The 57671-nt window shown below is 29.2% G+C and carries 54 protein-coding genes (2 of these 54 running past the window's edge); 53 read left to right on the forward strand and 1 reads right to left on the reverse strand.

From position 1 onward, the window contains the following. Both A4F88_RS16825 and ctlX read left to right on the forward strand, forming a co-directional pair. Positions 1-259, forward strand: partial view of a dimethylarginine dimethylaminohydrolase family protein gene (locus A4F88_RS16825; RefSeq protein WP_068843795.1) — the final stretch only. The gene continues 656 nt to the left of window position 1, outside the view; the window shows 259 of its 915 coding nt (coding positions 657-915); its start codon lies off the left edge, out of view; the stop codon is at positions 257-259. 91 nt (positions 260-350) lie between these two features. After that, positions 351-1286, forward strand: a complete 936-nt coding sequence (gene ctlX, locus A4F88_RS16830; RefSeq protein ID WP_068843796.1) for a citrulline utilization hydrolase CtlX — start codon at positions 351-353, stop codon at positions 1284-1286. 79 nt (positions 1287-1365) lie between these two features. On the opposite strand, the gene A4F88_RS16835 is transcribed toward ctlX, so the two are convergent. Continuing rightward, a complete protein-coding gene (locus tag A4F88_RS16835; RefSeq protein WP_068843797.1) occupies positions 1366-1995 on the reverse strand; it encodes a MarC family NAAT transporter in 630 nt (209 codons plus the stop codon). Between the two features lie 153 nt (positions 1996-2148). On the opposite strand from A4F88_RS16835, the gene A4F88_RS16840 reads away from it, so the two are divergent. The 51 genes from A4F88_RS16840 to A4F88_RS17090 form a co-directional block, all read left to right on the forward strand. Beyond that, positions 2149-2514: a CoA-binding protein gene (locus A4F88_RS16840; RefSeq protein ID WP_068843798.1), complete on the forward strand. Its 366-nt coding sequence runs from the start codon at positions 2149-2151 to the stop codon at positions 2512-2514. 183 nt (positions 2515-2697) lie between these two features. After that, complete coding sequence (recR, locus tag A4F88_RS16845; RefSeq protein WP_068843799.1) at positions 2698-3318, forward strand: recombination mediator RecR; 621 nt, start codon at positions 2698-2700, stop codon at positions 3316-3318. 70 nt (positions 3319-3388) lie between these two features. Continuing rightward, positions 3389-4180: a polysaccharide biosynthesis/export family protein gene (locus A4F88_RS16850; protein WP_068843800.1), complete on the forward strand. Its 792-nt coding sequence runs from the start codon at positions 3389-3391 to the stop codon at positions 4178-4180. 15 nt (positions 4181-4195) lie between these two features. Continuing rightward, positions 4196-6643 carry a polysaccharide biosynthesis tyrosine autokinase gene (locus A4F88_RS16855; RefSeq protein WP_068843801.1) on the forward strand — a complete coding sequence of 816 codons (2448 nt, stop codon included), beginning with the start codon at positions 4196-4198 and terminating at the stop codon, positions 6641-6643. 10 nt (positions 6644-6653) lie between these two features. Beyond that, positions 6654-7637: an SDR family oxidoreductase gene (locus tag A4F88_RS16860; RefSeq protein WP_068843802.1), complete on the forward strand. Its 984-nt coding sequence runs from the start codon at positions 6654-6656 to the stop codon at positions 7635-7637. A 28-nt stretch (positions 7638-7665) separates the two neighbouring features. Continuing rightward, on the forward strand, positions 7666-9057 hold the full coding sequence (locus A4F88_RS16865) for a UDP-glucose 6-dehydrogenase (protein WP_068843803.1): 1392 nt from the start codon (positions 7666-7668) through the stop codon (positions 9055-9057). Between the two features lie 84 nt (positions 9058-9141). Next, positions 9142-9606, forward strand: coding sequence for a UpxY family transcription antiterminator (locus tag A4F88_RS16870; protein WP_068843804.1), 465 nt, complete (start codon positions 9142-9144; stop codon positions 9604-9606). Positions 9607-9874: 268 nt separating this feature from the next. Beyond that, on the forward strand, positions 9875-11191 hold the full coding sequence (locus A4F88_RS16875) for a nucleotide sugar dehydrogenase (RefSeq protein WP_068843805.1): 1317 nt from the start codon (positions 9875-9877) through the stop codon (positions 11189-11191). A gap of 33 nt (positions 11192-11224) precedes the next feature. Beyond that, positions 11225-12229, forward strand: a complete 1005-nt coding sequence (locus A4F88_RS16880; RefSeq protein WP_068843806.1) for a mannose-1-phosphate guanylyltransferase — start codon at positions 11225-11227, stop codon at positions 12227-12229. Positions 12230-12241: 12 nt separating this feature from the next. Further along, on the forward strand, positions 12242-13288 hold the full coding sequence (gene rfbB, locus A4F88_RS16885) for a dTDP-glucose 4,6-dehydratase (RefSeq protein WP_068843807.1): 1047 nt from the start codon (positions 12242-12244) through the stop codon (positions 13286-13288). A gap of 48 nt (positions 13289-13336) precedes the next feature. Beyond that, on the forward strand, positions 13337-15814 hold the full coding sequence (locus tag A4F88_RS16890) for an SLBB domain-containing protein (RefSeq protein ID WP_068843808.1): 2478 nt from the start codon (positions 13337-13339) through the stop codon (positions 15812-15814). A 9-nt stretch (positions 15815-15823) separates the two neighbouring features. Further along, the gene (locus A4F88_RS16895; protein WP_068843809.1) at positions 15824-16894 is read left to right on the forward strand and encodes a Wzz/FepE/Etk N-terminal domain-containing protein; all 1071 of its coding nucleotides are present in this window, start codon (positions 15824-15826) and stop codon (positions 16892-16894) included. Between the two features lie 322 nt (positions 16895-17216). Beyond that, positions 17217-18341 (forward strand): non-hydrolyzing UDP-N-acetylglucosamine 2-epimerase, encoded by a 1125-nt coding sequence (wecB, locus tag A4F88_RS16900; RefSeq protein WP_068843810.1) that lies wholly within the window; start codon positions 17217-17219, stop codon positions 18339-18341. Positions 18342-18346: 5 nt separating this feature from the next. Beyond that, positions 18347-19558 (forward strand): UDP-N-acetyl-D-mannosamine dehydrogenase, encoded by a 1212-nt coding sequence (wecC, locus tag A4F88_RS16905; protein ID WP_068843811.1) that lies wholly within the window; start codon positions 18347-18349, stop codon positions 19556-19558. Positions 19559-19699: 141 nt separating this feature from the next. Next, positions 19700-21136: a lipopolysaccharide biosynthesis protein gene (locus A4F88_RS16910; RefSeq protein WP_068843812.1), complete on the forward strand. Its 1437-nt coding sequence runs from the start codon at positions 19700-19702 to the stop codon at positions 21134-21136. 110 nt (positions 21137-21246) lie between these two features. Continuing rightward, on the forward strand, positions 21247-22098 hold the full coding sequence (locus A4F88_RS16915; protein ID WP_068843813.1) for an NAD-dependent epimerase/dehydratase family protein: 852 nt from the start codon (positions 21247-21249) through the stop codon (positions 22096-22098). Then, a complete protein-coding gene (locus A4F88_RS16920; protein ID WP_068843814.1) occupies positions 22074-23045 on the forward strand; it encodes an ATP-grasp domain-containing protein in 972 nt (323 codons plus the stop codon). Before A4F88_RS16915 ends, A4F88_RS16920 begins: the two co-directional genes overlap by 25 nt. Before the next feature lie 6 nt (positions 23046-23051). Continuing rightward, positions 23052-23687, forward strand: coding sequence for an HAD family hydrolase (locus A4F88_RS16925; RefSeq protein WP_068843815.1), 636 nt, complete (start codon positions 23052-23054; stop codon positions 23685-23687). Continuing rightward, a complete protein-coding gene (locus tag A4F88_RS16930; protein ID WP_068843816.1) occupies positions 23687-24319 on the forward strand; it encodes an acetyltransferase in 633 nt (210 codons plus the stop codon). Before A4F88_RS16925 ends, A4F88_RS16930 begins: the two co-directional genes overlap by 1 nt. 13 nt (positions 24320-24332) lie before the next feature. Further along, on the forward strand, positions 24333-25463 hold the full coding sequence (gene rffA, locus A4F88_RS16935; protein ID WP_068843817.1) for a dTDP-4-amino-4,6-dideoxygalactose transaminase: 1131 nt from the start codon (positions 24333-24335) through the stop codon (positions 25461-25463). Then, complete coding sequence (locus A4F88_RS16940) at positions 25464-26477, forward strand: TDP-N-acetylfucosamine:lipid II N-acetylfucosaminyltransferase family protein (RefSeq protein WP_068843818.1); 1014 nt, start codon at positions 25464-25466, stop codon at positions 26475-26477. It begins immediately after the preceding gene. A gap of 30 nt (positions 26478-26507) precedes the next feature. Then, positions 26508-27614, forward strand: coding sequence for a glycosyltransferase family protein (locus tag A4F88_RS16945; RefSeq protein WP_068843819.1), 1107 nt, complete (start codon positions 26508-26510; stop codon positions 27612-27614). Beyond that, the gene (locus A4F88_RS16950; protein ID WP_068843820.1) at positions 27614-28873 is read left to right on the forward strand and encodes an EpsG family protein; all 1260 of its coding nucleotides are present in this window, start codon (positions 27614-27616) and stop codon (positions 28871-28873) included. Before A4F88_RS16945 ends, A4F88_RS16950 begins: the two co-directional genes overlap by 1 nt. 79 nt (positions 28874-28952) lie before the next feature. Further along, on the forward strand, positions 28953-29918 hold the full coding sequence (locus tag A4F88_RS16955) for a glycosyltransferase family 2 protein (RefSeq protein ID WP_068843821.1): 966 nt from the start codon (positions 28953-28955) through the stop codon (positions 29916-29918). A gap of 375 nt (positions 29919-30293) precedes the next feature. Next, positions 30294-31370, forward strand: a complete 1077-nt coding sequence (locus tag A4F88_RS16960) for a glycosyltransferase (protein ID WP_068843822.1) — start codon at positions 30294-30296, stop codon at positions 31368-31370. A gap of 92 nt (positions 31371-31462) precedes the next feature. Beyond that, positions 31463-32281 carry a glycosyltransferase gene (locus A4F88_RS16965; protein ID WP_068843823.1) on the forward strand — a complete coding sequence of 273 codons (819 nt, stop codon included), beginning with the start codon at positions 31463-31465 and terminating at the stop codon, positions 32279-32281. 3 nt (positions 32282-32284) lie between these two features. Then, a complete protein-coding gene (gene rfbC / locus A4F88_RS16970) occupies positions 32285-32833 on the forward strand; it encodes a dTDP-4-dehydrorhamnose 3,5-epimerase (protein ID WP_068843824.1) in 549 nt (182 codons plus the stop codon). 495 nt (positions 32834-33328) lie between these two features. Next, positions 33329-34285 carry an MraY family glycosyltransferase gene (locus A4F88_RS16975; protein WP_068843825.1) on the forward strand — a complete coding sequence of 319 codons (957 nt, stop codon included), beginning with the start codon at positions 33329-33331 and terminating at the stop codon, positions 34283-34285. 31 nt (positions 34286-34316) lie between these two features. Continuing rightward, the gene (locus A4F88_RS16980) at positions 34317-35456 is read left to right on the forward strand and encodes a DegT/DnrJ/EryC1/StrS family aminotransferase (RefSeq protein ID WP_068843826.1); all 1140 of its coding nucleotides are present in this window, start codon (positions 34317-34319) and stop codon (positions 35454-35456) included. Positions 35457-35643: 187 nt separating this feature from the next. Continuing rightward, entirely contained in the window at positions 35644-36327 is a 684-nt protein-coding gene (locus tag A4F88_RS16985; RefSeq protein WP_068843827.1) for a DUF2837 family protein, read from the forward strand. A gap of 230 nt (positions 36328-36557) precedes the next feature. After that, positions 36558-37358 (forward strand): hypothetical protein, encoded by an 801-nt coding sequence (locus A4F88_RS16990; protein ID WP_143155041.1) that lies wholly within the window; start codon positions 36558-36560, stop codon positions 37356-37358. Between the two features lie 302 nt (positions 37359-37660). Next, complete coding sequence (gene rfbD, locus A4F88_RS16995) at positions 37661-38506, forward strand: dTDP-4-dehydrorhamnose reductase (protein ID WP_068843829.1); 846 nt, start codon at positions 37661-37663, stop codon at positions 38504-38506. An 86-nt stretch (positions 38507-38592) separates the two neighbouring features. After that, positions 38593-39477 (forward strand): glucose-1-phosphate thymidylyltransferase RfbA, encoded by an 885-nt coding sequence (gene rfbA / locus A4F88_RS17000; protein WP_068843830.1) that lies wholly within the window; start codon positions 38593-38595, stop codon positions 39475-39477. 84 nt (positions 39478-39561) lie between these two features. Further along, positions 39562-41532 carry a polysaccharide biosynthesis protein gene (locus tag A4F88_RS17005; RefSeq protein ID WP_068843831.1) on the forward strand — a complete coding sequence of 657 codons (1971 nt, stop codon included), beginning with the start codon at positions 39562-39564 and terminating at the stop codon, positions 41530-41532. A 182-nt stretch (positions 41533-41714) separates the two neighbouring features. Beyond that, a complete protein-coding gene (locus tag A4F88_RS17010) occupies positions 41715-42578 on the forward strand; it encodes an ABC transporter permease (protein WP_068843832.1) in 864 nt (287 codons plus the stop codon). A gap of 62 nt (positions 42579-42640) precedes the next feature. After that, complete coding sequence (locus A4F88_RS17015) at positions 42641-43942, forward strand: ABC transporter ATP-binding protein (protein WP_068843833.1); 1302 nt, start codon at positions 42641-42643, stop codon at positions 43940-43942. Further along, a complete protein-coding gene (locus A4F88_RS17020; protein ID WP_068843834.1) occupies positions 43929-44882 on the forward strand; it encodes a glycosyltransferase family 10 domain-containing protein in 954 nt (317 codons plus the stop codon). The genes A4F88_RS17015 and A4F88_RS17020 overlap by 14 nt, the downstream gene beginning before the upstream one ends. Next, entirely contained in the window at positions 44879-45478 is a 600-nt protein-coding gene (locus A4F88_RS17025) for a CatB-related O-acetyltransferase (protein ID WP_068843835.1), read from the forward strand. Before A4F88_RS17020 ends, A4F88_RS17025 begins: the two co-directional genes overlap by 4 nt. Then, positions 45468-46397 (forward strand): GDP-L-fucose synthase family protein, encoded by a 930-nt coding sequence (locus A4F88_RS17030; protein WP_082815795.1) that lies wholly within the window; start codon positions 45468-45470, stop codon positions 46395-46397. Before A4F88_RS17025 ends, A4F88_RS17030 begins: the two co-directional genes overlap by 11 nt. Further along, positions 46394-47488, forward strand: a complete 1095-nt coding sequence (locus A4F88_RS17035) for an acyltransferase family protein (RefSeq protein ID WP_068843836.1) — start codon at positions 46394-46396, stop codon at positions 47486-47488. The genes A4F88_RS17030 and A4F88_RS17035 overlap by 4 nt, the downstream gene beginning before the upstream one ends. Beyond that, a complete protein-coding gene (locus tag A4F88_RS17040) occupies positions 47485-48660 on the forward strand; it encodes a DegT/DnrJ/EryC1/StrS family aminotransferase (RefSeq protein WP_245179149.1) in 1176 nt (391 codons plus the stop codon). The genes A4F88_RS17035 and A4F88_RS17040 overlap by 4 nt, the downstream gene beginning before the upstream one ends. Continuing rightward, positions 48661-49482, forward strand: coding sequence for an alpha-1,2-fucosyltransferase (locus A4F88_RS17045; protein ID WP_068843837.1), 822 nt, complete (start codon positions 48661-48663; stop codon positions 49480-49482). It abuts the gene before it with no gap. Positions 49483-49485: 3 nt separating this feature from the next. Next, positions 49486-50559 (forward strand): GDP-mannose 4,6-dehydratase, encoded by a 1074-nt coding sequence (gene gmd, locus A4F88_RS17050; RefSeq protein WP_068843838.1) that lies wholly within the window; start codon positions 49486-49488, stop codon positions 50557-50559. After that, positions 50559-51584 (forward strand): glycosyltransferase family 2 protein, encoded by a 1026-nt coding sequence (locus A4F88_RS17055; RefSeq protein WP_068843839.1) that lies wholly within the window; start codon positions 50559-50561, stop codon positions 51582-51584. Before gmd ends, A4F88_RS17055 begins: the two co-directional genes overlap by 1 nt. Beyond that, entirely contained in the window at positions 51581-52423 is an 843-nt protein-coding gene (locus A4F88_RS17060; RefSeq protein ID WP_068843840.1) for a glycosyltransferase family A protein, read from the forward strand. Before A4F88_RS17055 ends, A4F88_RS17060 begins: the two co-directional genes overlap by 4 nt. Further along, positions 52424-53326 (forward strand): glycosyltransferase family 2 protein, encoded by a 903-nt coding sequence (locus A4F88_RS17065; protein ID WP_068843841.1) that lies wholly within the window; start codon positions 52424-52426, stop codon positions 53324-53326. Positions 53327-53360: 34 nt separating this feature from the next. After that, on the forward strand, positions 53361-54506 hold the full coding sequence (locus A4F88_RS17070; protein WP_068843842.1) for a glycosyltransferase family 4 protein: 1146 nt from the start codon (positions 53361-53363) through the stop codon (positions 54504-54506). After that, positions 54499-55443, forward strand: a complete 945-nt coding sequence (locus A4F88_RS17075) for a glycosyltransferase family 2 protein (RefSeq protein ID WP_068843843.1) — start codon at positions 54499-54501, stop codon at positions 55441-55443. The genes A4F88_RS17070 and A4F88_RS17075 overlap by 8 nt, the downstream gene beginning before the upstream one ends. A gap of 2 nt (positions 55444-55445) precedes the next feature. Next, positions 55446-56450 carry a glycosyltransferase family A protein gene (locus A4F88_RS17080; protein ID WP_068843844.1) on the forward strand — a complete coding sequence of 335 codons (1005 nt, stop codon included), beginning with the start codon at positions 55446-55448 and terminating at the stop codon, positions 56448-56450. Positions 56451-56453: 3 nt separating this feature from the next. Further along, complete coding sequence (locus tag A4F88_RS17085) at positions 56454-57359, forward strand: glycosyltransferase family 2 protein (protein ID WP_068843845.1); 906 nt, start codon at positions 56454-56456, stop codon at positions 57357-57359. Positions 57360-57393: 34 nt separating this feature from the next. Beyond that, positions 57394-57671 carry the 5' end (the start) of an acylneuraminate cytidylyltransferase family protein gene (locus A4F88_RS17090; protein ID WP_068843846.1) on the forward strand. 391 nt of this gene lie beyond the right edge of the window, so 278 of the gene's 669 nt are visible here — the first part of the coding sequence; its start codon is at positions 57394-57396; its stop codon lies off the right edge, out of view.

A 57671-nucleotide genomic window follows, 5' to 3' on the forward strand; every position in this document is an offset into this window, starting at 1 on the left:
TGAAGAAGCAGATTATTTGTATTTAGTGAATCTTTTCGGAAAAGAAAATTTATTTCATATTGAAAGAGATGAAATGTACAATATGTTTTCGAATGTATTCTCAATAGATGAAAATGTTGTGGTTTCGGAAAAAAACTTTACCCGATTGAATAACTGGCTTCGTGCAAACGGATTTACCGTAGAAGAAATTCCGTATGCAGAAATTGCAAAACAAGAAGGCTTGTTGAGATGCTCAACTTTGCCATTAATTAGAGATTAAGAAAAATGTTTTTGAGTTCAGGTTTCAGGTTTCAAGTTTTTGCATAACGTGAAACCTGATACTTAAAACGTAAAACAAAAAATATAAAAAAATGAAACAGACAACAAACGCAATCGTAATGATTAGGCCAGTTGCTTTTAGAATGAATGAGCAGACTGCAGTTAATAATTATTACCAAAAGGTATTAGACGGATTATTGCCAAGTACTGTTAATGCAAAAGCACAGCAGGAATTTGATGTTTTTGTTGAAAAACTTAGAGCTGTTGGTGTAGATGTTACTGTAATTGAAGATACTTTAGAAACAGATACTCCGGATAGTATTTTTCCAAATAACTGGGTTTCATTTCATGAAAATGGAGATGTAGCATTATATCCAATGTTTGCAGAGAATCGTCGTCAGGAACGTCGTGAAGATATTCTGGATACTCTGGAAGAAAAAGGTTTTGAAATTTCTAATATAATGGATTATACATCTGCAGAAGATGATGGTTATTTTTTAGAGGGAACCGGAAGTTTGCTTTTGGATCGCGCTAACGCAAAAGCATATTGTGCTTTATCACCAAGAGCAGACGAAGAATTATTTATAGAATTTTGTGAAGATTTTGATTATGCACCGGTAATATTTGAAGCTTTTCAAACAGTTGACGGAGAACGAAAACTAATTTATCATACTAATGTTATGATGTGTTTGGGTGAAACTTTTGCAGTGATCTGTGCAGATTGTATAGATGATAAAAAAGAACGCAAAATGGTTCTTGAGAATCTGAAAGCTGATAAAAAAGAGGTTATACTGATAACTGAAGCACAGGTAAATAATTTTGCCGGAAATATGTTGGAAGTTAGAGGGACAAATGATAAAAAGTATGTTGTCATGAGTGCATCAGCTCATCAGAGTTTGACTCCAAAACAAATCGAACAATTAGAAAAACATGCTGAAATTCTAAGTTCAAGTCTGGATACAATAGAAGCTTGTGGAGGTGGAAGTGCAAGATGTATGATGGCAGAAGTGTTTTTACCAAGAAATTAAAAAGCAAATATATTGAGATATAAAAAAGGGATAAAACATAGTGTTTTATCCCTTTTTTAATTTGTTAAATATGAAATTATTACATCAAATTTCCTTTTACAATATTAATGATTGAACTTACTATATATTGTATTCCAATAGAAATGACGATAAATCCAACTATTCTTGAAATGGCTACAATTCCGGAAGCACCAAGTATTCTGGCTAGATAATGAGCGCTTTTAAGAATAACAAAAATAGCAACAGCGATGGCTAGAATAGCTAAACTGGATATGATGATTTCCTCCATTCCATGATGTTCCTGATAAAAAGCAATTAGCAAAGAAATAGATCCCGGCCCGGCTAACATCGGGATTGCTAATGGAGTTAGAGCAATGTCATTTCGTTGTTGCGCTTCGTTTTCTATTTTTTTGTTAATTCCACGCTTTTTATTGAATTTGCCAGAAAGTAATGAAAAGCCTGAATTTACAATTACTATTCCTCCTGCAATTCGTAAAGCATCTATGCTGATTCCAAAAAAAGTTAAAACATATTGACCTATAAAAAAAGAAACTAATAAAATAATGCCAACATTTATGGAGGTCCATAAAGAGATTCTGGAACGTTCTTTTTGAGAGTCATGCTGTGTTAATCCAACGAAAATTGGAACAGTTCCGATAGGGTTTAATACCGAAAAAAGAGCGGCAAATAGATAAATGAATAAATCCATATTGTTTTGGTTAGTGAGGTAAAAATAATCATTTTTTGATATCTGAGAGTAAATTCGTGTTAGGATATTTGTTTTTTAATGCTATTAATTCTAAATCAATTGCCTAAAAGAAGCTCGTTCTTTTTGATTACTTTTGTCATATATTTTAAAACAATGAAAAATAAAAAGACCTTAGTTCTTGGTGCTACAACAAAACCAGAGCGTTACGCTTTTAGAGCAATAAATATGTTAGTTGAAAAAGGACATTCTGTTTTGGCAATTGGTCAAAAAGCAGGTGAAGTTGCTGGCGTAAAAATTCATACTAAAGCAATTCCTGTAAAAAATATCGATACCGTTACATTGTATTTAAACCCTGCGCGCCAGAGAGATTATTATAATTATATTATCGAAGCCCAGCCTAAGAGGGTCGTTTTTAATCCCGGAACAGAAAATCCGGAATTATATCAATTGTTAGAATTGAATAATATTAAAGCAGAAGTTGCGTGTACTTTAGTTTTATTAGCAACGAATCAATATTAGTTTTTTTAGGAGCTTTTTCCAGATAGAAACGATATCCTTTTTCTGGCTAAAGGAGCCAGAAAAAGGATATCGTTTCTATCTGGGCTAAAAAGACTTTCAGTGTTTTAATATGTATTCTCGATAAATACCGAATTTAGTTATCCCCAAGTCTACTAAACAATTAAAAGTATTACTTTTGTCCCCATGGAATTTTCATCAAAATTAATAGAAAAAGCAGTTAACGAAATGTCGCAATTACCAGGAATTGGTAAGCGTACAGCATTGCGATTAGTGCTTCATTTATTAAAGCAACCCAAAGAGCAAACAAGCTTTCTGTCTCAGGCATTATTGAATATGCGTGAAGATATAAAATTTTGTGAAAGTTGCCATAATATTTCAGATACAAAGGTTTGTGAGATCTGTGCTAATTCGCTGCGAAATCATCAGACAATTTGTGTAGTGGAGGATATTCGTGATGTTATGGCTATTGAAAATACAGGTCAATATAAAGGAATTTATCATGTTCTTGGAGGTAAAATTTCACCAATTGAAGGAGTCGGACCAAGTCAGTTGAATATTTCAAGTTTAGTTGAAAAAGTAAAAGCGGGAAAAGTTGTCGAAATTATTTTTGCACTAAGTTCAACAATGGAAGGTGATACAACCAATTTTTATATCTATAAACAAATTGCAGAATCGAAAATTGTAATTTCTACCATTGCCAGAGGAATATCTGTGGGAGATGAATTAGAATATGCTGACGAAATTACACTGGGAAGAAGTATTTTGCATCGAATTCCATTCGAAAAAACTTTCAAAAACAATTAAATAAACCCAAATGACCTATAGATTTCCTGAAAATTAAAGGAAAAGCTATATTTGCGATAAATTTTAAATAATGACAAAAAACGGCTTTTATATCCTGCTATTAATTGGTACACTTTTTACATCATGTATTCCTGTAAAAGACTTAGTTTATTTACAAGATAAAAACAGTTCAGGAGAGCAAAATAATATTGCGGCAGTAGAATCAAAACCTTATAGATTACAGGTTAATGATGTTTTGAGTGTTGATATAAAGGCAATTGATCCTAAATTGGTGTCTATTTTTAATACATCGGAAGCTTCTTCAGGAGCAGGAAAATCTGAATCAGGTTTGTATTTTAATGGTTTTACAGTTGATGATCATGGAAATATCAGAATGCCAATTTTAGGAGAAATAAATGTTATAGGTTATACGTTAGAAGAAGTTCGTCTTATAATTGAAAAAAAATTACTCGAAGAGTATTTTAAAAGAGACGCTAATATTTTTGTTACTGTAAAACTGGCAGGTTTTAGATATACTATAAATGGAGAAGTGGGAAGTACAGGAACAAAAACACTGTTTCAGGAGCATGTAAATATTATGGAGGCTATTGCAAATGCAGGTGATATTACAATTACCGGAAATAGAAAAACTGTAACTGTAATACGTCAAACCCCAACAGGTGTACAAATGAATGATTTAGATCTGACTGATGTCAATGTGATGAAATCACCTTATTATTATTTACAGCCTAATGATTATATTTATGTAAAACCAGTTAAGCAAAAAACATGGGGAACAGGGAAAACAGGTATAGAATCTATTACTACAATTGTTACTTTGTTATCACTAGCCACAACAGTGTTCCTGTTGCTTAAAAACTAAAACCAAATTCAAAAGATGTTAGATATAAAGGATTTTTCCATTTTTGAAAATCATTCAAATTTTGATTTTAAAGGATTTTTGTTAAAAATTATTAGTTATTGGAAATGGTTTTTAGCTAGTTTGATTATTGCTTTTACAATTGCTTATCAGGTAAATATTCGTAAAGAGAAAATTTACGGTATGCAAACGATGATTTCTATTAAAGAAGAAAGTAATCCTTTTTTTACTTCAAATACGAGTTTAGTTTTTAACTGGGGCGGAGTTTCTGATCAGGTAAATGGCATTACAACTATTATACAGTCCAGATCGCATAATGAATTGGTTGTCGATAAACTACAGTATTATATTGATTATTTTGTTCAGGGAAAATACAATCTAGTTGATTCATACGGGTCAGTTCCTTTTTATGTAAATATTGATAAGAGTAAAGGGCAACTTGCAGGTAAATTAATTGGAATTAAGTTTTTAGGTCCAAATGAATATGAAATTCGTATTCCTTTTGAAAGTAATTCTGCATCGATAATTACCTATTCAAATAATACATACAGCAATACTGCTGTTCAACCTAAAGAATATGTGCAAAAATTTAAAGTTGGAGAGAAGGTTTCGCTGCCCTTTTTAAATTGGATAGTACAGATAAATGATAATCCTGGTCTTTATACAGGAAATGAATATTTTGTACAATTCAATGATTTTGACGGAACAGTTTCCAGATATAGGGGAGTTAATGTAAGCGGTGATGATAAAGGAGGTTCAATACTAACCTTAAGCATGCAAGGGACAAACAAAGCCAGAATGGTAGAGTATTTGAATGCAACAGTAAAAATGTTGATTAAAATTCAGCTGGACGGAAAAAATCAGTTTGCAACAAACACAATTAGATTTATTGATAGTACTCTTGTTGCAATGGAATCACAGTTAAAACAAACTGGTAGCGAACTTAAAACTTTTAGAAAAGATAAAAATATTTATGAAATCGAAGGTGGAGGTGCTAAGTTCACAGATAAGATAATGGACTTTGATGTTGAGAAAGATCAAGTTACAAGGAAATTAGCTTATTATAATTCTTTAAAATCATATTTAAACAATAGTGTTGATTATTCAAGGTTGCCAGCTCCTTCTGTTGCAGGGATTGATGATCCAAATGTTGTTGTAAACGTATCAAAACTTATTTCACTTTCTACACAAAGATCAGAAATGGCCTATGCAGTAAAAAGTGAAAAGATTTTTAAAGATTTTGATAATCAAATGCAGGCTGTAAAGAGTGTTTTACTTGAAAATATTGCGTCTGCAAAAAACTCTTTGATGACAGATCTGGCAATGGTGAATTCTAAAATTGGTCAGGCAGAAAGTACAGTAAAAAGACTTCCGGAAGAGCAACAAGAGTTGTTAAAAATCCAAAGAAAATATGATTTAAGTGACAATATATATACTGAATTCTTAAAGAAAAGAAATGAGGCTGAAATAGTAAAGGCTTCTAATTTATCAGATATTCATTTTATTGATCCTGCAAAAGATATTGGAGGAGGATTAATTGGTCCTAAAACTTCGGTAAACTATGTTTTGGCTTTGTTTGCGGGTATATTAGTTCCTTTGTTTTTTATATTTGGAATTTTCTTTGTTAATAATGCGATTCAAAATACAGAAGATATAAGTAAGCTTACTCAAATACCATTGATTGGTGTAATTGGTGTTAATAAAGATTCTTTAAATTTAGCTGTTTTTGATAAGCCAAAGTCGGCACTTTCTGAAGCTTTTAGAGCTATTCGTTCTTCGTTGCAGTTTTTGTATAAAAAACAACAGGTAAGTGGATCTAAGACTCTAATGATTACTTCATCTATAAGTGGTGAAGGAAAAACATTTTGTTCAATAAATATTGCTACAGTTTTTGCATTAAGTGAAAAGAAAACAGTTATTGTTGGTTTGGATTTAAGAAAACCAAGATTGTCAGATGAGTTTGGTTTAAAAAATCAAATAGGAGTTGTGAATTATTTAATTAAACAAAATAGTTTAGATGAAATTACAAATTCAACACAAATTCCAAATCTAGATGTCATACTTTCAGGGCCAATACCTCCAAATCCGTCTGAACTTATTTTAAGTGAGGCCATGAAAGAGTTGGTTTTAGAGTTAAAACAAAAATACGATTATATTGTTCTTGATACACCTCCAGTTGGATTGGTTTCTGATGCTTTAGAATTAGCTCAGTTTGCAGATGTAACCCTTTATATAGTAAGGCAAAATTATACTAAGAAGGACATGATTACATTGCTAAATACAAGAATAAAAAGAGGGGAGTTAAATAATGCCAGTATAGTTTTAAACGGTTATGAAAATAAAGCAAAATACGGTACAGCTTATGGATATGGGTATGGTTACGGAGCTTATGCAAACGGATATCATGAAGAAGAAGTTAAGTTAAGTTTTTGGAGAACTGTTTTGAATAAATTTATTAAAAAATAATTTAAAGCAAATGGACGTATCAACTCAATATAAAATTCTAATTACAGGAGGAGCAGGCTTTATAGGTTCAAATTTATCTGAATATTTCTTAGAATTGGGGCATAAGGTTGTTTGTCTGGATAATTTTTCGACCGGTCATCATCATAATTTAAAAGATTTTATTTCGAATCCTGATTTTAAATTAATTGAAGGAGACATTCGAAATATTGCAGATTGTATTTTAGCGGTTGAAGGTGTTGATTATGTTTTACATCAGGCTGCTTTAGGTTCAGTTCCAAGATCAATCAATGATCCAATTACTACTAATGATGTAAATGTTTCAGGTTTTTTAAACATGTTAGTTGCTTCACGCGATGCGAAAGTTGAAAGATTTATATATGCAGCTAGTTCCTCTACCTATGGAGACTCACAAGGGTTGCCAAAAGTTGAAGATATAATTGGTAAGCCATTGTCGCCATATGCAATAACAAAATATGTTAATGAATTATATGCTGAGATCTTTAGTAAAACGTATGGTTTAGAAACAATAGGACTGCGTTATTTTAATGTTTTTGGTAGAAAACAGGATCCTAATGGTGCTTATGCTGCAGTGATTCCAAAATTTGTTACGCAATTAATGAAACATGAAAGTCCTGTTATTAATGGTGATGGGAATTATTCCCGCGATTTTACTTATATTGATAATGTAATTCAAATGAATGCATTGGCTATAGAAACTCAAAATCCTGACGCAATTAATACAATTTATAATACGGCTTTTGGTGATCGTAATACATTAAATGATTTGGCTGGTTATTTGAAAGAATACTTAGCTGAGTTTGATCCAAAAATCTCAGATGTAGAAATTGTTTACGGAGCAAATCGGTTAGGAGATATTCCGCATTCATTAGCGAGTATAGAGAAAGCAAAAACAATGTTAGGCTATAATCCTAAATATTCTTTACAAGCAGGATTAAAAGAAGCTGTAAGTTGGTATTGGAATAATTTGAAATAGAATACGGATTAAGATAATAGTAAAATAAATGAAAATTACAAAAATTTGTTGCATTGGTGCAGGGTATGTTGGTGGTCCAACAATGGCAGTGATTGCTCAAAAATGTCCACATATTCAAGTCACTGTTGTTGATTTGAACGAACAAAGAATTAAAGATTGGAATGATCCAAATACTGATAATATTCCGATTTATGAGCCTGGGCTTTCTAGTATAGTTGCAGAAGCAAGAGGAAGGAATCTTTTCTTTTCTACGGAAGTTGAGAAAGCAATAGACGAGGCACAGGTAATCTTTATCTCGGTAAATACGCCAACTAAGACCTATGGAAAAGGAAAGGGGATGGCTGCTGACTTAAAATATATTGAGCTTTGTGCGAGACAAATAGCAAAAGTAGCAAAACAGAATAAAATTGTTGTTGAAAAATCAACCTTACCAGTAAGAACAGCTGAAGCTATTAAAAGTATTTTAGATAATACTGGGAATGGTGTGCAGTTTCAAATCTTATCAAACCCTGAATTTTTAGCAGAAGGAACTGCTGTTACAGATTTATTAAATCCAGACCGAATTCTAATAGGTGGTGATACTACTCCAGAAGGTCAAGATGCAATTAATGCCTTGGTTGATGTGTATGCAAATTGGGTTAGTAAGGATAAAATTCTAACTACAAATGTATGGTCTTCTGAATTGTCAAAATTAACGGCTAATGCATTTTTAGCACAACGTATTTCATCAATTAATGCTATGTCTGAATTATGTGAAAAAACAGGTGCTGATGTTAGTGAAGTTGCAAGAGCAATTGGAATGGATAGTAGAATAGGTTCTAAATTTCTAAAAGCATCAGTTGGTTTTGGAGGTTCATGTTTTCAGAAAGACATTTTAAATTTAGTATACATAGCGAAATCTTATGGGTTAAATGAAGTTGCAGATTATTGGGAGCAGGTTATTATAATGAATGATCATCAAAAAAGAAGATTCTCAAATAAGATTGTTCAAACATTGTACAATACGGTTGCTGATAAAAAAATCACATTTTTAGGTTGGGCCTTCAAAAAGGATACGAATGATACAAGAGAATCTGCTGCAATTTATGTAGCTGATGATTTAATTAATGAACAGGCAAAAATATCAGTTTATGATCCTAAAGTTTCAAAAAATAAAATGTTAAGTGATTTAGATTATTTAGAAACCAGATCTGGTCAGGAAAATAGTAAGGCTTTAAGTGTATTTGATGAAGCTTATGAAGCATGTAAGGGAGCACATGCTGTTGCTGTTTTGACTGAATGGGATGAATTTACGACTTATGATTGGAAAAAGATTTATGATTCAATGCATAAACCAGCGTTTATTTTCGACGGTAGAAATATATTGGATGCAAGAGAACTAGAAACAATTGGATTTATTTACAAAGGAATAGGTTCTTGATTGAAAATAATATTGGAATAAGATTAATGTGAAATGAATAAAAATGGAAGTTTTGAATGTTTTGTTTCAATATAAATAAAAATTATGAATTGGTATGTAGTTTATACAAAACCTAAATGGGAGAAAAAAGTTGCAGACAAACTGAGTCAAATAGGTATCGAATGTTACTGTCCATTAATTACTCAGATTAAACAATGGTCAGATAGAAAGAAAAAAGTTGAAGTCCCTCTTTTTAATTCTTATGTTTTTATTCAAATTGAAGACATTAATCGAAATTCTGTTTTTCAGATTCCAGGCGTTGTAAGATATTTGTTTTGGTTAGGAAAGCCTGCAATTGTAAGAAATGAAGAGATAAATGTCATTAAAAACAGTTTAAATGCTTCGAATATTGCTGATGTATCAGTAACAGAAATCCAGGTTGGCGATAGAATTAAATTAGAAACAGGAGCATTTAACAATCAAAGTGCAATAGTGCAAGAGGTATCTAAGACACATTATATTTTGGTATTAGAATCTTTAGGTTGTGTATTGAAAATAAAATATAAATAATTTCGTTTCTAAAAAGGGAAACGTATTAAATAGATAGAGAGTTTAATCATTTTTTAATGTTTTATACTCTCTTTTTTTTTGTAAATAAAATCTTTATTGATTGATTAAGAGAGTATTCTTTTTTTAATAAAGGTTTAATACGATTTCTTTTTAGTAATACGGGAAACCGTATTGATTAAGTAATGTGAATATGTTATATTTGCCGAAAATGATTTTAGGCATCTGAGGCAAAATTTTGTAACTCAGAATGGCGGAGCCGTGAATAATTATGACTAAACGAGATAAAAAAGATTACGAATTGAGCGAAAATATAAAAATTGCAGTAATAGGTTTAGGTTATGTTGGTTTGCCTTTGGCTAGATTATTTGCAACAAAATATTTAGTTAAAGGTTTTGATATAAATGAATCAAGAGTTAATTCGCTTAAGTCAGGTACAGATACAACTTTGGAAGTGGATGATTTAACTTTGCAAAAAGTTCTAATTGATGATTCTTTTAACTATCAAACTGGATTGTATTGTACTACTTCTTTAGATGACATAGCAGATTGTAATTATTTTATAATAACCGTTCCTACTCCGGTAGATAAAAATAATCGTCCAGATTTAACTCCATTATATAAATCGAGTGAATCAGTTGGTAGAATATTGAAAAAAGGAGATGTTGTAATTTATGAATCTACAGTTTATCCGGGTGTAACTGAAGAACAGTGCGTTCCAGTCTTGGAAAAGATATCAGGTTTAAAATTTAATAAAGATTTCTTTGCAGGATATTCACCAGAAAGAATAAACCCTGGAGATAAAGAACATACCGTTGAAAAAATCCTAAAAGTAACTTCAGGTTCAACGCCAGAAATAGGTTTAAAAGTTGATGCGTTGTATAAGTCGGTTATTACAGCAGGAACTCATTTAGCACCAAGCATAAAGGTTGCAGAAGCAGCTAAAGTTATAGAAAATTCTCAAAGAGATATTAATATTGCTTTTGTAAATGAGTTGGCTAAAATATTCAATTTAATGAATATAGATACTCAGGAAGTATTAGCAGCAGCAGCTACAAAATGGAATTTTCTTCCTTTCAAACCAGGATTGGTTGGAGGTCATTGTATAGGTGTAGATCCTTATTATTTAGCACAAAGGGCACAAGAATTTGGATATCATCCTGAAATAATTCTTGCTGGAAGAAGGCTGAATGATAGCATGGGAGAATATGTTGCTTCGCAAGTTGTTAAACTTATGATTAAAAAAGGAATTTCTGTCAATGGTGCCGAATTACTAATGCTTGGAATCACTTTTAAAGAAAATTGTCCTGATGTACGAAATACAAAAATTGTAGATGTAGTAAGGGCTTTAAAAGAATATGGGATTTTAGTAACAATATTTGATCCACTTGCTAATGCAGATGATGTAAAAAAAGAATATAATTTAATAACATTAAGCTCTATTCCAAATAATAAATTTGACGCGATAGTTCTGGGAGTTTCTCATACAGAGTTTTTGGAACTAGATTTTGCTAAATTGCAAAAATCAAAAAGCTTATTATATGATGTAAAAGGTATTTTAGGTACTATAGCGGATAATAGATTATAGTCATTAAGAAAATCTTTCTTTATTTAGAGAAAAATGGAAACAAATTCAATAGTACATGTAGTTTTAACCGGAGGAGTTGGCAGTAGATTATGGCCTCTTTCACGAAAAAGCCAACCAAAACAATATTTAGAGATATTTGAAAACAAGTCTTTGTTTGAAATGACAATTGAACGTAATAGTCATTTGGTGGACAAGGTAATGGTTGTTGGAAATGTTGATAATCATGATTTAAGTAAGAAAGTAATGGATAAAACTAATACGGCATACTTAAATATTGTAGAATCAACTCCAAGAAATACAGCAGCTGCGATTGCTTTTGCTGCGTTTGCATCTGATCCTGATGATATATTAATTGTAACACCATCAGATCATATTATTGATGAAATGGATAATTACAATAAAGCTATAGATGAAGCAATTTTGAAAGCAAAAGATGGCTTTATAATAACTTTTGGAATTATTCCAACCAAGCCAGAAACAGGTTATGGTTATATAGAATCAAAAGGAGATAAAGTGATTTCTTTTCGTGAAAAACCAAATAAAACTACTGCTAAAGACTTTATCTCTAGAGGTAATTTTTTATGGAATAGTGGAATGTTTTGTTTTAAAGCAGGAGTTCTTTTAGATGAATTAAAGCAATTTCAACCAGATGTGTTTGAAAAATCCAAAACTGTTTGGTATTCTAATAAAGAAGGTTTCTTGGATTTAGATTTATCATTAGAAATCCCATCCATAAGTATTGATTACGCTGTTATGGAACGTAGTAAAAAAATTAAGGTAGTCCCAGCTTCATTTTCGTGGTCAGATTTGGGATCATTTGAATCTGTTTATGATTATTTGGTGACTAAGGGGCATTCTGTTGATAAATGCGGAAACATGGTTATTGGAAGTGAAAAATATACCGCATTTTTAGGACTAAAAAATACTATTTTTGTTTCTACAGATACTGCAAATTTGATTTTGCAAAAAGAAAATTCACAAGACGTAAAAGATTTATATGGTGAATTAGAAAAGATAAATTCAGATTTATTAAATTAATTGAAATTTAAAATGAAAAAAATTCTTATAACTGGCGGTGCTGGTTTTATCGGGTCTCATGTCGTAAGGCGTTTTGTGAATAAGTATTCTGAATATCAGATTTTTAATTTAGATGCTTTGACATATGCGGGAAATTTAGAAAATATAAAGGACATCGAAAACCAATCTAATTATACTTTTATAAAAGGAGATATCGTTGATGAAATTTTTATAAATAAACTCTTCTCATTGCATAATTTTGATGGTATTTTACATTTAGCAGCAGAATCTCATGTTGATCGCTCGATTGAAGATCCATTAGCATTTGTTAAAACAAATGTTATTGGTACAATGAACTTGTTAAATGCAGCTAAGAATCAATGGAAAGAGAACTTTGACGGAAAACGATTTTATCATATAAGTACAGATGAAGTTTATGGCTCATTAGGTACTGAAGGATTATTTACAGAAACAACACCTTATGATCCAAATTCTCCTTATTCAGCTTCAAAGGCTAGTTCTGATCATTTTGTAAGAGCGTATGGAGAAACGTATGGTTTGCCATATGTTTTAACAAACTGTTCAAATAATTACGGTTCATATCATTTTCCTGAGAAATTAATTCCTCTTTTTATAAATAATATTATACACAATAAAGCTTTACCTGTTTATGGTGATGGTAACTATACCCGTGATTGGCTTTTTGTTGAAGATCATGCTATCGCTATAGATTTAGTTTTTCATGAAGGAAAAAACCACGAAACTTATAATATTGGTGGTTTTAATGAGTGGAAAAATATAGATTTGGTAAAGTTATTATGCCAAATTATGGATCAAAAATTAGGAAGGCCTGAAGGGACCTCTCAAGAGTTGATTACTTACGTAAAAGATAGACCGGGGCATGATTTACGTTATGCAATTGATGCTACCAAAATTAATGAAGAATTAGGATGGAAACCTTCCGTTACTTTCGAAAAAGGTTTAGAAAAAACAATCAATTGGTATCTTAACAATGAAGAATGGCTACAGAATGTAACCTCAGGTTCTTATAAAGATTACTATAAAAAACAATATTCGTAAAAGAGTAAGCAATTTTATTGAAGCCAAAAGGTTAATTTATAATTTAATATGAAAAATATATCATACGTTATTACAATACTTTTTATTTTATTATTGTCATTTAATGGAAATGCACAAGATATACTCAAATCTAAAGATCTTAGTACAATAAAGGTTGATTATTTATCAGATGACGATCTGGCTAAAATTAGCGCTCAATTAAAAAGTAATAATACTACAATCGATGGTGTAGAAGCAATGGCTTTGTCAAAGGGAATGACTCAAACGGAATTCAATAAACTTAAAATTAAACTTGCTGAATTTGATAAGAAAAATTCGAAAGGCGATGTAAAAGATAAAAACAATAAGACAAAAACAACGAATCAAGATTCTGAGTTTGGAAGAAAACAGGAAACAGTTCAAAATGATAAAGTAAAAGATTCAATAAATGCCTTAATCTTTGGTTCTGAGTTATTTGATAATCCTACATTAAACTTTGAACCTGATTTAAAATTGGCGACTCCAATGAATTATGTTTTAGGACCTGGGGATGAATTACAAATCAGTGTTTATGGAATTCAGGAGTATAATGCCAGTATTCCAGTAAGCGTTGAAGGAAAAATTACAATTGACTATGTTGGACAAATTGCCGTTTCAGGAATGTCAATTGAGACTGCCACACAAAAAATAAAAACAGCAATAGCTAAAGTATATAGTACAGTTAGATCGGGACAATCACAGGTTGCAGTAAGTTTAAGTCAAATACGAACTATAAAAATAACAATTGTTGGAGGTAAACAACCGGGTAATTATTCAATTTCTTCTTTAGCAACAGTTTATAATGCTCTACATTTGGCAGGAGGTCCAGGGAAAAATGGGAGTTATAGAAATATTGAATTAATTAGAAATAATAAGGTTTACAAAAATATAGACATTTATAGCTTTTTGGTAAAAGGAGATCAATCAGACAATGTTGGTTTAAAAGAAAACGATGTAATTCGAATTCCGGCTTATAGTCAAAGAGTCATTGCTGAAGGAGAAGTAAAACGTCCAGGAATTTTTGAAATGAAAAAAGGCGAAAAATTTTCAGATTTATTAAATTTTGCTTCAGGATTTAATGAATTTGCTTATACGGCTTCAGTAAAAGTATTACAAAAGACAGGGAAAGAATTTAAAGTACACGATATAAATGAAAGTGAATATAATACTTATTTACCACAATCGGGAGATGTATTTAAAATCACTAAAATATTAAATCGATTTGAAAATCGTATAAAAATTGAAGGAGCTGTGTTTAGACCAGATTATTATTCTTATAACGAAGGAATGAGAATTTCTGATTTGATTGTTAGAGCCGAAGGACTTAAAGAGGATGCTTATACAAAACGAGCCAGAATTATTCGTTTGAAAACAGATTTAAGTACTGAGATTGTAAATGTTGATTTGAGTGCTGCATTATCTGGAGATTTGGATGCAGATTTAAGGTTAAAAAGAGAAGATATTGTAACTGTATATTCTGTTCTGGATTTCAGAGAAGAATATAAGGTCACTATTGATGGTGAAGTGAAAAATCCTGGAGAGTATGAATATTTTGAGAATTTGACTTTAAATGATTTGGTGGTACAAGTTGGTGGCTTAACAGGTTCTGCTTCTAAAAGAGTAGAAATTGCCAGAATGATAAAATCAGATGTAATAGATGATGCAGATCCAAAACGTATTGAATTGGTTGAACTTGAAATTTCTGCAGATAATAATGAGCAAATTAAAAATTTTGTATTAAAACCTTTTGATGTAATTAATATTCGCAAGATGGCTGTTTATGAAAAGCCTGAAATGGTTAAAGTAAGTGGTGCTGTAACTTACCCAGGAAAATATGTTTTAGCGAACAAAAAAGAAACAGTTTATAATGTTGTAATGAGAGCTGGTGGATTAACATCTATTGCTAATTTAGATGGGATGAAGATAAAAAGACCAATAAAACAAGAACAAATTGAGCAATTAGAAACTGTTAATCTTAATCTGGATAAAAAGTCAACAGCAGAGGAAGAAGCATTGGGAGTAAAGAAAAAAGATACCCTTAATTCTAAGTTATCTAAAAAGCTGAGAGATGAACTAAAGTACGCTACTATTCCTGTTAACTGGGAAAAAATTGTAAAAGATAAAAGCCATTACTCAAATGTAACTTTGTTTCCTGGTGACGAAATTGAGGTTGCTGTTTATAATGAAGGAGTTAAAGTAACAGGAAATGTGTTGTTGACTTCTGAAATCCCATATAGAAGCGGAAAAGGATTTAAATATTACATAAATTCTGTTGGAGGGATTGATAGTAAAGGATGGAAGAGAAAAGCTTACATCATTTATCCTAATGGTAAAGCATCAGTAACCACATCATTTTTGTTTTTTAGATCTTATCCAACTGTGACTCCTGATTCTCAAATTGTAGTACCAGAAAAACCTCAGACGAAGAAAATGAGTGCTGGAGAATGGGCTGGTCTAGGAACTGCTTTTGCAAGTTTAGCGTTATTAATTGTTACTGCTTTTAAATAAATTATTTTAATGGATAATATATCTATTCATAACGATGAAATATCGTTAAAGGAATTAATTAATAAGGGAAAAGAATGGTATGGATATTTGCTTTCTAGATGGAAAATTATTCTTCTGATTGGTATAATTGGATCTGCTTCAGGGGTAACTTACTCAGTTTTAAAAGAACCAGTTTATACTGCCACATTATCTTTTGCATTAGAAGATGAAAAATCTGGAGGAGGTCTTGGAGGAGCTTTAGGGTTGGCAAGTTCTTTTGGTCTGGATTTAGGAGGTAGTGGTGGTGGAATTTTTACAGGATCTAATTTAACTGAGTTATTTAAGTCTAGATCGATGGTTGAGAAAACATTGCTTTCTCCAATAAATTTGAATGGAGAACAAATTTCTTTAGCAGAAATGTATGTAAGAAATAGTAAATGGAGAGAGAAATGGAACAAAGACCCTAAATTGAGTACAATTCAATTTTTACCAAATCAAAAGCATAAAAAATTTACTCGTGTACAAGATAGTATCATGGGGACAATATATTCTAATCTATCAAAATCTGGTTTATCTGTTGCTCAAAAAGATAAAAAAATTGCAATTATAAATATTGATGTTTCTTCAACAAATGAACTTTTTGCAAAATATTTTTGTGAAGCTTTAACTAAAGAGGTTGGAGAGTTCTATATTGAGACAAAAAGTAAAAAAGCAAGATTAAATATGGCGATTTTGGAACGCCAAGTTGACTCTATTCGAAGAGAATTAAATGGAGCAATAACAGGAGTTGCTGTTGCGAATGATAATACTTTTAATTTAAATCCTGCATTAAATGTTCGACGTGCTCCTTCAGCGCGAAGACAGGTAGATGTACAGGCAAATACAGCTATATTAACAGAACTAGTTAAGCAAAGTGAATTGGCTAAAGTAACATTGCGGAAAGAGACTCCTCTAATTCAAGTAATCGACAGACCTATATTACCTTTGGCAAAAGAAAGATTTGGGAAAATCAAAGGAATTCTATTAGGGGGGATTTTAGCTGTATTTTTTGCAACTTTATTTTTTATAGTCAGACGTATCATTAAACAAATTATTATTTAGTTTTAGTAAGAACATGCTTTGAGTAAAGAAATAGGTTTAAGAATAATTTGATTATCCTGCTTTGTTAGTAAAATTAACATAAGAAAAATCGACTAAGATTAACTAAACAGTGTATGATTGGTCTTTTTTTACGGTTGAGGTTCAAGTGGTAGATGATTAGTTTTTCGAATTCATATAGGTTGCATATAATGGAATATAGAAGTAGAGATTTGTGGGGAGGTTGGTTTATTAAGAAAAAATATTAATTTATATTGTGTTTTTGTACTTGTCTAGTAATAGTGCATTAGAGATGTAATAGATAAAAGGATCATTTGAAAAAAGAATGAAAAAAAATTTGATAATATTTGGAACTAGACCTGAGGCAATTAAAATGGCTCCGCTAGTTAAGGAATTTAAAAAACATGAATTGGTATTTGAAACTCGTTTATGTGTTACGGCACAACATCGTGAGATGTTAGATCAGGTTCTTGATTTTTTTGAGTTAAAACCCGATTATGATTTAAATTTGATGAAACCAAATCAAAATTTATATAAACTTACTTCTGATATTCTTTTAGGATTAAAACCTATATTGGAGGATTTTAAGCCCGATTTTGTTTATGTGCATGGAGACACGACAACTACTCTGGCTGCTAGTATAGCAGCTTTTTATTATGGTGCAAGAATCTGTCATATAGAAGCAGGTTTAAGAACACATAATTTGAAGTCCCCTTTTCCAGAAGAAATGAATAGACAGCTGACAGGTAGAATTGCTGATATTCATTTTGCTCCAACGATCACTTCGAAAGAAAATCTTTTAAAAGAAAATGTTGCTTTGGAGAGCATTTTAGTTACTGGTAATACAGTGATTGATGCTCTAGTTGATAGTTCTCAAAGAGTTGTTAATATTAATAATAATGAGATAGAATTATTAAAAGAAATAATTGATGTTGATAAAAAAATTATTTTGGTCACGGGACATCGCAGAGAAAATCATGGAGATGGATTTGAAAATATATGCGCTGCTCTAAAATATATTGCATTAAATAACGATGATGTACAAATAGTATATCCAGTTCATTTGAATCCAAATGTAAAAGGGCCTGTTTATGAAATATTAAGTGGAATCAGTAATATTAAATTAATAGAACCTTTGGCATATCCTGCATTTGTATGGTTAATGAATCAATCTTATTTAATTATTACTGATAGTGGAGGAGTTCAGGAGGAAGCTCCTAGTTTAGGTAAGCCAGTCTTGGTAATGAGAGATACTACTGAAAGGCCAGAAGCAGTTTCAGCAGGAACAGTGATATTAGTTGGAACTAATAAAGAATTAATAATAGAGACATGTAATGATTTATTAGCAAACGAGCGCATGTATCTAGAAATGGCTGAGTTACACAATCCTTATGGTGATGGAAAAGCATGTGAACGTATCGTTAATCATATTAAAAATTTATCTAAATAAATAAAATGAGCATACAAAAAGTAGTTACAATAGGATTAGGATATATTGGCCTACCTACTTCAGCTTTAATGGCTAACAATAATATATTTGTTCATGGTGTTGATGTTAATCAAAATATTGTCGATACTATAAATGCGGGTAAAATCCATATAGTTGAACCAAGTTTAGATGAGGCAGTAGCTTTTGCAGTAAAAAAGGGATTTTTAAAAGCAGCGACTCAACCTATTGTCGCTGATGTTTACTTAATTGTAGTTCCAACTCCTTTTAAGGCAAAAAATGAACCCGATATTTCTTTTGTTCAGGCTGCGACTAAAGCAATTATTCCGTTATTAAAGAAAGATGATTTGTATATCATTGAGTCTACTTCGCCAATAGGAACTACAGAAAAAATGATGAATTATATTTTTTCTCAAAGACCAGAATTAAAAGATGAGATTTTTGTTGCTTATTGTCCTGAACGTGTTTTACCAGGTAACGTTATGTATGAATTAGTACACAATGACCGTGTAATTGGTGGAGTTAATGAGAGATCAACACAAAAAGCGATAGATTTTTATAGTCAATTTGTAAAGGGAGAATTACACGCTACTAATGCTAGAACTGCAGAAATGTGTAAACTGACGGAGAATTCTTCTCGTGACGTACAAATTGCATTTGCAAATGAATTATCCTTAATTTGTGATAAAGCAGATATTAATGTTTGGGATCTAATTAAATTGGCAAACAAACATCCTAGAGTTAATATTTTACAACCTGGCTGTGGTGTTGGAGGACATTGTATCGCAGTTGATCCTTATTTTATCGTAGCTGATTATCCTATGGAATCCCAGATTATTGGAAAAGCGCGAGAAATTAATAACTATAAGTCATTTTGGTGTGCAGAAAAAGTGAAAACTGCGAAATTAGAATTTCAACTAAAAAAAGGAAGAAAGGCTAATGTAGCTATAATGGGGTTAGCATTTAAACCTGATATTGATGATTTGAGGGAGTCTCCGGCTAAATATATTGCACAAAAAGTTTTGCAGGATTCTCAGGATGAAGAATATTTTATTGTAGAACCTAATATCGAGAAACATAATGTTTTTAAATTAACAGATTATAAGGTAGCGATAGAAAAAGCAGATATAATTGTATTCCTAGTGTCCCATAAAGAATTTAAAGAAGTAAAAATTGATTCCGATAAAATTGTTTTAGATTTTTGTGGAGTTTTAAATTGAGTTTTATTAGAATTATTGATTTACTCCCTTTTATAGGGGGTTAAGATTTAATTTGTAAAAAGTTAGTCTAAATTGGGTTTTATGTATTTTAAAGATAAGTAAATCAAGGTTAGATTTTAATAAAAGATTGATAAGGTACTTATGTTAAAAACTAAATTGATTAAATCAGCTAAATGGAATGCTTTTGGAAGGATATTTAGTATGATAAGCGATTTTTCGTTTGGGATAGTATTGGCGAGAATTCTGACTCCAAATGATTTTGGGGTTGTTGCCGTACTTTCTGTTTTTATATCTTTCATCGGAATCTTTATAAATAGTGGTTTTAGTCAAGCTTTAGTTAGAGAAAAGAATGTAACACAAAAGGATTATAGTACGATCTTTTATTTCAACTTATTAATTGCTTTTTTGTTTTTTGCAATCACCTTTTATTCAGCACGATTTATAGCTCAGTTTTATAATAATCTTCAAATGGAGCATTATTTAAGGGTTCTTTCAATGAGTTTATTTATTAGTGCTTTAGTTATAGTTCAGGAAAGCATTTTGATTAAGAATATGGATTTTCAGAGAATTTCGATTATCTCTATAATTTCTTCTGTGTTTTCTGGGATTATTTCGATTGTTTTAGCTTACTATGATTTTGGTATTTGGAGTTTAATTGCAAAATCAATTGTAAGGGATCTAATAATTCTGCTACTTACGGCTTATTCTATTAGATGGTGGCCAAATTTAGTTTTTTCAGTTTCTTCTTTTAAAAAATACTTTCGATTTGGTGTTTACATGTTGGGGAGCTCATTGGTTTCGCAATTATATAACAATATTTTTAATTTAACGATTGGTAAAATATTTTCTCCGGCAACATTAGGGTATTATAATCGTGCTGAATTATTTAAAAATACTTTAAGTCAAAATATTGATGGAGTTATTTCAGGGGTAAGTTATCCGGCATTAGCATCATTACAAGATGACAAAATTAGATTTGTAAACTATTATAAGAATATTTTACAATTATCTTTTTATGTACTTTCAATATTAATGATTGGTTTAATGTTTAACGCCGAGGCACTCGTTAATGTTTTGTTAGGGAAAAAATGGTTGGGATCAATTGATATTTTACAGTATTTATGTTTTTTAGGAATTTTATTTCCAATTAATTCAATTACAGTGAATTCAATAAGTGTCACGGGTAGATCAGATATCTATTTTAGGTTTCAGTTATATTCTTTTTTTGGATGCTTAATTTCTTTAGGATTAGGCTCTGTTTTTGGAATTTTGCCCATGATTGGTTGTTTAATTTTTATATCATTTTTATGTTCAATTTGGATAGTAAAAATTTTTAATAGATTATTTGATTTTACTTTTTTGGAACTTTTCAAATCATTGAAGTTTAGTTTTATACAATTGATTTTATTAGGGAGCTGCTTTGCTATTATTAATATGTTTAAAATGGATTATGTACTTGGATTAATTTGTAATGCTTTTTTTGGTTTATTAATTGTTATATCGGTAGGAATTATTGGTAAAGGAAAAGAGTTCTTTTTTTTGTTAGATCAAATAAGTTTAAAAGTTATACAAAGATAATTACAGTTGTAAAATTGTAGATTTTTGATTGTATATGTGTAAAACAAATGAAATATTTATAATAATTTACTTTGCATCATATTTTTAATACTTGGAATTTTTAGAGTAATATGAAAAAAAAAATTATTATATCTGGAATTAATGGTTTTTTAGGGACTAAATTATTACAGACATTTAAAGCTGTTTATGATGTGTATGGTATTGCTAAACAAGAGAGCTGTATAGATGGTGTTAAAGTTTTTTCATCTAAAAATATAGATGAAATAGATTTTGAGCCAGATTATTTAATTTTATGCCATGCTGCAGTTTCTTCTGGGAATACTATAGAATCAAATGCCTTGTTGTATGAGATTAATGTTGGTTTAACAGAAAAAATAATCTTAAAATTTCAAATGACTAAAATTATTTATGTTTCATCAGCTTCTATTTATGATACGCAATCTGGTATTATTGGGATGAATACATTAAATAACCCGATAACAGAGTATGCAATATCAAAATTATGGGGTGAAAAAGTAGTGCTAAAAACGAATAATGCAGTAATTGTTAGATTATCATCTTTGTTTGGATCAGGAATGAAGGAAAATACTATCATACCAAATTATGTAAATCATGCTATAAAAAATAACAGTATACCAGTTTGGGGGAATGGTGGGCGTAAACAAAATTATATTTTTGTTGAAGATGTTTGCAACTTAATAGGTAGTGTTATGCAAAATTTTGACAAAGTTAGAAGCAAAATTTTATTAGCTGTTAATGATAGGGAATACACAAATTTAGAAGTTGCAAATATTGTAGCAAACGAAACTCAATCTTCGATTGAATTTGTAAATCAAGATAAATCAATATCATTGCAATATAATAATTTTGAAACTTGTAATTTATTAAGTTGGTCCGTGACAACTGATTTTAAAGAAGAAATTGTTAATTATATCAAATGGAAGAAAAAACAGTACTTGTAACAGGTATAGGAGGGAATGTTGGTCAAGGAATATTACGAAACATAAAGTCCTTAAATCTTAATATAAGATTAATAGGTGTGGATGTATCCAGTTTTACTCCCGGAAATCATTTGTGTGATAAAACTTATGTTGTTCCTTATTATTATGATGAGTCTTATATATCTATTATTTCTAAAATTATTGATTCTGAAAATGTAGCACTAGTGTTGCCATCCACAGATTATGAAGTTTATCATCTTTCAATGAATAGAGATAAACTTAATGCTTGCGTAGTTGCAAGCGATGTCATCACTGCAAAAACTTATTTAGATAAATATGAAACTTATTTGTATTTATCTAAACATAATATTCCTTTTTCAAAATCTTGGTTAGTTGGTGAGTACGATTTTTCGGAAAAAGATATCATAGCTAAGCCTAGAGAAGGAAGAGGTTCAAGAGGAATTTTGATTAATCCTGAAAACCCAAATAACCTTCCTGATGGCTATATGATCCAACCTCTTTCCAAAGGAAAGGAAATAACAACAGCAGTGTATGTTAATAAGAATCAAAAGCTTCATGGTCTTTTTACTATGGAACGAAAATTAACTAATGGTACCACTACTGAATCAAAAGTGATTTTTAAACATGATGATCGATTAAGAAAAATTGCTCAAAGTATGATTGATTTAGGAGGCTTAAAAGGAAGTTTTAATATTCAAAGTATAGTTACCGAACAGAATGAAATTATTCCTTTTGAAGTTAATTGTAGGATTTCTGGAACAAACTCGATTAGACATAATTTAGGTTTTCAAGACGTAAAATATGCAATTCAAGAATATTTGTTCGATAAAGAACCAGATACTCCTAAACCAATTGAAGGAATTGCAACCAGAATTCTTATGGATGTTATTTATCAAAATTGTTCTGATTTTGAATCATTAGATAGTAGTAATTATTTCCTTTTTTGATAAAAAATGATTAAATATATTTTTTTTGACGTAGCTGGTACTTTACTGGGAAAACCTAGCTTGTATATAATAATTCAAAATACTTTAAAAGATTTCGGATACCAAATTTCAATCGAAGAAATTAAGCAAAAACACAAATTATTATCCGAAGTTATACACTTTCCAGATAAAACAGATGAGAGTTTTTACTTAAAATTTAACACTGAGCTGTTATTTTTGTTAGGGATTATTCCAACAACAGCATTGTTAGACATGATTTTTAAAAATTGTACTTATTTGCCTTGGGAGAAATTTGAAGATACTAGTGTTTTATCTGAATTAATTGTTCCATTAGGAGTAATTTCAAATTTTAATATAACTTTAAAAGAAAAGTTGAATGGTTTTTTTGGCCCTGTTTTTAAAGATGTTTTTGTATCCGAAGAATTAGGCATTGCTAAGCCCAATATTGACTTTTATAAAAAGGCTTTAGATAAAATTTCATTAAGCCCTAGTGAAGTTTTATATGTAGGGGATTCGATTAAATTAGATCTAGAACCGGCAATACGATTAGGGATTAAAACCCTAATTGTTGATAGAGAAAATTTCTATCCAAATTTAAAAAATAGAATTTCAAGTTTAAAAGAAATAACAAATTCATTATAATGTCAAAAATATTGGCTATTGTTGGTTCAGGTGACTTAGGGCAACAAATTGCTCATTATGCTATTTCGGACAATCATTATGATAAAGTAGTGTTTTTTGATGATTTTACCGAAGAAAAAATAGTAAATGGGTTTCGTGTCTTAGGTAATTCAAATGATATAGAATCTGAGTTTGAACTAAACTCCTTCGATGAACTTATTATTGGAATAGGCTACAAACATTTAAGCATTAGAAAGCAATTATTTGACAGGTTTTTGAAAATTATTCCATTTGGTAAAATTGTTCATTCTACTTCTTGGATTGATTCAACAGCAAAAATTGGTGTTGGCTGTGTAATTTATCCCGCCTGTGTTATTGACGCTAATGCTTCTATTGGTAATAATACAATTCTTAATGTTTCATGTACAGTAGCGCATGATACTATTGTAAGCCAACATTGTTTTTTGTCACCGAGAGTTGCTCTGGCAGGATTTATTAAAATAGAAGAACTTTGTATAATCGGAATTAATAGTACTATAATTGACAATATAAATATAATTTCAGGAACTCAAATAGGAGGAGGTACAGTTGTAATTAAAGATTTGCAGAAAAAAGGCCTTTATATTGGAAATCCACATAGATTTATAAGATAATAAGATATAATAGATGATACCATTTAACAAACCCTATTTAACAGGGAAAGAAACGCATTATATTTATGATGCTGTAAATTCAGGAAAAATTTCTGGGAACGGAAAATATACTCAAAAATGCCAGGTTTTTTTTGAAAAAGAATATGGTTTTAAGAAAGCATTACTAACAACTTCTTGTACAGATGCATTAGAAATGTGTGCCATGCTTGCCAATATCAAAGAAGGTGATGAGATAATTGTGCCAAGTTTTACATTTGTATCTACTGCTATTGCATTTGTTCGACAAGGTGCTAAAATTGTGTTTGCTGACTCTTATGAGGATAATCCAAATATTGATGTTTCGAAAATTGAATCTCTAATCACCTCAAAAACCAAAGCGATAGTTCCTGTTCATTATGCTGGTGTAGCTTGTGATATGGATGTGATAATGGGACTGGCAGATAAATACAATTTACTAGTAATTGAAGATGCGGCACAAGCAATCGATAGTTATTATACAGGTAAAGATGGTGTTAAAAAAGCTCTAGGTTCTATTGGTCACATGGCAGCCTTTTCTTTTCATGAAACTAAAAATATTATTTCTGGTGAAGGGGGAATGTTGACGATTAATGACGATCGTTTTATCCATCGTGCTGAAATTATTTGGGAAAAAGGAACTAATAGAGCTGAGTTTTTTAGAGGAGAAGTGAATAAATATGGTTGGGTAGATACCGGGTCATCTTTTTTGCCGTCAGAAATAATTGCCGCTTTTCTTTGGGCTCAGATTGAGAATTTAAATGATATTCAAACTAAACGAAAAATAATTTGGCAATGTTATTATGACGAATTAAAAGAATTGAATTTAAAAGATATCAAATTACCTGTTGTTCCTGATTATGCGACGACAAATGGTCACATGTTTTATTTAACATGCATGAATGTTGAGCAACGAGATATAATAATTTCTAAATTAAAAGAAAGAGGTTTTTATACTGTTTTTCATTACATATCATTACATTCAAGTCCATATTATATAAAAGAACATGATGGTAGAGTTTTAAGTAACTCAGATAATTTTACAAGTTGTTTATTGCGTTTTCCTTTGTTCTATGAATTAGATTTGGTAAGTGTGAGTGAAATTGTGGGTGAGATTAAAAACTGTTAAATGGTTTTACATATAATAGACCCGGATAAATTTACAAAGCCATTAGCAAATTTTTTAATTGAAGACGAGAGATTTAAAAATCATTTTTTTTTATCTCCAAAAGATTCTGGTATAGTAGGAAGTAAACAGATAATAGATCTTAGATCTCCACTTTCCAAAAATTTATTTTACAACTTTAGGACTATGTTTTCTCAATGTTGTAAAGCGAGAAGAATAGTTTTACATGGTTTAGTTTTAGTTCATTTTTTTTTCTTTTTTCCATTTTTTTTTCATAAAATATCTTGGGTCATTTATGGTTATGAATTGGAAGTCATTAAAGCATCAACAGGATGGTATTCCCGAATGTTGAGATTTGTACTTAGTAGGGTTAATTGCCATATTTCACACGTGCATGAAGACTCAGAAGAAGCTAATAAATTACTGAAAAGTAAAGCTAAATTCATATACTCTCCCATGTATTTGAGTAACATAGTTGATATCACTTTTTTTAAAGCTGAAGATCTTTCAAAGAAAGATAGCATTAATGTTTTGGTAGGTAATTCAACGGATCCTACAAATGAACATATTTCTATATTCGATATGCTTGAAGGTGAAATTGAATTTATTAACAAAATTTTCTGCCCATTATCTTATGGTACTCATGATGAATATAGAGACAAAATTATTATTGAGGGAGCCAGAAGATTTGGAGATAAGTTTGTACCGCTTACCGAACTGATGACAATTGAAAAGTACATTGATTTTCTAAAAACTATTGATGTTGCAGTGTTTAACCATAATAGACAACAAGCAATGGGAAATACATTAACGTTACTTGGTTTAGGTAAGATTGTTTATATGAGATCAGGAACAAATTCGTTTGAATCTTTGACTAAAAGAGGATTTATAGTTTTTGATAATAAGCTAATTAAAGAATGTGGATTTAAAGTAAATAGGGAAGTTCTAACTAATAAGGCCACATTAGAAAATTATTATTCTATGTCAGTTTTAATTGATTCTTATATAAATCTATGAGGCGTTGTATTCCTTTCGAGTAAATAAGTAATGAAAAATATATTAATAATATGTAAAGATATTTATCCTTTACAAAATCCTAGATCTTTTAGAGCTACAGAGCTAATCAATGAACTTCATAAGAGAGGACACGATCTAATGGTTGTCTGTGCAATCAATAAAAATGATTTTTTAGTCTTTAAGGAAAAATACCCTGATATTAAAATAAAAAATTTAGGTGACGTTACGACAATATTAAGTCACACATTTTTTCAAAAAAATAGATTAGCATATAGGATATTTGACAAAATTTTATATTATTTTTTTCAGTATCCTTCAATAAAATTATTATTTAAAGTTAGGGCTTTTTTTAAAGATAATAAAGTAAAGTACGATTTGCTATTTACAATAGCAAATCCATTTTCTATTCATTGGGGAACTGCTCTAGCAAGGAATAAACGATTAGATTTTTTCCCTAAAGTGTGGATAGCAGATTGTGGTGATCCATTTATGGGGAATAAAATAACAAAACCACCTTTCTATTTTTCTATTTTAGAAAAATTATTTTGTAGAAAAGCAGATATAATAGCAATTCCAGTTGAAATAGCTAGAAAATCTTATTATAAAGAATTTCATGATAAAATTAAAATAATTCCGCAAGGATTTAATTTTTCTGATGTTACTCTAGAAAAATATGAAAGAAATTCAGTGCCAACTTTTATTTATGCAGGAGTCTTTTATAAAGGGAAAAGAGATCCACGCCCTTTTTTAGAATACTTATGTAATTTGAAAACTGATTTTAGATTTGTAATTTTTACTAGCAATGATTCTATGTTGAGTGATTATAAAACTAGATTGTATGAAAAATTAATAATTAAAAATTCTATACCAAGAGGTGAAGTTTTGAAAGAATTATCAAAAGCAGACTTTTTGGTTAATATAGAAAATGATACAAATAATCAAGTGCCAAGTAAATTAATTGATTATACGTTATCTAAAAGACCAATTGTATCCCTAAGAATGAATAATCATGATTTTGAAGATTTTTTGAGTTTCATGAATGGAGATTATACAAAGCAATTGATTATTGAAAACATAGAAGACTATAATATTGAGAGAGTAGTTGGTAAATTTCTTGAAGTTGGGAGTAATTACTAATGCATACTATTAAAAAATTTTCTGCAAATTCTATCAAGGAATTTTTTCTCCTTGTGACTTCTTTTTTTTTATGGCCATTTTCATCTTTAGTAATGTCTTTATTATTATATAAAAAGAAATGGTCTAGACATCTTTTTGTATTATTCTGCTTTTATTTTGGTTATACTTTTATAATTCCTGTAACTGGAGGTGATTCGGAGTTCTATAATTCGGTATTGTCTGATTATTTTAATAGCCAAATCTCATTTAAAAATTTTGTAGAAGGTTTATTTACAATTGAAACGCAACAAACAGATTTGTATCAGCCTATTGTAACTTGGATTGTATCTCGATTTACAGATAATTATCATGTATTATTTGCTGTTTTTGGTTTAGTTTTTGGAATTTTTTATTCGAAAATATTATGGTTCATCTTTGATCGAATAAATTATAAAATTTCTGGATTCGCAATTGTATTATTCTTAATGTTATTATTAATAAATCCAATTTGGAATATTAATGGTGTTCGTATGTGGACAGCATTAGAGGTATGTGTATATGGAGCGTTACTTTTCTTTTATAAAAATAAAAAGGGTGGTATATTTTATATGATTCTTTCAGTTGTTTTTCATATATCGTTTTTCATTCCTTTAGTATTTTTTGTGTTATATATGTTATTACCCAAAAGTAAAGGTAATTTTCTTTTTTATCTGTATGTTGGGAGTATATTATTGTCAAGTCTTCCCCTTAATTTTTTAAATGGAATTGCAGAGTATTTTCCTGATATAATAAGATTTAAGTTAGAATCTTATACTGATGATAACTTTGCTAGTAATGCCAAAGAAGATTTTGAAAGCTCTAGTTATTTTATACGACTTGCAATTTTTTCTTTGAATTTTTCAATGATTATTATTGTTTTTTTTGTACGATTTTATTTTATTAAAAAAGTCAAGGATGATTTTATAACTTTAAATTTTTTCAATTTCATAATATTTACATTGATTTGGACAAATATTTTTTCAATGGTTCCCTCTGGAGGAAGGTTTCTATCATTTTCATATATTATCTTAATGTCTTTTGTACTTATAAATTTAACAAAAATTAGATTAAATAATAAGTTTTTATATTTTAAAGCCTTAATTCTTCCATTATTTGGTGCCTTTTTTGTTTATAATTTTAGAAATTTTTTAGATTACCAGTGCTTTTCTCTTTTTTTTGGAAATATTTTGACTTTCAATTTATTTTCAGAACCGGAATCAATTATTCATTATTTAAAATGATGATAGTTACTTGTTAAATTGGATATCAAAACTTAAGATTTAGTTTATTTTAAAATGTTATTTTGCTTATTATATAAAAATGATAAATACTGTAGATAATTCTATAAAGAAAAATATATTAATTTCAGTATTAATGCCAACATATAATGTTGTTAGGTTTGTTGAGGAAGCGGTTAATAGTATTCTGAAACAAACTTATGTTAATTTCGAATTCATTATAGTTGATGATTTTTCTACTGATGGAACTTATGAAAAGCTTCTAGAGTTGGCTTCAAAAGATTTTCGAATTAAATTGTTTAGAAATGAAATGAATTCAGGGATAGTTGAGACACTAAATTTTGCTTTATCTAAAAGTAAAGGGGAATATATTGTTAGGATGGATGGTGATGATTTGTGTAGTCCCTTGAAACTAGAAAAGCAATTGGAATTTTTACTTAATAATGAAGATATTTCTCTTGTTGGGTGCGATGTTATTTGTATCGATGAAAATGATGCAGTTTTAAATAATGTGATAACTTCGCATACTGTAAAATGTACAAAGAAAATATTGAGCTACGTCTCACCTGTATTACATATCTGGATGTGCAAAAAAGAAATTTATATGATACTTAATGGATATCGGCAATTGGGAGGGTCAGAGGATTACGATTTTTTATTAAGAATGGATTCTTTAGGTTATAAATTTCTTAATATTCCTTTTTTTGGTTATTCTGTAAGATTAAGATCTGGTAATACTCAAACTACTAAAGGGTTGTACCAGAGAAAAATAGTTTATTACATACGGAGATTATATAAAGAAAGATTGGTTAAAAATTTTGATTCTTTCAATTTAGCTGATAGAGATAAAATAACAAAATCAAATCCAATTCTTGAGAAAATACATAAATTATCGATAAACTTCACCTATAAGGCTATACAAAGCAGAGGTGAAAAAAAATATGTTTTATTTCTGTTTTATTTATTATTTTCTTTAGTTTCTCCTTATCAAATACAATATTATTTCGAAAATTTTTTGGTTAAGATGTATTTAAAAAAGTATAACTGAGAGTTATGTAAAATTATTTACGATTAGTTGTTTATTATGTAGGATTTTATTTGTTGTTACTTTAATTCTATCAAAAATAGTAAATAGCAAATGATCAAGTTAAACCTTAGAATAATTTGTTTCTATAAACTTTATTTTTAATTGGTGAATATTAAATAATATATTAAACAGTCCTATATATAATATTTGTTTTTCTCAAGAATAAAAGAACAAATCAAGAAAAAATTAAAGATTTGGCCAAATAATCATTAGAAAGAGAACAGGGAGTATATAAATAGAGTTTGTGTTTTACTATCAATTACTTAAGAATTATTAAAACATTTTTGATGTTATTTTAATAGTTTAATCATACCTAATACATAATTTTTTACTTTTATGAAAATAGCTTTTTTTTTTAACAATTTATCCAATACTGGTACTAACATTGCTACACGAGATTTAATATATCAATTAAAAAAAACTCAAAGTTTGGAATGTATAGATGTATTCTTTTTTGATAAAGTTGAAAATGAATTGGAAATTACTGAGAGTAAAATTCAGATTAGTTTTTTTACGAGAGTTGACTTTTCAAAATACGATATTATTCACTCCAGTAATTTACGATCTGATTTTTACGTTTTTTTTAATAAATCTTTTTTTTCTCGAGAGAAAAGAATCAAGTACGTCACAAGTGTCCATAGTATCATACCTGAAGATTTATCTTTTACTTATAGTAATCTGGTGTCAAAATTAATTTCACCAATTTGGATTAAAGTAAAAAAAAATAATGATGCTATAGTAGTTTCTTCTGATTCTATGTACAATTATTACAAAGATTTGTTTGGAAATAAAAACTTAAGTATTATTGAATATGGCAGAAGTATAGAACCATTGGATAATTTTAAAATTCCAGAAACGGATATTGATTTAATTTTAAGCTTTAAGAAAAAGTATAAAGTTATAGGAACTGTTGGATCTTTAATTAAACGAAAAAATTATGAAGCTGTAATAAGTTTACTAAAAAAAGATGAAAATTATGGATGGATATGTTTAGGTCTAGGAGAAGAGCACGATAATTTATTAAAATTATTGAAAGAGAATGAATTTGAAGATAGAGTTCTTTTTTTAGGATTTAAAACGGATTCTAGACCATATTATGAATTCTTTAATTTGTTTTTTCATCCATCAAGAAGCGAAGGTTTTGCTCTTGTTATAATTGATGCAATGTCTCATAAAACCCCTATGTTACTTTCTAATTTAGAGGTATATAAATCTATAATTAAAGAGGATATGGCCTTTTATTTTGAATTAGATGACGAAGTTTCTTTATCTGATACTTTTGAAAAAATTCGACAAGGAGGGAGAGCTGTAGAAAAAGTTGTTGAAAAATCTTTTATGACCTATGAAGCCAAATTTTCTATAGAAAAATACGGAGAAAAACATCTTGTCATTTTTAATAGCCTTATCAGATGATTGTTAATCAAATTTTTTTGTTGTAAAATGTTATGCCTATTTAAGATGGTTAAAGAAACAGATGTAGTAAAATAAAATTTTAGAAAAATATAATGTACGATATAGTTTGTAGTTTAGTAATATATAAAAATGATAAAAAGCAACTTTTAGATGCTATTGATAGTTTTTTAAATACTGATTTGAAAGTTAAATTAGTTTTAATAGATAATTCACCCACTAAAGATTTAGAGAATATCAAAATTGATCCAAGAGTGGAATATATCTCTAATCCTTTGAATCCAGGATATGGATCATCTCATAATATAGGTATTAGAAAATACTCACAAAAAACAGATTTTCATCTCGTGTTGAATCCTGATATTTATTATTCAAAAGGTGTTATTGAGGATTTGATATCATTTATGAATAGTGACAAGAGTATTGGATTGTTGATGCCGAAAATTTTATACCCTAATGGTGAAATACAATATTTGGCAAAATTAATTCCTAGTCCTTTTGTTTTTTTTTCCAGGAGATTTTTGCCTTTTGAAGCAATAAAGAAAAAGATTTCTGATAAATTCGAATTACGGTTTAGTAACTACGACAAAGTTATGGAGGTGCCTTATTTGTCTGGATGTTTCATGCTTTTTAGAACCGAGGTATTGGAGCAAATAAATGGATTTGATGAGAACATTTTTATGCATATGGAGGATTTAGATATAACAAGAAGATGCTCTTCGGCAGGATTCAAAACGATTTTTTACCCTCATCAAATAGTTTATCATGATCATTTATATAAATCCTTTTTAACTATTGCAAACTTAAAAATGTATTTTAAATCAGCATTTTATTATTATAATAAATGGGGATGGATTTATGATAGAAATAGAATTTTGATTAATAAAAAAACAATTAAAAAAATAAAACAATAGACAATGATTATTGAGGAGACGAGTATTAAAGATCTAGTAATCATTAATCCAACAGTGTTTACAGACCAACGTGGTTATTTCTTTGAAGCTTATAATGAAGCTAAATTTCAGGAACATGGGATTATATATAAGTTCATTCAGGACAATCAATCGTTCTCTAAAAAAGGAGTGATACGAGGATTACATTTACAAATTAATGATTTTGCACAAGCTAAATTAGTGCGTGTGTTGCAAGGAGAGATTTTAGATGTTGCTATAGATTTACGTAAAAAATCTAAAACTTATGGACAGCATTTTAGTGTGATTTTGAGTGGTGAAAATAAAAAACAATTAATGGTTCCTCATGGGTTTGCTCATGGATTTTCTGTTCTGAGTGAAACGGCTTCGGTGATGTATAAAGTTGATCAGGTGTATCATAAAGAAAGTGAAAGAGGAATTCGGTATGATGATCCCATTTTGTCAATTGATTGGCAGATAAGTCCTAATGAAGTTACTATATCAGATAAAGATTTGATTTTACCAAGTTTTGAATCAATTGATTGGGAATTTTAAAAAGGTAACAGAAACAGGACTAAGAACAAAAGTTTATGCTGTTTTAATGATTATTCAGAGTGGGTAATAGAAAAAATAGACGGTTGTTAATGAACAAATAAAGTAGTCTGAATTTAAGATAGGATTAATCTCTAATTGATTGAATTTATCAAAATGATAAAGTGTTTTTTTCAGAGATAATATTACTTGATTATTAAGAGAGAAATATATAAGAGAAATAATTTATACATTTATCATATTTAAGACCCAAAACGTTATAGAGTTGTTGAATTTGATAATGATACAGAAGCAATTTCTTCTGAAGAAAAAATATTTGATTCAAAAAAATAATCAATCACATGATTTTAAGATTCGATTTTTGTAACAGTTTTATCCTTGAAATTAAAGGATTTATCTGTATCCTTTCTAATCAGATTATATAATATTTGTTAAATCTCTTAACTATAAAATTAAAATAATAAACCATAATACTTTTTTAGAAACTCAACATTGAACATGATTTATATTATATTTTTCTTTTTATTATTAGCCATTGAATTACTTTATTTTAAAATTGCAGATAGATATAATATTATTGATAAACCCAATAATCGCTCTTCGCATACTTTAATTACATTAAGAGGTGGAGGGATAATTTTTCCAATTGCAATCACTATAGCATTTTTTTTAGGATATGTTTCTCCAGCTCTTACATCAGCAGTGGTAATAGTTGCAGTAATAAGCTTTATTGATGACGTTAAGCCTTTAAGTCAATTGCCAAGAGTTTTATGCCATTGCTTTGCTCTTCTCATGATTTTTTATGATTTAGATTTGTTGCATGACTCAGTTTGGGTTTTATTGATTGTCTTTGTTTTAATAATTGGTTGGATAAATGCCTTTAATTTTATGGACGGAATCAATGGAATAACAGTCCTTTATGCATTTGTTGCCATTGTTTCATTTTCATATTTACCTAACAATAATTCTAACTTATCTGTATTAATTTCAATGGGCATTGCATGTATAGTTTTTGGAATATTTAATGTCAGAAAAAAGGCTAAATCTTTTGCAGGTGATGTTGGAAGTATTAGTATGGCTGTTTTCTTGGCATATTTCATGATAAAAACAATTTTAGAAACACAGCAAATTGGATATATATTGATGTTTTCAATATATGGTATTGATGCTTGTGTCACAATTGCTAACCGATTAATTAAAAAAGAAAATATATTTGAAGCTCACCGAACACATTTATACCAATATTTAGCAAACGAATTAGGGATTTCTCATGTTTTAGTCTCTCTGGTTTATGCTCTTACGCAATTAGGAATAAATATAATAGTGATTCTTTTAGCTTCTACTAATAAACTCTCTACTTTTATGATTGTAGGTATTTTAGTCTTAATAAGCACAATTTATTTGATAACCCGAATAATATTAATTCGATTTATTAACAAAAAGGCAATTAAATAATTTGTTTTTCTGAAGTAACTCTTGATTGTATATGAATAAAAAAAAAATTTGGCTTTCAGCCCCTCATATAAGTGGATATGAAAAGAAATATATTGATGAGGCTTTTGAGACTAATTGGATTTCTTCAGTTGGACCGAATTTAACTTTTTTTGAACAAAAACTTGAACAATATTTAGGAGAGTCAAAGCATGTAGCTGTATTAAATACTGGTACAGCAGCTATTCATTTAGGATTAATTCTTCTAGGAGTTATGGCAGGAGATGAAGTACTATGTCAAACAATGACATTTTCAGCTTCAGCGAATCCTATAATTTATCAAGGAGGTATTCCAGTTTTCATCGATAGCGAGCCTGAAACTTGGAATATATGCCCAAGGGCTTTAGAATTAGCGATTAAAGATAGGATTTCAAAGGGGAAAAAGCCTAAAGCAATAATTGCAGTTCATATTTACGGAATTCCTTATAAAATAAATGAAGTTCGAGCTATTGCTGATCAATATCAGATTCCAATTCTTGAAGACAGTGCTGAGGCTCTTGGGAGTAGTTATAAAGGACAAAAATGTGGTACTTTTGGAGATATTAGTATTATTTCTTTTAATGGAAGTAAAATAATTACAACTTCTGGAGGTGGAGCTATTGTAACAAAATCAAAGGTATTAAAAGATAAGGCTATTTTTCTTGCTACTCAGTCTAAAGAAAGTGTACATTATTATCAACATAATGAAATTGGATATAATTATAGAATGAGTAATGTTAGTGCTGCAATAGGTAGGGGACAACTTCAAGTATTGGATGATTATGTTCATTTAAGAAGGAAAATGCATGATTTTTATAACGATTTATTTCAAGAAATAAATGGGGTTTATGTTTTTAAAGTTCTTAATAATGATTATTTTTCTAATTATTGGTTAACAACTATTTTGGTTAATCCTAATGAAACAGGAGGTATAACAAACAAGCAAATTAAATTAGAATTAGATAAAGAAGATATTGAATGTAGATTACTGTGGAAGCCTTTGCATATGCAGCCTATCTTTAAAGAATATCCATATTATGGGACTAATATTAGTGAAAAACTTTTTGAGAACGGACTTTGTTTGCCTTCTAGCTCTAATCTTAATGATTTTGATAAAGAACGCATTAAACAGGCTATATTTAATTTGTTTGGATAATTTTTTCGTTAGATTTTTTTAATCTTTAATTTAAAGATGATCATTGGAATATATTATTTCTTTCTCAGAGGTTTTTAATTATAATTTTTAAAATTCTAATTCTTTCGTAAACTAGTACTCCAAAAATTATATAGGATTATTTATTTAATGCTTCAATAACCAGAATAAATATTAAAAATGATAAAATATGTTTATTATTGCAGCTATAGCTTATGCTTTTTCAATCTTTATTGATGTTTCTGTTTATCATTTTAAATATTACATAAAAGACAGTAAGAATGTTCGACATCTACTATCGTTAATAAATATTTTTCAATATTGTTCTCGTGGATTTATTTTAATTTTTATTCCAATAATGGCTTATGTTACGGAGTCTGTCAAAGATAAAAATGAGGTCTGGGGTATTACTATATTAGCTCATTTTTTAGTTATTTTATTTTTGTTACCACTCTATTCGCATAGATTCACATCTTTTTTTGCTTTAAAAGTTATTGTAGTTTTAAACCGTTTTTTTGGTAGGTCCAAACCTTTTACACTTGAAAAAATAGAAAAACAATCCAGAATAAAAATGATATCATTTTCAGGAGATTGGGTTTTGTTTTCCATTAATTATATAGCAGGTTTTTTATTCTCTATTAGCATAACTTTCTTATATTATATTAATTTTTCATATCCTCAAAAGGCTTTAATGTTAAGTTCGTTGACACAGGTTATAAATATGTTTGGGTCAATATTATTAATACTTCTTATTGATCCTAAAATAATGGGCGCAATTGATGATGGTCAAGGATATAAAGAAATAAAAATATTAACTACAAGTAGGATTTTGGCTCATATTACTTTAGTCCTAATTCTCTTTTATATCCGATAATATTGATTTTTAGTACTTTATTTTTAACATTTTTGTTTTATTATTTTGCATGTCTTACATGTTCAAATTCAAAGAGAAATAAGCTATTTGTCTTATGTTTTGTTTTAAGCTCTATTGCTTTAAGATTAATGATACCTATCAGTTTAAATAATGATTATTTACTATATTATAACTTTCAAATTTTTCACAAACCTAATGGCTTTCTTTCTTTTCTGTTAAACGAACCTTATTTGTATTCAATATATTCAGTTTGTAATTTTTTTTCAGATTCAAAGGAAAATGTTTTTTTAGGTATGTATTGGTTTAATTGGTTGGTTTCAAGTGCATTTTTTGTTTGGTTGATAAAAAAAATAGATGTAGAAGCTTGGAAAAAAATGATTTTGTTTGTTTGTTATTATTTTATATTGACTTTTGTCCTTCTAAGAAATGGACCAGCCTATATTCTATTTGCATTGTATTTTTATTATAGTTTTAGAAACAAAAAATTTAATTGGATTTTAATTACTCCATTCATGCATATAAGTTGTTGTTTATTGCTAGTTACTTTTTTTCATAAATCTAAATATTACTTTAATTTATTAGTATTTGTTTTTTTATTTGTATTCTTACTTTATTTTTTTATAAGCCCTTTTTTATTACACATAGGAGCTTTTGAATCAATATTAACCAAAATAAGTTTTTATTTAAAAGGTATTTCTGATATAGGTATAATGCATAGAATATTTTTTATATTTATTTCTTTTTTTATTATTACAGGTTTTGTATTTTATAAGAAAAAGATGCTCCATCCCATTTTGATAACAACGATTTTTATATATCTGGTAAGTTATTATATAAATCCAATTGTTGCTTTTCGATTTTCACTATATGTTATTTTTGCATTATTACTTTATCCTTTTAATTCTGTTATCAATGATAAAAAGTTGAGATTAATTAATTTATTAACTATTTTTCTTTTTCCTATTTTTGTTTTTGGAATGCTAAAAACACACGAAACAGAAATATTTATAAAAACTCTTTTCATTTTATAGTTTTTTAATTAACAATTAAAAAATTATAAAAATACTGTTTGTAAAAAATCCATAATATCTTACTCTCAATAGAAAATGATAAAGATAGTTATCGCTTGTAGATCTTGTTTTTGTTTTTTTGTTATGTATGGTATCAGTAATTTATAGATATAATAAATTTTATAATATAAGACATGAAGAATGAAATTAAATTTTAACGATTCATTTTTAAATATTTATTGGAGAATCAATTTAAGAGTAATTGTAGTTTCCCAAAAATATCAGACTCTTTCTTTTTTTGAAAATTGTAACAGCTTATTTTAATGAAAAAAATTCTTGTAACAGGGGCAAATGGACAATTAGGATCTGAATTAGGACATTTATCCATAAATTATCCAAAATATGAATGGATTTTTGCAGATAGAAATAAAATTAGCTTAGATGATTTAGAATTGCTTAAAACTCAATTAAACGAGATTCGACCTGATGTCGTTTTAAATTGTGGAGCCTACACAGCAGTTGACAAAGCTGAAACAGAAAAAGAACTAGCTTTTAGAATTAACCATCTAGCGGTAGAGTTAATTGCAAAATATACCTTAGAAAATAAAGTAAAATTAATACATATTTCAACAGATTATGTTTTTGATGGAACTTCATCTATTGCCCTAGATGAAAAAGCAGAAACAAAACCAATAAATATATATGGAGAAAGTAAAAGAGCAGGTGAAATTGCTTGTTTAAGAGAAAACCCTAATTCAATTATTATTAGAACTTCTTGGGTTTATAGTAAATTCGGTAATAACTTTGTAAAGACGATGCAACGAATTATGCAGGAAAGAGAGTCAATTAGTGTCGTAAATGACCAAATTGGATCCCCTACTTATGCTGCAGATCTTGCTCAAGCGATGATTGTAATTTTAGAATCATCAAAATGGACTCCAGGAATTTATAATTATTCAAATGAAGGTGAAATAAGTTGGTGGGAGTTTGCGTTGACAATAAAAGAACTGGGAGGATACCATTGTAATGTTGAAGGAATTTCATCAGTATCTTATCCAACTCCTGCAAAACGTCCAGGATTTTCATTATTAGATAAGAAAAAAATCAAAGAAATTTATAATTTGGACATCCCAAACTATAAAGAGAGTTTAAAAAAAATGTTTATATAAAAAAGATGATTTAAGATTTAAATTGAGATTTTAAGAAAAAGTATAAATCTGAAAGTATAAATTGAGAATCTAAAATTAAAAAGTACATGAAAGGAATTATATTAGCTGGAGGCTCTGGCACAAGATTGCACCCATTGACATTGGCAATGAGTAAGCAAATGATGCCAGTGTATGATAAACCAATGATTTATTATCCATTGTCAACCTTAATGATGGCAGGAATAAGTGAGATTTTAATTATTTCTACTCCACATGATTTACCAAATTTCAGGAAATTATTGGGAGATGGTTCTAATTTAGGATGTCAATTTAGTTATGAAGAGCAAGCTCTTCCAAATGGATTAGCTCAGGCTTTTGTAATTGGAGAAGAATTTATAGGAAAAGATGATGTAGCTTTAATTTTGGGAGATAATATCTTCTTCGGGTCTAACATGCAAGAACTCTTAAAATCAAATACAAAACCTGTAGGGGGTGTTGTGTTTGCATATCATGTTTCAGATCCTGAACGTTATGGAGTTGTTGAGTTTGATCAAGATTTTAAAGCAATTTCTATTGAGGAAAAACCAGAAGAACCAAAATCTAATTACGCAGTTCCTGGTTTGTATTTTTATGATAACTCTGTAGTAGAAATAGCAAAGAATATCCAACCAAGTGCGCGTGGAGAATATGAAATTACAGATGTAAATAAAGTTTATCTTGAGAAAAAGCAATTAAAGGTAGGGATTTTGAGTAGAGGAACTGCTTGGTTAGATACAGGAACTTTCAATAGTTTAATGCAAGCCGGACAATTTGTTCAGGTTCTTGAAGAAAGACAAGGCTTAAAAGTGGGATGTATTGAAGAAATTGCTTGGAGACAAGGGTTTATTAATGACGCTCAATTAGAAGAACTTGCATTGCCTTTAGTGAAGTCTGGTTATGGAACATATTTAATAGAATTTTTAAAACAAAAGAAAAAGGGAGTCACAATTTAATTTAGGGTATATTAATAATATTTTAAACCTTTAATTTGTATTTTTGTAAGTCATATAAAGTTTACAAAATTAAACTTAACCAAATTGGATACAGATAAACAAACCAAAATAGCTTCTTTGTTGCACAACTCTTTTTCACCAAGGAACTTGAAAGCAAGTATAAATAATCTTAGTTATCTACCTAGGTGGATAATTGTGGCTATTGATGTAATGGTTCTGATTTTTTCATTTACTTTTACCTATATGTTGTTTGAAGGAACAGCATTAGGATATATTATCACATCACATCAATTTTATTTTGTTGGGAGTTTATTAGTAGTAAATATATTTTTCTTCTGGCTTTTTAGAACTTATTCAGGAATTATTAGACACTCATCTTATATTGATGCGATAAAATTACTGTTTTCTCAAATGTCAGTTTTGGTGTTTTTTCTTTTTTTTAATTTAGTTTTTGAGTTGTATACAGGTCATAAAGCTTTTTTAAATACAGCACTTTTTATCAATTTAGTATTATCGTTTTGTGGTTTGTTTTTGTATCGCGTTATTGTAAAACAAACTTTTGAACTATACTTTTCAGAGAAAACAAATTCTAAATTAATCAGAACCGTAATTTATGGAACAGATGCGAATGCTATTTCAGTAGCGAATGCATTGAAATTCGAAACTCCTTCACGATTTAAAATAGTAGGGTTCGTAGATAAAAATAATCAGAATGCGTCTAAAAGAATGTTAGATTTGCCAATTTTGATTTTAAGAAAAAAACTACCAGCTTTAATGCGTTCTGTTGCTGCAGAAGGTGTTATTATAGCAGACAAAAGTTTATCTAAAGAAGAACAATTAATTATTGTTGATCAATGTTTAGAGTTTAACTATAGAGTATATACTGTTCCTCTAATTTCAGATTGGGAAAATCAAAAAGAGATTTCTCAAAAAGTAAAAAACATTCAAATTGAAGATTTATTAGAAAGAAAGCCAATAGTTCTTGATAGTAAGTCAATTTCTAAGCAGTTAAAAGATAAAACTGTTCTTATTACAGGAGCAGCAGGATCAATAGGAAGTGAAATAGTAAGACAGGTTCTTGGATTTAATCCAAAGATGGTTATCATTCTTGATCATGCCGAAACACCTCTTCATAATTTGTGTCTGGAAACTCTAACTTTAGGTTCACAGGCAAAGATTACAGCTGTTATCGCGGATGTGAGAAGTAAAAAAGCTTTAGAAAAAGTTTTCAAAAATTATAATCCGCATGTTGTTTTTCATGCTGCAGCTTACAAACATGTGCCTTTGATGGAAGAAAATCCATCACAAGCCATTCAAACTAACATTAAAGGAACTAAAAACTTAGCTGATTTATCATGCAAATATCATGTCAAGAAATTTGTTATGGTATCAACAGATAAAGCGGTTAATCCTAGCAATGTAATGGGAGCTAGTAAACGAATAGCAGAAAAATATGTTCAATCTTTATTTTTGAAAAATCAAAAAGAGAATAATAATGGAGGCGTTACTAAGTTTATTACAACCCGTTTTGGTAATGTTTTAGGATCAAATGGATCAGTAGTTCCGTTGTTTACAAAACAAATTGCTGAAGGCGGTCCAGTTACCATAACGCATCAGGATATTATTCGTTATTTTATGACCATTCCAGAAGCCTGTCAATTAGTTTTAGAAGCTGGCGCAATGGGTAACGGAGGCGAGATCTATATTTTCGACATGGGTAAACCTGTAAAGATTATTGATTTAGCTAAAAAAATGATTAAACTTGCAGGTTTTATTCCGGACAAGGAAATTAAAATTAAAATTGTTGGCCTACGTCCTGGAGAAAAATTGTATGAAGAATTATTAAATGATACTTCAAAAACATTACCAACTTATCATAATAAAATTATGATTGCTCAGGAAATACAAGATGAATATGAAAATTTGCATATTGAAATTGATGAACTTATTGGAATAGCAGATTTTTATGACAATGAAGATATTGTGGCCAAAATGAAAAAAATAGTACCAGAATTTAAAAGTATGAATTCTACTTTTGAAGTTTTAGATAAGTAGTTTCTTATGATAAATTGAAATTTATTTCAAAATAGTAATTAAAGGTGTTTTTATAAAACGCCTTTTTGTTTTTTATAGATTTTTTAAACGAATAAAAATCTTGTTAATTAAAAGGTATTGTAAATACTTAATAAATAATAATCTTAAAACATTTTTGCAACTTAGCTGTAATAAAATATAAAATGAACAACAATAGCCCCAATGATTGGTTGTTTGAAATAACCCCTAAAAATAAATTTTTCACATTAAATCTTAAAGAGGTTTGGCAGTATAGAGATTTATTATTTCTTTTTGTAAAGCGAGATGTAATTACAGTTTATAAACAAACTGTATTAGGTCCGCTTTGGTACTTAATTCAGCCTTTATTTACTTCTGTTACTTTTACAATAATTTTTAATAATGTTGCAGGTATTAACACCGGGACAGTTCCTCCGTTTTTATTTAATTTAGCAGGAATAACCGTTTGGAATTATTTTACAGCTTGTTTAACAGGAACATCAGATACATTTAAGGCAAATGCAGCAATATTTGGGAAAGTCTATTTTCCCAGAATTATTACTCCTCTTTCTGTTGTAATTTCCAATCTTGTTAAATTCGGAATTCAATTTTTAATTTTTATCGGATTTTATATTTTCTATTATTTTCAAGGAGCAGATTTGAGCTTAAATAGTTTAGCTTTATTGTTTCCTATTTTGATTATTATAATGGGAGTTTTAGGTTTAGGATTAGGTATGCTTATTTCTGCAATGGTAACTAAATATCGTGATTTTAGCCACCTAATAGGTTTTGGAATACAATTGCTGATGTACTTATCAGCAGTAATGTATCCAATGGAATTAATTAAAGATAAACTACCAAGTTATGGATGGCTTGTCGAATATAATCCATTGGCGTATATAATAGAAACGGCCCGTTATATGCTTTTAAACGTTGGAGAAGTTTCAATTTTAGGATTGTCATATACTTTTGTTGTCACTATTACAGTGTTTTTTATCGGACTTTTAGTTTTTAATAAAACCGAAAAGAGTTTTATAGATACTGTTTAGAAAATAAATACTTAAAATATTAAAATTCATCTAATTTACCCTTTCTACTATTACAACAACAATTGGAAAAAGATACAATATTAAAAGCTGAAAATATTTCTAAACAATATCGTTTAGGAGAGGTGGGTACAGGAACCCTGAGTCATGACATCAATCGTTGGTGGCATAAGATTAGAGGGAAAGAGGATCCCTATCTAAAAATAGGTGAAACAAATGATCGCTCAACCAAAGGTAATTCAGATTATGTTTGGGCTTTACAAGATATTAATTTTGAAGTCGAACGAGGAGAAGTTTTGGGGATTATTGGTAAAAATGGAGCAGGAAAATCTACCCTCTTAAAAATACTTTCAAAAGTAACAGCTCCCACCACAGGAAGCATAAAATCTCGTGGTCGTATAGCTTCATTATTAGAAGTTGGTACAGGATTTAATGGGGAAATGACCGGAAGAGAAAATATTTTCTTAAATGGCGCTATTTTGGGAATGACCAAAAAAGAAATTATTTCAAAATTGGATGAAATTATTGAATTCTCAGGTTGTGAACGATATATTGATACACCCGTTAAGAGATATAGTTCAGGAATGACTGTACGTTTAGCTTTTGCCGTAGCAGCTTTTCTAGAACCTGAAATATTAGTTGTAGATGAGGTTCTGGCAGTTGGAGATGCCGAATTTCAGAAAAAAGCTATTGGAAAAATGCAGGATATCTCTAAAGGGGAAGGGAGAACCGTTTTATTTGTGAGTCATAATATGGCTGCTGTTAAGAGTTTGTGTACCAGAGGGATTGTGCTCGAAAATGGTAAAATTAAATTTAATGGGGATATCGATGAAGCACTAGATATTTATTCAAGCAATGATAATTCTACAGGACATACTGTTATTTTTAATTCAGATACAAAGCGAATCGGTAGTAGAAACATAGAATTTATTTCTGCAGAGATTAGAGATCAGAGCAATTCATTAAATCATGAGTTTTCTATCGGAGATGATTTAAAAATTAAATTCAGATTGCAAAACAACGCTAACGAATCAAAATCTGAAATAGGAATCCAAATAAGATCTTCAGACGAAATGCCTATATTTCATATCATGGGAAGAGATTCAAATTTTGAGTTAATTCATATAGAAAAGCAAGAAGAGTATGTCGTTACTATAAAAGACATAAGACTTTTTCCTGGTATGTATACAATAAGTTTTACAAGTAATACGACCACTGGACATCAGATATTTGATAGTATTGAAAATGCACTGTCTTTTCAAATTATCGATGGAGGTAAATATACTATAAGAAGTTTGCCAAGAGCAGCTGGTCTTTTCTTTTTAAATCCAGAATGGAAAAAAATTGTAGGCAATGAAGATCGTTAAACTAACATTTAATTACGATTGGCCTCTTTTTAGGCAAACTCCAAATTTCTCTCAAGTTTGGGGAGGCTATAAGTTTGTTATTGATGATACTATAAAAGAATGTGATTTTTGGATTGTATATACTGATTATAAAATAAAAACGGAAATTGTAAAATGTGATCCTGAGAATGTAATTTTTATTCCGGGAGAATGTTATAATACAAGCCCTAAGTTCACTCAAAAATTCTTAGATCAATTTGGTACAATTATTACCGTACAAAAAGAGATAAAACATAAAAATGTTATTTATTCACATAATGCAAATCCTTGGTTCATAGGGAAATCTTTTGATGAATTAAAATCTTTAGAAACGCCAAATAAAACAAAATTAATTTCGGTTATTTCTTCTAACAAAGCCTTTACAGAAGGACACAGAAAAAGAGTCGACTTTGTTAAGAAACTTAAGGAATATTTTGGAGATCAGCTAGATGTTTATGGTAGAGGTATTACAGATTTTGAAGATAAATGGGATGTTTTGGCAAATTATAAATATTCAATAGCAATAGAAAATGATTATTGTGACGATTGGGTTACCGAAAAATTCTTTGATTGCTTGTATACCCATACTTTACCATTTTATTATGGCTGCCCTAATTTAGAAAGTATAGTTAATAAAGAATCTTTTATCCGAATTAATATAGACGATTTTGAATCAAGTGTAAAAATAATTGAGGATGCAATAGAGCAAGATGAATTTGAAAAAAGATTAGAACTACTTAAAAAAGAATCAATTGAAAGCCTTCATAGAGATAATCTTTTTCCTTTTTTGATTAAAATATTAGAAAAGAAGAGTATACTTTCAAAAAAAGATGTTGTAAAAATTAGATCTGAATTTGAGATAAATAAAAGGAGTGTTTTGATTCGATTCTTAAGCAAAGTAAAAAGGGTTTTAGTAAGATGAAGAAAGTATTAAAGCGTATTTATAGAGCTGTTAATCGCAGGTTTGCTAAAAGAGAGAATTTGTTAGCCAACCCCAATCAGGGTAAATTTCATAATGTCGAAATTATGTCTTCGGTAATATTAAGTGGTGAAAATGAAATTGGGGAATATACTTATATTGGATTTAATAGTATAATAACCAAATCAAAAATCGGAAGATACTGCTCTATTGCTGGTAATGTTAGTATTGGTATAGGAGAACATAAAATAAACAGAGTTTCTACAAGTAGCATTTTTTATAAAAATGCTTGGAAAACACTAACTGAAAAAGAATGTGTAATTGGAAATGATGTCTGGATTGGTACCAATTCAGTTATAAGAAGAGGTGTTACTATAGGAGATGGCGCAGTAATTGGTGCAAATTCATTTGTAAACAAAGATGTAAAACCCTTTGAAGTTGTAGCGGGAGCTCCTGCAAAATTTATTAAAATGAGATTCACGGATTTAATAATAGAGAGCATTCGGGAATCTGATTGGTGGTCTAAAGATTTAAATGAAGCCAGAACGATAATAGAAAAATTAGAGCTAACAAGATTATTTGAGCAAGATGATAAATAAAAACGCCAAAATTTATATTACAGGTCATACAGGAATGTTGGGTAGTATAACTTTAGATTTTTTTAAAGAAAACGGATATTCTAACATAATAACATCTACACACAAAACTTTAGATTTAATCAATCAACAAGAAGTCGATGTTTTTTTTGAAAAAGAAAAACCAGAATATGTAATTCATATTGCAGCAAAGGTTGGTGGTATAAAGGCTAATATTGATAATCCGGCAATTTTTTTGTACGATAATTTAATGATGCAGTCTAATATTATAAATTCGGCATATAAATACAAAGTGAAAAAGTTTGTGTTCATTGCAAGTTCTTGCATATATCCTGCTAATTCTCCACAACCTATGAAAGAAGAATATCTTTTAGATGGAAAGCTGGAGCCAACAAACGAAGGATATGCAATTGCAAAAATTGCGGGAATTAAATTATTAGAAAGTTATAATAAGCAATATGGTTTTAATGGAATTAGTTTAATTCCGAGTAATCTATATGGGCCAAACGATACATTTGATCTTAATCATGCACATGTTTTGTCATCATTAGTAAAGAGGTTTGTAGATGCAAAAAATGGGAATGCTTCCTCAATTACTTTGTGGGGAACCGGAATTGCACGAAGAGAGTTTTTACATGTAGAGGATTTTTCTAAGGCAATTTTATACTTTTTCGAAAATTATAATTCTCCGGATTTCATTAATATAGGCCCCGGAACTGATATTAGTATAAAAGAATTAGCTGTCTTAATCTCTTCAAAAGTAGAATACTCGGGAGAAATTTTGTGGGATGATACTAAACCAAACGGAATGATTCAAAAATGTATGGACGTTTCAAATATGATAAAAGAAGGTTTTAAGCCTGTTAAATCTTTAGAAATAGGTATAGAAGAGGTAATAGAAAGCTATAAAAAATTGAAATGATTAATAATGCCCTAAAATTAACCTCAAATACCAATAAATATTCTTTCATTGAAGGACTAAGAGGTTTTGCTATTTTATTAGTGTTTGGTGTTCATTTTTTTGGAAAATTTCAAAAGAAAGATTACTATCTAAGTCAGGATTCTGTTTTTAAGCCAATTATTAAATTTTTGCATTCCGGTCATATTGGCGTAGATTGCTTTTTTTTAATTAGTTCATTTTTAATTTACAAATCTTTAACTAATGATGATAATAAAATATCTTTTATACAATTTATGGGTAAAAGATATTCTCGATTATTGCCTGTGGTTATTTTTATTTTAATTATCCCTTTTATAATTTATAATGGATTTAATATAAAAATTATTTTAGACAATATTTTTTTTTTAAATATTTTTAATTCAAGTTCAAGTATTGTAATTGTCACATGGTCATTGGTTTACGAAATGTATTTTTATATTTTAGCAGGGATATTATATATTATACTTCCAAATAAAATTACCACAAGTGCTCTGTTTTTATTATTAATATTTATATCAATCCTCTTCATTCATTTTTTTATTGATCAGCATATAATAGAAGAACCTATTAGATTTTTAGGTTTCTTTTTTGGCATTCTTTTGGCAAAATATCATACAAAAATCAATGAATCTAAGTTTCTACTAAAATACAAAGAATTGATTGTTATCATAGGTTTTTTTATCATCTTTTTTCAAATGTATGGTTGGCTAAACTTTAATTGGGTAACATCTGTTACAACAAGCAAACTCTATAGCGCATTATTTTATATAACAGTTCAAGTTGGTTTTTTCTTGATAATTCTTGGTAATTTAATAAAAGAAAATAGACTGGAGTTTTTGTTAGTTAACAGCTTTATGCAATTATTAGGAATGGTTAGTTATTCTTTTTATATTATTCATTGCTTTGTAATTACAAAACTAAATCTTACTCCAAAATTGATGATGTATTTAAATACATCTAGTTTTATGTCAATGATTTTAGAATATATAATATCATTTTCTTTTGCCGTTTTATTGTCAATTTATATTTATGAATACTTAGAAAAACCATATTTTAATAAAATTAAAAAATGAAAATACCCTTAATGCGAAAAGCATTTCTTAAAGAAGAACAAACTAAAAAAGCCTTGGCTGATTTCATTCTTAATGCTGACAGATTAAGTATGGATATTGAGTGCAAAAAATTCGAAGATAAATTTGCGCAATACCAAAAGTGCAAACATGCGATATTATTTAACAGTGGTGGTAGCGCAAATTTAGCAATGTTACAAGCCTTAAAAAATTTAGGAAAGCTCAAAGACGGTGACAAAGTAGCCTTTTCAGCATTAACCTGGTCAACTAATACAATGCCAATTATTCAGTTAGGAATGGTTCCTGTTGCACTCGATTGCGAACCGGATACATTGAATACTATGTCGCATCATCTTCTGGAAAGATTGAAAACCACAGATTTACAGGCTTTGTTTATAACAAATATTCTTGGTTTTACAGGAGATATAGACATTATAAAAGAAATTTGTAATGAAAGAAATATTATTTTAATAGAAGACAATTGCGAATCATTAGGTACTGAACTTCCAGAGGGAACTGCTGGTAATTTTGGAATTGGTGGAAGCTTTTCTTTTTTTGTTGCCCATCATATGTCAACTATAGAAGGAGGAATGGTTTGTACAAGTGATGATGATTTTGCCGAAATGCTTAGAATTGTAAGGGCAAATGGTTGGGATAGAAATCTTACTGCTGAACAACAAGAAAAATGGAGAGGAAAATTTGATATTAAGTCAGAATTTCAAGCAAAATATACTTTCTATGATCTGGGATATAACTTTAGACCTACTGAAATTACAGGCTTTCTGGGGCAATATCAAATGCAATTTTTAGAAGAAAATATCAGTAAAAGAGAGCAAAATTATTTGCGTATAGAAAATATTATAAAAGACAATTCAGATTTTGTATATCTAAAGCATAATCATATAAACAGATTGTCTACGTTCGCTTTTCCATTTGTTTGTAAAACGCCGGAACTAAGACAATATTATCTGGATAAATTTACAGAGGCTGGAGTCGAAATTAGACCCATGATAGCAGGAAATATGCAAGAGCAGCCTTTTTATAAAAAATATGTAAACGAATTATATGATATGCCTGGAGCAGATATGATGCATGCAAATGGATTTTATTGCGGAAATTATCCTGAACTTCTTGAGGAAGATTTATTAATTATTGAAAATTTATTAAAAAAATAAATGATCGTAGTTCAGTTAATAGGCGGCTTGGGAAATCAGTTGTTTCAATATGCAGCAGCTAAAGTTTTGGCATTAGAAACAAAGCAAAAGTTCTTTATCGATGTATCGCAATTTGAGAGCTATAAGCTGCATAACTATGCATTAAATCATTTTAATGTTATTTCTAAAACCTATAAAAAGCCCAATAGATATTTAAGGAAAATAAAAAGCTTTTATCAAAAATACACTTTTTATAAAGAAAAAGATTTTGGATATAACCCTGATCTGATTAATCTAAAAGGAGATATTATATTTCTGGAAGGTTATTTTCAGTCAGAGAAATATTTTATAAAGTACGAAAAAGAAATTCGGGAAGATTTTGAATTACGTACATCATTAAAAAAAGATACTAAAGCAGCAATTGCAAAAATTGAATCTGTAAATTCTGTTTCAATACATATTCGAAGAGGGGATTATTTAAATAATTCGTTGCACAATACAAGCAAAGATGAATATTATAAAAAAGCTTTAGAGATAATTCAAAGTAAGATTAGTAATCCTGTTTTTTTTGTTTTTTCGGATGATATGGATTGGGTAAAAGCAAATTTCTCAACAAAACAAGAAACTATATTTATTGATTTTAATGATGCTTCAACAAATTTTGAAGATTTAAAATTAATGGCATCTTGCAAACACAACATTATAGCTAATAGCAGTTTTAGCTGGTGGGGGGCATGGCTTAATACAAATCCTGATAAAACTGTAATTGCCCCAAAACTTTGGTTTAATGACGATTCAATAAATACTAATGACATAATCCCAACAAGTTGGGTAAAAATATAAAAAATGAAAAAAGCATTAATAACCGGAGTTACTGGTCAGGATGGAGCTTATTTAGCAGAATTTTTATTAGAGAAAGGTTATGAGGTTCATGGAGTAAAAAGAAGAGCTTCATCATTTAATACACAACGTATTGATCATTTGTTCAGGGACCTTCATGAAGAAAATGTTCGGTTTATTCTTCATTATGGTGATTTGTCTGATGCTACCAACCTAATAAGAATAATTCAGGAAGTTCAGCCTGATGAAATCTATAATTTAGGAGCAATGTCTCATGTAAAAGTTAGTTTTGATACTCCTGAATATGTTGCAAATGTTGACGGCTTAGGAGCCATGAGATTATTAGAGGCCGTAAGAATTTTAGGGCTTGCCGAAAAAACCAGAATTTATCAGGCTTCAACTTCAGAGTTATATGGTTTAGTGCAGGAAGTGCCACAAAACGAAAAAACGCCATTTTACCCTCGTTCACCCTATGGTGTCGCAAAAATTTATGCGTATTGGATAACCGTAAATTATCGTGAGGCTTATAATATGTTTGCTTGCAACGGAATCTTGTTTAACCATGAATCACCTCTGAGAGGAGAAACATTTGTTACCCGAAAAATCACTATGGCTACTGCAAAAATTGCTTTAGGCTTGCAGGATACATTATATATAGGAAACTTAAATTCGCAACGAGACTGGGGACACGCAAAAGATTATATCGAAGCGATGTGGCTAATTTTGCAACAAGACAAGCCTGAAGATTTTGTTATTTCTACTGGTAAGACGACTCGTGTAAGAGAATTTGTGAGAATGGCATTTTTAGAGTGTGGCATTGAACTGGAATTTGTGGGCAAAAATGAAAATGAAGTAGGCAAAGTCAAATCTTGTTCAAATCCAAAATATCAGATTGAGATAGGAAAGGAAGTGGTAAAAGTAGATCCTACTTATTACAGACCTACAGAAGTAGATTTACTGATAGGTGATTCTACAAAGGCAAGAACAGTTTTAGGATGGAAACCAAAATTTAATTTAGATGATATCGTAAAACAAATGATTGCAGCAGATATAGAATTATTTGAAAAAGAAATAAGATAATGTCTTCAAACCCCAAAATAACGGTTCTAATGCCTGTCTACAATTGCGAACTTTACATAGAGGAAGCCATAGATAGTATTTTGAATCAGACCTTTTCAGATTTCGAGTTTATAATAATTGATGATGCTTCTTCAGATTCAACAGTATCAATTATAAAAAACTATAATGATCCGAGAATACAATTAATAGAGAAACCACAAAATTCAGGTTACACTAATAGTTTAAATTATGGATTAAGTATTGCAAAAGGAGAATATATAGCAAGAATGGATGGCGATGATATAAGCTTGCCGAATCGTTTTGTAAAACAAGTTGCTTTTTTAGATAAAAATCCTGAAACAGTACTTATTGGTACATTCTTTAAGATAATTGACAAAGATAAAATTATCACTGTTCCTGAATATCATGACGATATAAAATTAGCAATGCTTAAGGATTGTTGTATTGGGCATCCAACAGTAATGATGAGGAAAAGCTGTCTGGATAAATTTGCTTTAATTTACGATATAAGAAAAGAACCTGCAGAAGATTATGATCTCTGGACAAGATTATTAGCCGTAGGAAAGCTGTACAATTTGCAGGAAGTTTTGCTTAATTATCGTATTCACAATTCACAAGTTTCTCACAAAAGAAATGAGCAACAAATAAGTACTGCGCTTGAGATTAAAGTTAATTTATTGACTAATCTCAATTTTGAAAAAAATGATAAAACACAAGATTTTTTAAAGAAGATAATATCACGAAGAGAATTTGTCTCTTTTAAAGAAATAAATCAGTTCGAAGATTTAAAAAGCAAATTACTTTTAGCTAATCAAACTTCTTTTTTTGAGAAAGCAGGTTTTGAAAAATATCTGTTAGAGATTCAGAACAATTTATTTAAAGACTATTTTTTACAAAAAGAAAATTATTCTCCAATAGTTTATCTCCAATATTTAAAAATTAAAAAAAGATCATCAATTAAATTAAAATTATTAGATGAATTCAAGCTATTTGTAAAATCAATAATTTTCTACAATAAAAAATGAAAAATCCAATAGTTTCTATAATAGTTCCATGCTATAATCAGGCTCAGTATTTAAATGAGGCTTTGCAATCTGTTTTAGAGCAAATATATGAAAATTGGGAATGTATTATCATAAATGATGGAAGTACTGATAATGCAGAAGAGATAGCAAAAAAATGGATTTTACAGGATGTAAGATTTAAATACTATTATCAGGAAAACACAGGAGTTAGTAGCGCAAGAAATCTAGGTGTTAAAAATAGTGTTGGAGAATTTATTCTGCCACTGGATGGAGATGATAAAATTGCTAAAGATTACATACAACAAGCTATAGTGGCATTTGAAAATGATGAATCATTAAAACTTGTTTATTGTAAAGCAGAAAAATTTGGAGACGAAACCGGAAACTGGAATCTAATACCATTTTCGCTTAAAGAATTGGCATTAGATAATATGATTTTTTGCTCTGCGGTATATCGAAAAAAAGATTGGGAGTTAATAGGAGGGTATGATAATAATATGCTTGAAGGTCTTGAAGACTGGGAATTTTGGATATCACTTCTAAAGAATGGAGGGAATGTAGTATGTTTAAATACAATTGGATTTTATTACAGAATAAAATTAGTATCAAGACAAAAAAATGTAGATGGTACTATAAAAGATAAGTTATTCAACTATTTAAGTATAAAACATGTCGATTTTTTTGTAGAACATTTGGGATCTTTTGGAGCATTAAATCACAATTTACAAAAAGAAAGAGAAGCATTTTCCAGAAAACTAAAAAGTGAAAAATTTGTGTTTGATTTGTTCTGCAAAACTTTTTTCGGATTTACAATTTTCGGAAAAATAAATAAGAAATAAATGCTAGCAATTGTAATCCCATATTATAAATTAATTTTTTTTGAGGAAACACTAAAATCACTATCAGCTCAAACAGATAAAAGATTTAGAGTTTATATAGGAAACGATGCCAGTCCCGAAGATCCCTCTTTGCTTTTGGAGGAGTATAAAGATAAAATTGATTTCGTTTACCAGTTATTTGAAGAAAATTTAGGAGGAGCATCACTAGCAAAACATTGGGAGCGCTGTATTGCCCTTGTTAAAGACGAAGACTGGATAATGATTTTGGGAGATGATGATGTTTTAGAGAATAATGTTGTAGAATCCTGGTATAAGCACTACAATATTTTTAATACAAAATCGAATTTGGTAAGATTTGCTTCAAAATCTTTTAACATGAATTTGAACGGAAGAATAAGTGATTCATTTATTAATCCTGAATGGGAAAAAGCATCAGATTCTTATTTTAGAAGATTCAAAGGGCTTACCAGAAGCTCTTTGTCCGAATACGCGTTTTCAAAAACAGTTTTTAAAAAATACGGTTTTTTTGATTTTCCTTTAGCTTGGCATAGTGATGACGCAGCATGGTTATTTTTTTCAGATGATAAGCTTATTTATTCAATAAATGAGAGTAATTTATTAATCAGATATTCTAGTTCATCAATATCCGGGAAACAGAATAATCAAAAATTAAAAGATATTGCAAGTGAAAAATTTTATTCACAATGTATCACTAAAAAAATTGAATTATTCAATAAGTCTCAACAATTAGATCTGATATTAGAATATGAAATTGCAATAAAAAAGAATAGAAAATTAAGATTAGCTGAATGGCGTTATTTACTTCTTTTTTATCTTTCATCAATGCAAATCAATGCCTTTTTTAAATGTCTAAGAAGATTTTGTTTGAGTTTCAAATCGTAATGAATTTAATGAGTAATATAAAACTATAGATCAAATGAAAATACTTTTTGTATCTATGCCGTCTATTCATGTTATTCGTTGGATCGAAAATCTAAAAGAGAAAGGTCATGAACTTTATTGGTTTGATGTTTTGGACCGGGGACCGTTAGAGAATTTGGATTATGTTCATCAATTCGTAAATTGGAAAAAAAGAAAATATCGATACATAAAAGGAGAATATTTTTTGAGAAAAAAGATGCCTTTAGTTTATGATAAAATAATTCCTTATTTAGAAGTTTCAGCCAATGAAGGTTTGGAGAAGATTATACAAGAAATTAAACCGGATGTTGTTCATAGTTTTGAATTGCATTACTGCTCTTATCCTATATTGAAAACAATGAATAAAAACCCTGATATTAAATGGATTTATTCTTGTTGGGGGAGCGATATTTTTAGACATCAGGTTTTTGAAAATGACATTCAGAAAATTAAATCTGTTTTAGCTAGAGTTAATTTTTTAATAACAGATTGTGAAAGAGATCATCATTTAGCAAAAAAATATAATTTTAACGGAATTTTTCTGGGAGTTGTTCCTGGAGGTGGCGGATACAATATAAAAGATATTGAAACCAGGTTTCAGGATATTGAAACCAGAAAACTAATCTTGATAAAAGGGAATCATAATGAAACAGGAAGAGCGCTCTATACCTTAAAAGCCATAGAAAGAATAATTGATCAATTAGATAATTTTCATATTTATGTTTTTTCTGCCGGAGAGAAAGTCAAAGAATTTATTAAATCCGATTTAAAACTGAAGGGAAAAATCAAGATAGTAGAAAAAATAAATCAATCAGAGCTTCATAATTATTTTGGAAAAGCATTTCTTTATGTTGGAAATAATTTTTCAGACGGTATGCCAAATTCATTATTAGAATCTTTATTACTTGGGGCAATTCCTTTGCAATCAAATCCCGGTAATGCCACAAAAGAACTTATTGGAGAAAAATATTTTGGAGAAATAATCAATGATCCTGAAAACTCAGATGAAATCGCTGAAAAAATATTAAACCTTATCCATAACAAAGATAATAATGTTCAATTTGCCAAAATTAATCATCTCAAAGCCATTGAAGATTACAACTATGAAAAAATAAGAGATTCAATATATAATCTATATAGCACAGTTGCAATACATGAATAAGCCTTTAGTTTCGATTATTATACCTACTTATAATCGGGCCAATTTAATTGGTGAAACACTCGATTGCCTGATTAGACAAACTTATTCTAATTGGGAGTGCATTATAATTGATGATAACTCATCTGATAAAACAGAAGAGATAATAAAATTTTATCAAGAAAATGATAATAGATTTAAACTGATCTTAAAGTCAAAAGATGATAAAAAAGGAGCAAGTGTTTCCAGAAATATTGGATTGAAAATAGCAAAAGGCGATTATATTCAGTTTCTTGATTCAGATGATATACTAGCTGTAAATAAATTGGAAGTCCAAATTCAGTTATTGTCAAATGAAGCAAAATTTGTTATTTCAACATGTAAATGGGGAAGATTTGATCAAATTAACGAGCCTTTTAATTTGAATGAAAATAATCCCGATTATAGAAATTTTGATACAGCAAAAGAATATTTTGATTTAATAGGTTTACATGGAGGCTTTTTTCCATCGCATAGTTTTTTAATAAATAAAGAACTAATAATACCTTCAGGTTACTGGAATGAAAGCTTAACTATGAACGATGATGGAGAGTTTTTTTTTAGAATATTATTGAATTGCAGTAAAATAATATTTGCCAGTAATACGTATGTTTTATATAGAAATAATATATCTGGTGAGAATTTAAGTTTGCTAAAAACACAAGAAAAAGCAAATAGCCTTGTTAATAGCTGGAAAATAATTGAATCATTGTATTATACAAAGTACAGCGATTCAGATTCGGCTTTTTTAGATAAAAAAAAGCAAAGTATATATTTTGGGATAAAAAGAGAATTTCCTAAAGTTATTACAGAGAATAAAATGTTTTTTAAACGACAGATTAAAAATGATACCGTTTTTCTAAAATTAGTAAAACTAAAGAAAAAAGTTATTCATAAACTGAAAATTATATTTAAACAATAAAGATGCGAGTAGGATTTAATCCACTTAAAGATGAACCACAAAAAGATTCTGAATTTATTCATCAGATAATAATTCCTGTTTATATACCTAATCAGGAAGGTTACTTTAAAGATAGTTTTGCAATTTTAAAACTTTGCCTCAAATCGTTATTTGCTACAGTTCATAAAAAAACGTTCATTACTATTGTTAATAATGGAAGCGATATAATTATAAAAGATTATTTAGATCTTCTTTTAAAGCAAAACAAAATACACGAACTAATTCATACTGATAATATAGGAAAGCTTAATGCCATACTTAAGGGCTTAGCAGGTAATAACATAAAGCTGGTTACAATTTCAGATTCAGATGTATTGTTTTTACCCAATTGGCAATCTGAAACAGTAAAAGTTTTTACTAATATTCCTAAAGCTGGAGTGGTGGGCATTGTACCACAGTTTAAAATGTATGAGCAAAATTGCGGTAATGCTATTTGGGATAACTTATTTAATAAAAAATTAAAGTTTATTTCCGTAAAAAATAAAGAAGCCTTAATTAGGTTTTATGACAGTCTGGGTTGGAAAAGAAATTATAATCAGGATTATTTAGAATATAATTTGGGTTTAGAAATTAACTCAGACTTAAAGGTATTAATTGGTTCAGGACATTTTGTAGCCAGTTATAAGAAAGATATTTTTGATGAAATAACAAGTTATATAGGCTTTAAGATGGGAGGGACCAGTGAAGGTTATTTAGATAAATTACCTCTAAAAAAAGATTACTGGAGAGTAACAACCCAAGATAATTATGCTTACCATTTAGGAAATACTTTAGAAGATTGGATGTCCGTTCCGCTTGTTTCCAGTTCTGAAACAATTCAGTCCGGATTTAATAAAAACATAAAATTAAATCCGGTTATATATTTTATAAAAAACAGAGTATTTGTAAAATTTATTTCAATCAAATGGATGAAAAAGATATTCTTGCGATATAAAAAGTTACCACAACATATGATTAGAAATTATTAAGTAATGCACATTCAGAAAAAGTTTTCTATTCTCATTACAACTAAAAATCGAAAAGATGATTTGAGTTTTACATTGCATAAAATTCAGCATTTATTGGATAGAGAAGATGTATCCTGTATTATTTGTGATGATGGCTCGACAGACGGAACCCACTTATTTATTGAAAAGAATTATCCGGAAATTCGATTAATTCGTAATAAAAAAAGTGAAGGATTGATTTATAGCAGGAACAGAATGATGGATTTAGTTACTACAGATTTTGCCATCTCTATCGATGATGATTTACATTTTGTGACTAACAATCCTTTAGAAATTATAGAGAAAGCTTTTGATGAAAATCCTAATGTAGCACTGTTTAGTTTTAGGATTTACTGGAATTTAGAAGAACCAAAAATAACGAGCTGTAATGACGTTTTACATCAAATGAAAAGTTTTGCTGGTGGAGCTAATGTTTGGCGAATGTCAGCCTGGAGAGATGTTCCTGATTATCCCTCTTGGTTTGTTTTTTATGGTGAAGAAGATTTTGCTTCTTTTCAATTATTTAAAAAACAATGGAAGATTTACTATCTGCCGAATGTTTTAGTAAATCATAGAGTGGATTTAAAATCCAGAAAAAATAATACCGATTATAGTTTACGTTTGCAACGGTCATTACGTTCTGGCTGGTATTTATATTTTTTGTTTTATCCTTTTAAAACCATTCCTAAAAAAATAACATATTCTGTTTGGATGCAACTTAAATTAAGAGTTTTCAAAGGAGACTTTAAAGCTTTGAAAGCGCTATTTTTGGCGACAATAGATTTAATTTTTGCATTTCCTAAAATAATTAGAAATAGTAATAGACTATCAGCAAAAGAATATAAAATTTATCAGGAACTAGAAGATACAAAATTGTATTGGAAGCCATAAAAACAATATTGTTATAATTTTTTAAATATTAAAAATGAAAACTATCGCTATTATTCCAGCACGTGGAGGTTCTAAAAGATTGCCTCAGAAAAATATTAAACTGGTTGGAGGAATCCCTTTGTTAGCACACAGTATTATTTATGCTAAAGTAAATAGTGATATCATTGATGAAATTTATGTTTCGACAGATGACGAGGACATAAAAAAAATAGCTTTAGAATACGGGGCAAAAGTAATAGACAGGCCAGCAGATCTTTCTGGAGATCATGAGCCAACAGTTTCAGCATTAAAGCATGTTTTACAAAATATTGA

This window comes from Flavobacterium chilense (genome assembly GCF_001602525.1).
GTDB lineage: Bacteria > Bacteroidota > Bacteroidia > Flavobacteriales > Flavobacteriaceae > Flavobacterium > Flavobacterium chilense.

Bases quoted from the DNA above. Each gene is read 5' to 3' on its own strand.
- A4F88_RS17010 (WP_068843832.1), top strand. From the start codon at position 41,715: ATGAACAACAATAGCCCCAATGATTGGTTGTTTGAAATAACCCCTAAA.
- rfbC (WP_068843824.1), top strand. From the start codon at position 32,285: ATGATTATTGAGGAGACGAGTATTAAAGATCTAGTAATCATTAATCCA.
- A4F88_RS16870 (WP_068843804.1), top strand. From the start codon at position 9,142: ATGAATTGGTATGTAGTTTATACAAAACCTAAATGGGAGAAAAAAGTT.
- A4F88_RS16880 (WP_068843806.1), top strand. From the start codon at position 11,225: ATGGAAACAAATTCAATAGTACATGTAGTTTTAACCGGAGGAGTTGGC.
- A4F88_RS16985 (WP_068843827.1), top strand. From the start codon at position 35,644: ATGTTTATTATTGCAGCTATAGCTTATGCTTTTTCAATCTTTATTGAT.
- rfbD (WP_068843829.1), top strand. From the start codon at position 37,661: ATGAAAAAAATTCTTGTAACAGGGGCAAATGGACAATTAGGATCTGAA.
- A4F88_RS16860 (WP_068843802.1), top strand. From the start codon at position 6,654: ATGGACGTATCAACTCAATATAAAATTCTAATTACAGGAGGAGCAGGC.
- wecC (WP_068843811.1), top strand. From the start codon at position 18,347: ATGAGCATACAAAAAGTAGTTACAATAGGATTAGGATATATTGGCCTA.
- A4F88_RS16850 (WP_068843800.1), top strand. From the start codon at position 3,389: ATGACAAAAAACGGCTTTTATATCCTGCTATTAATTGGTACACTTTTT.
- recR (WP_068843799.1), top strand. From the start codon at position 2,698: ATGGAATTTTCATCAAAATTAATAGAAAAAGCAGTTAACGAAATGTCG.
- A4F88_RS16925 (WP_068843815.1), top strand. From the start codon at position 23,052: ATGATTAAATATATTTTTTTTGACGTAGCTGGTACTTTACTGGGAAAA.
- A4F88_RS16920 (WP_068843814.1), top strand. From the start codon at position 22,074: ATGGAAGAAAAAACAGTACTTGTAACAGGTATAGGAGGGAATGTTGGT.
- gmd (WP_068843838.1), top strand. From the start codon at position 49,486: ATGAAAAAAGCATTAATAACCGGAGTTACTGGTCAGGATGGAGCTTAT.
- A4F88_RS16855 (WP_068843801.1), top strand. From the start codon at position 4,196: ATGTTAGATATAAAGGATTTTTCCATTTTTGAAAATCATTCAAATTTT.
- A4F88_RS17020 (WP_068843834.1), top strand. From the start codon at position 43,929: ATGAAGATCGTTAAACTAACATTTAATTACGATTGGCCTCTTTTTAGG.
- A4F88_RS16875 (WP_068843805.1), top strand. From the start codon at position 9,875: ATGACTAAACGAGATAAAAAAGATTACGAATTGAGCGAAAATATAAAA.
- A4F88_RS16950 (WP_068843820.1), top strand. From the start codon at position 27,614: ATGCATACTATTAAAAAATTTTCTGCAAATTCTATCAAGGAATTTTTT.
- A4F88_RS16865 (WP_068843803.1), top strand. From the start codon at position 7,666: ATGAAAATTACAAAAATTTGTTGCATTGGTGCAGGGTATGTTGGTGGT.
- A4F88_RS16960 (WP_068843822.1), top strand. From the start codon at position 30,294: ATGAAAATAGCTTTTTTTTTTAACAATTTATCCAATACTGGTACTAAC.
- A4F88_RS16965 (WP_068843823.1), top strand. From the start codon at position 31,463: ATGTACGATATAGTTTGTAGTTTAGTAATATATAAAAATGATAAAAAG.
- A4F88_RS16835 (WP_068843797.1), bottom strand. From the start codon at position 1,995: ATGGATTTATTCATTTATCTATTTGCCGCTCTTTTTTCGGTATTAAAC.
- A4F88_RS16840 (WP_068843798.1), top strand. From the start codon at position 2,149: ATGAAAAATAAAAAGACCTTAGTTCTTGGTGCTACAACAAAACCAGAG.
- A4F88_RS16915 (WP_068843813.1), top strand. From the start codon at position 21,247: ATGAAAAAAAAAATTATTATATCTGGAATTAATGGTTTTTTAGGGACT.
- A4F88_RS17080 (WP_068843844.1), top strand. From the start codon at position 55,446: ATGCGAGTAGGATTTAATCCACTTAAAGATGAACCACAAAAAGATTCT.
- A4F88_RS17045 (WP_068843837.1), top strand. From the start codon at position 48,661: ATGATCGTAGTTCAGTTAATAGGCGGCTTGGGAAATCAGTTGTTTCAA.
- A4F88_RS17025 (WP_068843835.1), top strand. From the start codon at position 44,879: ATGAAGAAAGTATTAAAGCGTATTTATAGAGCTGTTAATCGCAGGTTT.
- A4F88_RS16975 (WP_068843825.1), top strand. From the start codon at position 33,329: ATGATTTATATTATATTTTTCTTTTTATTATTAGCCATTGAATTACTT.
- A4F88_RS17085 (WP_068843845.1), top strand. From the start codon at position 56,454: ATGCACATTCAGAAAAAGTTTTCTATTCTCATTACAACTAAAAATCGA.
- ctlX (WP_068843796.1), top strand. From the start codon at position 351: ATGAAACAGACAACAAACGCAATCGTAATGATTAGGCCAGTTGCTTTT.
- rfbB (WP_068843807.1), top strand. From the start codon at position 12,242: ATGAAAAAAATTCTTATAACTGGCGGTGCTGGTTTTATCGGGTCTCAT.
- A4F88_RS17065 (WP_068843841.1), top strand. From the start codon at position 52,424: ATGCTAGCAATTGTAATCCCATATTATAAATTAATTTTTTTTGAGGAA.
- A4F88_RS17030 (WP_082815795.1), top strand. From the start codon at position 45,468: ATGATAAATAAAAACGCCAAAATTTATATTACAGGTCATACAGGAATG.
- A4F88_RS16910 (WP_068843812.1), top strand. From the start codon at position 19,700: ATGTTAAAAACTAAATTGATTAAATCAGCTAAATGGAATGCTTTTGGA.
- wecB (WP_068843810.1), top strand. From the start codon at position 17,217: ATGAAAAAAAATTTGATAATATTTGGAACTAGACCTGAGGCAATTAAA.
- A4F88_RS16940 (WP_068843818.1), top strand. From the start codon at position 25,464: ATGGTTTTACATATAATAGACCCGGATAAATTTACAAAGCCATTAGCA.
- rffA (WP_068843817.1), top strand. From the start codon at position 24,333: ATGATACCATTTAACAAACCCTATTTAACAGGGAAAGAAACGCATTAT.
- A4F88_RS17055 (WP_068843839.1), top strand. From the start codon at position 50,559: ATGTCTTCAAACCCCAAAATAACGGTTCTAATGCCTGTCTACAATTGC.
- A4F88_RS16955 (WP_068843821.1), top strand. From the start codon at position 28,953: ATGATAAATACTGTAGATAATTCTATAAAGAAAAATATATTAATTTCA.
- A4F88_RS17070 (WP_068843842.1), top strand. From the start codon at position 53,361: ATGAAAATACTTTTTGTATCTATGCCGTCTATTCATGTTATTCGTTGG.
- A4F88_RS16945 (WP_068843819.1), top strand. From the start codon at position 26,508: ATGAAAAATATATTAATAATATGTAAAGATATTTATCCTTTACAAAAT.
- rfbA (WP_068843830.1), top strand. From the start codon at position 38,593: ATGAAAGGAATTATATTAGCTGGAGGCTCTGGCACAAGATTGCACCCA.
- A4F88_RS17035 (WP_068843836.1), top strand. From the start codon at position 46,394: ATGATTAATAATGCCCTAAAATTAACCTCAAATACCAATAAATATTCT.
- A4F88_RS17040 (WP_245179149.1), top strand. From the start codon at position 47,485: ATGAAAATACCCTTAATGCGAAAAGCATTTCTTAAAGAAGAACAAACT.
- A4F88_RS16980 (WP_068843826.1), top strand. From the start codon at position 34,317: ATGAATAAAAAAAAAATTTGGCTTTCAGCCCCTCATATAAGTGGATAT.
- A4F88_RS16930 (WP_068843816.1), top strand. From the start codon at position 23,687: ATGTCAAAAATATTGGCTATTGTTGGTTCAGGTGACTTAGGGCAACAA.
- A4F88_RS17060 (WP_068843840.1), top strand. From the start codon at position 51,581: ATGAAAAATCCAATAGTTTCTATAATAGTTCCATGCTATAATCAGGCT.
- A4F88_RS16890 (WP_068843808.1), top strand. From the start codon at position 13,337: ATGAAAAATATATCATACGTTATTACAATACTTTTTATTTTATTATTG.
- A4F88_RS16895 (WP_068843809.1), top strand. From the start codon at position 15,824: ATGGATAATATATCTATTCATAACGATGAAATATCGTTAAAGGAATTA.
- A4F88_RS17075 (WP_068843843.1), top strand. From the start codon at position 54,499: ATGAATAAGCCTTTAGTTTCGATTATTATACCTACTTATAATCGGGCC.